The sequence below is a fragment of the Myxococcus sp. XM-1-1-1 genome, assembly GCF_020037095.1.
In the GTDB taxonomy this organism is placed as follows: Bacteria; Myxococcota; Myxococcia; order Myxococcales; family Myxococcaceae; genus Myxococcus; species Myxococcus fulvus.
The window spans coordinates 115,344-173,014 of the sequence record NZ_JAIQDH010000014.1; the positions used below are offsets into that span (position 1 = coordinate 115,344).

General features: G+C 69.5%; 46 protein-coding genes (2 of these 46 cut by a window edge). 26 read left to right on the forward strand and 20 right to left on the reverse strand.

The window, feature by feature from the left end:
- Positions 1–986, forward strand: the 3' portion of a protein-coding gene (locus tag K8640_RS25355) for an MFS transporter (RefSeq protein ID WP_370640389.1). Its footprint begins 139 nt before the window's first position; the window shows 986 of its 1,125 coding nt (coding positions 140–1,125); the start codon falls outside the window, past its left edge; the stop codon is at positions 984–986.
- Positions 987–1,093: 107 nt separating this feature from the next.
- Positions 1,094–3,469 (forward strand): YfhO family protein, encoded by a 2,376-nt coding sequence (locus tag K8640_RS25360; RefSeq protein WP_223749421.1) that lies wholly within the window; start codon positions 1,094–1,096, stop codon positions 3,467–3,469.
- Between the two features lie 99 nt (positions 3,470–3,568).
- Here the strand turns inward: K8640_RS25360 and K8640_RS25365 are convergent, their stop codons facing one another.
- Genes K8640_RS25365 through K8640_RS25375 form a run of 3 tightly spaced genes read right to left on the reverse strand, consistent with a single transcriptional unit; the run spans position 3,569 to position 8,918 of the window.
- Positions 3,569–5,572: an acetyl-CoA carboxylase biotin carboxylase subunit gene (locus tag K8640_RS25365; RefSeq protein ID WP_223749422.1), complete on the reverse strand. Its 2,004-nt coding sequence runs from the start codon at positions 5,570–5,572 to the stop codon at positions 3,569–3,571.
- Between the two features lie 14 nt (positions 5,573–5,586).
- Positions 5,587–7,203, reverse strand: a complete 1,617-nt coding sequence (locus tag K8640_RS25370; RefSeq protein ID WP_223749423.1) for an acyl-CoA carboxylase subunit beta — start codon at positions 7,201–7,203, stop codon at positions 5,587–5,589.
- A 5-nt stretch (positions 7,204–7,208) separates the two neighbouring features.
- Positions 7,209–8,918, reverse strand: coding sequence for an acyclic terpene utilization AtuA family protein (locus tag K8640_RS25375; protein WP_223749424.1), 1,710 nt, complete (start codon positions 8,916–8,918; stop codon positions 7,209–7,211).
- 101 nt (positions 8,919–9,019) lie between these two features.
- Between K8640_RS25375 and K8640_RS25380 the strand changes: the two genes are divergently transcribed.
- The 9 genes from K8640_RS25380 (at position 9,020) to K8640_RS25420 (ending at position 19,489) form a co-directional block, all read left to right on the forward strand.
- The gene (locus K8640_RS25380) at positions 9,020–9,655 is read left to right on the forward strand and encodes a TetR/AcrR family transcriptional regulator (RefSeq protein WP_223749425.1); all 636 of its coding nucleotides are present in this window, start codon (positions 9,020–9,022) and stop codon (positions 9,653–9,655) included.
- Positions 9,656–9,720: 65 nt separating this feature from the next.
- Positions 9,721–10,599 carry an SDR family oxidoreductase gene (locus tag K8640_RS25385; RefSeq protein ID WP_223749426.1) on the forward strand — a complete coding sequence of 293 codons (879 nt, stop codon included), beginning with the start codon at positions 9,721–9,723 and terminating at the stop codon, positions 10,597–10,599.
- A 130-nt stretch (positions 10,600–10,729) separates the two neighbouring features.
- Positions 10,730–12,760 carry a tetratricopeptide repeat protein gene (locus tag K8640_RS43235; protein WP_223749427.1) on the forward strand — a complete coding sequence of 677 codons (2,031 nt, stop codon included), beginning with the start codon at positions 10,730–10,732 and terminating at the stop codon, positions 12,758–12,760.
- Positions 12,741–13,787, forward strand: coding sequence for a hypothetical protein (locus K8640_RS25395; protein ID WP_223749428.1), 1,047 nt, complete (start codon positions 12,741–12,743; stop codon positions 13,785–13,787). Before K8640_RS43235 ends, K8640_RS25395 begins: the two co-directional genes overlap by 20 nt.
- A 96-nt stretch (positions 13,788–13,883) precedes the next feature.
- Entirely contained in the window at positions 13,884–15,338 is a 1,455-nt protein-coding gene (locus tag K8640_RS25400; RefSeq protein ID WP_223749429.1) for a hypothetical protein, read from the forward strand.
- Positions 15,339–15,457: 119 nt separating this feature from the next.
- Complete coding sequence (locus tag K8640_RS25405; RefSeq protein WP_223749430.1) at positions 15,458–16,945, forward strand: DUF1570 domain-containing protein; 1,488 nt, start codon at positions 15,458–15,460, stop codon at positions 16,943–16,945.
- Between the two features lie 188 nt (positions 16,946–17,133).
- Positions 17,134–17,715, forward strand: coding sequence for a hypothetical protein (locus K8640_RS25410; RefSeq protein WP_223749431.1), 582 nt, complete (start codon positions 17,134–17,136; stop codon positions 17,713–17,715).
- Positions 17,712–18,698 (forward strand): nucleotidyl transferase AbiEii/AbiGii toxin family protein, encoded by a 987-nt coding sequence (locus K8640_RS25415; RefSeq protein WP_223749432.1) that lies wholly within the window; start codon positions 17,712–17,714, stop codon positions 18,696–18,698. The genes K8640_RS25410 and K8640_RS25415 overlap by 4 nt, the downstream gene beginning before the upstream one ends.
- Before the next feature lie 227 nt (positions 18,699–18,925).
- Positions 18,926–19,489 (forward strand): hypothetical protein, encoded by a 564-nt coding sequence (locus K8640_RS25420; RefSeq protein ID WP_223749433.1) that lies wholly within the window; start codon positions 18,926–18,928, stop codon positions 19,487–19,489.
- 68 nt (positions 19,490–19,557) lie between these two features.
- Here K8640_RS25420 and K8640_RS25425 read toward each other — a convergent pair whose 3' ends face one another.
- Together K8640_RS25425 and K8640_RS25430 are read right to left on the reverse strand one after the other, a co-directional pair.
- Positions 19,558–19,863 carry a hypothetical protein gene (locus tag K8640_RS25425; protein ID WP_223749434.1) on the reverse strand — a complete coding sequence of 102 codons (306 nt, stop codon included), beginning with the start codon at positions 19,861–19,863 and terminating at the stop codon, positions 19,558–19,560.
- A gap of 172 nt (positions 19,864–20,035) precedes the next feature.
- Positions 20,036–23,434: an amidohydrolase family protein gene (locus K8640_RS25430; RefSeq protein WP_223749435.1), complete on the reverse strand. Its 3,399-nt coding sequence runs from the start codon at positions 23,432–23,434 to the stop codon at positions 20,036–20,038.
- Between the two features lie 232 nt (positions 23,435–23,666).
- Between K8640_RS25430 and K8640_RS25435 the strand changes: the two genes are divergently transcribed.
- From K8640_RS25435 to K8640_RS25445, 3 genes are all read left to right on the forward strand, one after another.
- Complete coding sequence (locus K8640_RS25435; RefSeq protein WP_223749436.1) at positions 23,667–24,077, forward strand: PaaI family thioesterase; 411 nt, start codon at positions 23,667–23,669, stop codon at positions 24,075–24,077.
- A 5-nt stretch (positions 24,078–24,082) separates the two neighbouring features.
- Positions 24,083–24,541 (forward strand): PaaI family thioesterase, encoded by a 459-nt coding sequence (locus K8640_RS25440; RefSeq protein WP_194869471.1) that lies wholly within the window; start codon positions 24,083–24,085, stop codon positions 24,539–24,541.
- Between the two features lie 98 nt (positions 24,542–24,639).
- On the forward strand, positions 24,640–25,389 hold the full coding sequence (locus tag K8640_RS25445; protein ID WP_141331893.1) for a DUF4142 domain-containing protein: 750 nt from the start codon (positions 24,640–24,642) through the stop codon (positions 25,387–25,389).
- 13 nt (positions 25,390–25,402) lie between these two features.
- Here K8640_RS25445 and K8640_RS25450 read toward each other — a convergent pair whose 3' ends face one another.
- The 3 genes from K8640_RS25450 to K8640_RS25460 form a co-directional block, all read right to left on the reverse strand.
- Complete coding sequence (locus K8640_RS25450) at positions 25,403–26,863, reverse strand: protein kinase domain-containing protein (RefSeq protein ID WP_223749437.1); 1,461 nt, start codon at positions 26,861–26,863, stop codon at positions 25,403–25,405.
- 60 nt (positions 26,864–26,923) lie between these two features.
- Complete coding sequence (locus tag K8640_RS42585; protein ID WP_141333045.1) at positions 26,924–27,223, reverse strand: pilus assembly protein N-terminal domain-containing protein; 300 nt, start codon at positions 27,221–27,223, stop codon at positions 26,924–26,926.
- A 109-nt stretch (positions 27,224–27,332) separates the two neighbouring features.
- A complete protein-coding gene (locus tag K8640_RS25460) occupies positions 27,333–28,247 on the reverse strand; it encodes a sigma-70 family RNA polymerase sigma factor (RefSeq protein ID WP_223749438.1) in 915 nt (304 codons plus the stop codon).
- Positions 28,248–28,512: 265 nt separating this feature from the next.
- Between K8640_RS25460 and K8640_RS25465 the strand changes: the two genes are divergently transcribed.
- Positions 28,513–30,081, forward strand: a complete 1,569-nt coding sequence (locus K8640_RS25465; RefSeq protein WP_223749439.1) for a hypothetical protein — start codon at positions 28,513–28,515, stop codon at positions 30,079–30,081.
- A 454-nt stretch (positions 30,082–30,535) separates the two neighbouring features.
- Here K8640_RS25465 and K8640_RS25470 read toward each other — a convergent pair whose 3' ends face one another.
- Entirely contained in the window at positions 30,536–30,877 is a 342-nt protein-coding gene (locus K8640_RS25470) for a hypothetical protein (protein ID WP_194869587.1), read from the reverse strand.
- Positions 30,878–31,274: 397 nt separating this feature from the next.
- Here K8640_RS25470 and K8640_RS25475 point away from each other — a divergent pair, with 397 nt between their 5' ends.
- The 4 genes from K8640_RS25475 to K8640_RS25490 all read left to right on the forward strand — a co-directional run bounded on the left by K8640_RS25475 (position 31,275) and on the right by K8640_RS25490 (position 35,272).
- Positions 31,275–32,627 (forward strand): RtcB family protein, encoded by a 1,353-nt coding sequence (locus K8640_RS25475; protein WP_223749440.1) that lies wholly within the window; start codon positions 31,275–31,277, stop codon positions 32,625–32,627.
- Positions 32,628–32,696: 69 nt separating this feature from the next.
- Positions 32,697–33,614, forward strand: a complete 918-nt coding sequence (locus tag K8640_RS25480; protein ID WP_223749441.1) for a TIGR02266 family protein — start codon at positions 32,697–32,699, stop codon at positions 33,612–33,614.
- Positions 33,615–33,731: 117 nt separating this feature from the next.
- Positions 33,732–34,211 (forward strand): cupin domain-containing protein, encoded by a 480-nt coding sequence (locus K8640_RS25485; RefSeq protein ID WP_223749442.1) that lies wholly within the window; start codon positions 33,732–33,734, stop codon positions 34,209–34,211.
- A gap of 155 nt (positions 34,212–34,366) precedes the next feature.
- Positions 34,367–35,272: an MBL fold metallo-hydrolase gene (locus K8640_RS25490; RefSeq protein ID WP_223749443.1), complete on the forward strand. Its 906-nt coding sequence runs from the start codon at positions 34,367–34,369 to the stop codon at positions 35,270–35,272.
- Between the two features lie 6 nt (positions 35,273–35,278).
- On the opposite strand, the gene K8640_RS25495 is transcribed toward K8640_RS25490, so the two are convergent.
- From K8640_RS25495 to K8640_RS25505, 3 genes are all read right to left on the reverse strand, one after another.
- A complete protein-coding gene (locus K8640_RS25495; protein WP_223749444.1) occupies positions 35,279–36,820 on the reverse strand; it encodes a HAMP domain-containing sensor histidine kinase in 1,542 nt (513 codons plus the stop codon).
- A 225-nt stretch (positions 36,821–37,045) separates the two neighbouring features.
- On the reverse strand, positions 37,046–37,534 hold the full coding sequence (locus tag K8640_RS25500; protein ID WP_223749445.1) for a Fur family transcriptional regulator: 489 nt from the start codon (positions 37,532–37,534) through the stop codon (positions 37,046–37,048).
- 63 nt (positions 37,535–37,597) lie between these two features.
- Entirely contained in the window at positions 37,598–38,131 is a 534-nt protein-coding gene (locus K8640_RS25505) for a hypothetical protein (protein ID WP_223749446.1), read from the reverse strand.
- A 183-nt stretch (positions 38,132–38,314) separates the two neighbouring features.
- On the opposite strand from K8640_RS25505, the gene ppk1 reads away from it, so the two are divergent.
- On the forward strand, positions 38,315–40,471 hold the full coding sequence (gene ppk1, locus K8640_RS25510) for a polyphosphate kinase 1 (protein ID WP_223749447.1): 2,157 nt from the start codon (positions 38,315–38,317) through the stop codon (positions 40,469–40,471).
- 327 nt (positions 40,472–40,798) lie between these two features.
- On the opposite strand, the gene K8640_RS25515 is transcribed toward ppk1, so the two are convergent.
- Positions 40,799–41,929 carry an App1 family protein gene (locus K8640_RS25515; protein ID WP_223749448.1) on the reverse strand — a complete coding sequence of 377 codons (1,131 nt, stop codon included), beginning with the start codon at positions 41,927–41,929 and terminating at the stop codon, positions 40,799–40,801.
- Between the two features lie 133 nt (positions 41,930–42,062).
- Between K8640_RS25515 and K8640_RS25520 the strand changes: the two genes are divergently transcribed.
- Complete coding sequence (locus tag K8640_RS25520) at positions 42,063–42,497, forward strand: DUF6209 family protein (RefSeq protein ID WP_141327666.1); 435 nt, start codon at positions 42,063–42,065, stop codon at positions 42,495–42,497.
- A gap of 54 nt (positions 42,498–42,551) precedes the next feature.
- Here the strand turns inward: K8640_RS25520 and K8640_RS25525 are convergent, their stop codons facing one another.
- Positions 42,552–43,739, reverse strand: a complete 1,188-nt coding sequence (locus K8640_RS25525) for a major royal jelly family protein (protein WP_223749449.1) — start codon at positions 43,737–43,739, stop codon at positions 42,552–42,554.
- A 183-nt stretch (positions 43,740–43,922) separates the two neighbouring features.
- Here K8640_RS25525 and K8640_RS25530 point away from each other — a divergent pair, with 183 nt between their 5' ends.
- Complete coding sequence (locus K8640_RS25530) at positions 43,923–45,965, forward strand: hypothetical protein (RefSeq protein WP_223749450.1); 2,043 nt, start codon at positions 43,923–43,925, stop codon at positions 45,963–45,965.
- 2 nt (positions 45,966–45,967) lie between these two features.
- On the opposite strand, the gene K8640_RS25535 is transcribed toward K8640_RS25530, so the two are convergent.
- From K8640_RS25535 to K8640_RS25550, 4 genes are read right to left on the reverse strand one after another with little or no spacing between them, the layout of a single operon-like run.
- Positions 45,968–47,098 (reverse strand): ComEC/Rec2 family competence protein, encoded by a 1,131-nt coding sequence (locus tag K8640_RS25535; RefSeq protein WP_223749451.1) that lies wholly within the window; start codon positions 47,096–47,098, stop codon positions 45,968–45,970.
- A gap of 32 nt (positions 47,099–47,130) precedes the next feature.
- A complete protein-coding gene (locus K8640_RS25540; protein ID WP_223749452.1) occupies positions 47,131–49,179 on the reverse strand; it encodes a tetratricopeptide repeat protein in 2,049 nt (682 codons plus the stop codon).
- Positions 49,180–49,236: 57 nt separating this feature from the next.
- Positions 49,237–51,093 (reverse strand): glycoside hydrolase family 15 protein, encoded by a 1,857-nt coding sequence (locus tag K8640_RS25545; RefSeq protein ID WP_223749453.1) that lies wholly within the window; start codon positions 51,091–51,093, stop codon positions 49,237–49,239.
- A gap of 12 nt (positions 51,094–51,105) precedes the next feature.
- Positions 51,106–52,197, reverse strand: coding sequence for a glucose 1-dehydrogenase (locus K8640_RS25550; RefSeq protein WP_223749454.1), 1,092 nt, complete (start codon positions 52,195–52,197; stop codon positions 51,106–51,108).
- Between the two features lie 188 nt (positions 52,198–52,385).
- Between K8640_RS25550 and K8640_RS25555 the strand changes: the two genes are divergently transcribed.
- Together K8640_RS25555 and K8640_RS25560 are read left to right on the forward strand one after the other, a co-directional pair.
- Positions 52,386–52,958 carry a hypothetical protein gene (locus K8640_RS25555; RefSeq protein WP_223749455.1) on the forward strand — a complete coding sequence of 191 codons (573 nt, stop codon included), beginning with the start codon at positions 52,386–52,388 and terminating at the stop codon, positions 52,956–52,958.
- Positions 52,959–53,032: 74 nt separating this feature from the next.
- Complete coding sequence (locus K8640_RS25560; RefSeq protein WP_223749456.1) at positions 53,033–53,725, forward strand: tetratricopeptide repeat protein; 693 nt, start codon at positions 53,033–53,035, stop codon at positions 53,723–53,725.
- A 118-nt stretch (positions 53,726–53,843) separates the two neighbouring features.
- Here the strand turns inward: K8640_RS25560 and K8640_RS25565 are convergent, their stop codons facing one another.
- The gene (locus tag K8640_RS25565) at positions 53,844–55,511 is read right to left on the reverse strand and encodes a serine/threonine-protein kinase (RefSeq protein WP_223749457.1); all 1,668 of its coding nucleotides are present in this window, start codon (positions 55,509–55,511) and stop codon (positions 53,844–53,846) included.
- Between the two features lie 55 nt (positions 55,512–55,566).
- A complete protein-coding gene (locus K8640_RS25570) occupies positions 55,567–55,917 on the reverse strand; it encodes a hypothetical protein (RefSeq protein ID WP_223749458.1) in 351 nt (116 codons plus the stop codon).
- A 214-nt stretch (positions 55,918–56,131) separates the two neighbouring features.
- On the opposite strand from K8640_RS25570, the gene K8640_RS25575 reads away from it, so the two are divergent.
- Entirely contained in the window at positions 56,132–57,031 is a 900-nt protein-coding gene (locus tag K8640_RS25575) for an ABC transporter ATP-binding protein (protein WP_223749459.1), read from the forward strand.
- Between the two features lie 3 nt (positions 57,032–57,034).
- A protein-coding gene (locus K8640_RS25580; RefSeq protein WP_223749460.1) for an ABC transporter permease crosses the window boundary here: on the forward strand, positions 57,035–57,671 show its 5' portion. 143 nt of this gene lie beyond the right edge of the window; 637 of the gene's 780 nt are visible here — the first part of the coding sequence; it begins with the start codon at positions 57,035–57,037; the stop codon falls past the right edge of the window.

Sequence of the window (57,671 nt, forward strand, 5' to 3'; positions counted from 1 at the left end):
GCATGCTGCTCATCGTCCCGCTCGGCGACAGCCTGGAGCGACGACGCGTCATCGTCACCATGTCCGCGCTCGTGAGCCTGGCCCTCGTCGGCGCCGCGCTCGCTCCCACCCTGCCCTGGCTCGTCATCGCCAGCTTCCTCGTGGGCGCCACCACCGTCGTCCCCCAGCTCCTCGTCCCCTTCGCCGCGCACCTCGCCCCCGCGGCGCAGCGCGGCCGCGTGGTGGGCACCGTGATGAGCGGCCTGCTCATCGGCATCCTCCTGTCCCGCACCGCCGCTGGCTTCGTGGGCACCCACCTGGGCTGGCGCGCCATGTTCTGGCTCGCCGCGGGCTTCATGCTCCTGCTCGCCGTCGTGCTGCGCTTCACCCTGCCCTCGCAGCCGCCCGTGGCCGCCATGCCGTACCCGGAGCTGATGCGCTCGCTCGTGCACCTGGCGCGCACCGAGCCCGTGCTGCGCATCCACGCGGTGCTCGGCGCCCTCACCTTCGGCGCCTTCAGCGTCTTCTGGTCCACGCTCGCCCTGTATCTGGAGAGCCTCCCCGAGCACTACGGCCCCCAGGTCGCCGGACTCTTCGGCGTCGTCGGCGTGGTGGGCGCGCTCATCGCCCCCGTCGTCGGTCGCTACGCGGACTCGCACGGAGGCCGGCGCATCAACATGTTCGCCATCGGCGTGCTGCTGCTGTCCTTCGTCGTGATGTGGCCCCTGGGGCGCTGGCTGTGGGGCATCGCCCTGGGCGTGGTGCTGCTCGACCTGGGCGTTCAGGGCAACCACATCTCCAACCAGACCCGCGTCTACGCCCTGCGCCCCGAGGCTCGCAGCCGCCTCAACACGCTCTACATGGTGACCTACTTCGCCGGCGGCGCGGCCGGCTCCTGGCTCGGCACCACCGCGTGGACCCACGCCGGCTGGACGGGCGTCTGCGCCGCGGGCGCCGCGCTCTGTGTCACCGGACTGCTGATACTGCTCCCGGGGAGAAATCGCTGAGACGCATTCCCAGCTCCCCCCCGGAGGCGCGGCGCGCAGAGGGCGCTTGGCGTCGAGACGGGAACAGCGGACGATGGCGACACAGAAACCTCCTCTCGGGAGCCTCGATGGAAACGCCCCACCGGGCGGACGATGACCGCCGCGCTTGGGGTTGGCTGCTCGGAGTGCTGGCGCTCGCGCTGCCCGGGGTCTTCTTCTTCCGGGCAACCTTCTCGCGCGATGTCTTCCTCGCAGGCGACACGCTGCGGGTCTTCTATCCGATACGCGCTTACTGGGCCTCGCGCGTATCCCAGGGACAGTTCCCGGACTGGTTCCCCTTCGACGGCTTCGGCCAGTCGTTCACCGCCATCTTCATCTCGGGCGCCTTCCACCCCACCACGCTCCTCCACCTGCTGCTGCCGCTTGGCACCGCGGTGAAGGTCACGATGATGCTGAGCTTCACGCTCGCATTCCTCGGGACGACAGCGCTCCTGCGCGAGCTGCGCGTTTCCCGGGCCGGGGCCTTGTTCGGCGCGCTGACGTTCACCTTCAGCGGATACCTGGTCTGCATCACCAACAATCCGACCTACCTCCTGTCCGCCACGGCCTTGCCCGTGGCCCTGTGGGGGGTGCTGCGATTCATTCGAGAGCAGACTCCGGGGCGGCTCGCGACGGGCGGTCTGCTGCTCGCCCTGGTCGCGTTTGCCGGAGACGCACAGGCGTTCGCCGTGGTGCAGGCGCTGGGCGTGCTGCTCGCGTGCGTGGAGCCCTTGCGCGCCTCGGAGACGTGGCCGCGACGCGTGGGAGCGTGTCTGCTGCTGGTGGTCACGGGAGGACTGCTGGCGGCGCCGCAGTTGCTTCCTGCAGCGGGGCTGGTGTCGAGCGGCGAGCCTGGCGCCCGCTCCGTGGTGGAGGCACAACGCTTCTCGTTGCACCCACTGCGCCTCGCGGAGCTGTGGGTCGGGCCCTTCCTCACCGACGCACAGGGCATGCGCGGCATCCCGGAAGCCGTGGTGCGCAAGCTCGTCTACGTCGGGGGCTTCACGCGGGCGTGGGTGGACTCGCTCTACGTCGGCACGCCTGCCTTCGTCCTGGCGCTGGCGGGTGCGGGGAGCTCGTGGCGGCGGGGGCGCTCGTGGGTGCTGGTGGCGGCGTGGGTGCTGCTATTGCTGCTCGCGCTGGGGCAGGCGCTGCCCGTCTATGGCTGGGTGTATCAGGTGCTGCCTTTGTGGCGGCCCTTCCGCTACCCGGAGAAGCTGGGCCCCTTTCTCGTGCTGGGCCTCGCGGTGGCCGCGGGGTGGGGCTGGCGACAGTGCCTGTCTCCGGGAGGCAACGCGCGCGCGGTCATCATCGCGGGGGGCTCGGTGGCGGCCGTCTGCGGCGCCATCGCGTTGGGAGAGTCGCTCGGCGGACTCTGGACACACGGCTGGGTGCTGCCGCACTGGCCGGACATTCCCGCTCCCGCCCTGGAAGGCCTGTCCCACAACGTGGTTCGGATGGCATCGACAGCGGCGGTGCTGGCGCTCTTGTGCGCCCTGGTGGCGTGGCGCCCGCGCCTCGCCGCGGGACTTGTCGTGGTGCAGGGCGTGGCGCTCTTCCTGGAGAACGGACCGCTCTATCAGGTGTCACCCGCGGAAATCCTGGAGACGCCGCCTCCCTTCGCCCAGCAGGTCCTTGCCTCCGCCCCCCCGGGGGAACCCGTGCGGGTGATGACGCGAGTGAAGTCCTATGGTGTTCCACGGCTCCAGGGCTACGACTACAAGGACCGGCTGAGCCTGGCGCAGACGGCGGCGCTCGCGCCGGACACCCCGGTGTTCTGGGGCATCGAGAGCGCGGGGGGCTACCTGCCCGGAGAGAGCCTCCGCGTACGCAAGCTCAAGGGAGATCTGGAGCGCTGGTTCGGAGTGCTCGCTCCTCGTCTGTCCACGCCGTTCTCGCTGGCGCGCACCGAGGAGTTGTCGGGCGGACTGCCGCCGCGCGCGCAGGTTGCGGCGGAGGACCCGCTCTTCGGGCTGACGTTGCTGACCCACCCGGACGCGCCGCCGCGCATCCATCTGGCTCGACCGGAGTGCGTTCCTTCGGTCGAGGAAGCGCTGCTGCGCATGAGCGCGCCCGAGCTGCCCCGTCGCGAGGTGGCGGTCATCGAGTGCGCGGAGCCGCTGCCCGTGGCGGAGGGCTCGGGAACGGGCCATGTCACCGTGAACCGGGTGACACCGGAGCATCTCGAGGTGAAGGTGGAGGCCGCCGCTCCCGCGGTGCTGGTGGTCAACGACGCCCTCCAGCCCGGCTGGTCCGCGACCCTCGACGGCGCGTCCGTGCCCATCCTTCCTGCCAATGTCGCGGTGCGCGCGGTGGAGGTGCCCGCGGGGGAACACCTCGTGGTGATGCGCTATCGGACGCCCGGACTGGTGCCAGGACTGTGGGTGGGCGCCCTGACGCTGTGCGCGCTGGCCACCGCCATGGTGCTGGCACGGCGGCGCGCGCACAGAATCACTTCCTCCTGAATCGCACCTCGTATCACCCATTCGTTCGACGCGCTGTGCGTGCTGACCACCGAGGGCGCCAGACACAGAGGCACGAGCGAGCCTCCGCTGCTCGCGACCTCACGCTTCCTTCGGCTTCGCCTCCGGGGTCAGCACCACCAACAACGCCTTGGCGCTCACCTGACCACCCACCGAGGCGTTCACCGCCTCGACCGTGCCCGGGATGTCCGCGACGAGCTGGAACTCCATCTTCATCGCCTCCAGGACGACGAGCACGTCCCCCGGCTTCACCGTGGCCCCGGGCTTCGTCTCCACGCGCAGGATGCGGCCGTCCATCGGCGCGAGCAGCCGTCCCGTCCCCGCGCCCTCCGCCGACTTCGGCGGACGGAACGTCACGTCCGCGAGGCACCGCGCCCCCGAGCCCAGGTCCAGCCACAGCGAGTCCCCAGCGCGCAGATACCGCCCTCGCCCCCGAGCCCCCGCGACGGCGTAGTCGAATACGCCCTCCGCGAGGCCCAGCACGGAGACCTCCAGCTTCTCCTCGCCCGTGATGACCTCGTACTGCTCCGACGTCAACGGGCGCACGGAGACCTTCGCCTCGCCGCTCCGGTCCTCGAGCGTCATCGTCACCGCGTGCGAATACGCCGTGTTCCAGTTCACCAGCGAGGCATCCACTCCGCTCGTCCTGGAGAGCCGCAGCGCCTCGTCATGGAACAGCGCCACCGCCGCCAGCGCCCGCTCGCGAGTGCTCGTGCGGTACAGCCGCTCCAGCGTCGCGCCGTCCGCGTGCTTGCCGATGAAGCCCGTATCGTATGCCCCCGAGCGGAACGCGCCATCCTCCAGCACATGCAGCAGCAGGTCCTTGTTCGTCGTGACACCGAACACGGTGAGTTCGTGCAGCGCCTCCACGAGCCGCCGCCGCGCCATCTCTCGGTCCGCGCCGTACGCAATCACCTTCGCCTGCATGGAGTCGTAGAAGGGCGGGATGTCCTGCCCCTCGCGCACGCCGTGGTCGATGCGCACGCCTTCACGCGAAGGCAGCCGCCACGTGAGCAGCCTCCCCGCCTGCGGCGCGTACTGGTTCGCCGGGTCCTCGGCGCACAGCCGCACCTCGATGGCGTGGCCCGTCCAGGTGATGTCCTCCTGCGCGCGCGGCAGCTTCTCACCGGAAGCCACCCGCAGCTGCCACTCTACCAAATCCAGCCCGGTAATCTGCTCGGTGACGGGGTGCTCCACCTGGAGACGCGTGTTCATCTCCATGAAGTAGAACTCGCCGTTCGGCGCCAGCAGGAACTCGATGGTGCCCGCGCCCTTGTAGGCAATCGCCCTGGCCGCCGTCACGGCCACCTGCCCCATCTTCTCGCGCAGCAGCGGGTGCACCGCGGGTGACGGGCTCTCCTCGACGATCTTCTGGTGACGCCGCTGCACCGAGCAGTCGCGCTCGCCCAGGTGCACCGCGTTGCCGTGCTCGTCCGCGAAGACTTGAATCTCCACGTGCCTCGCGTTGATGACCGCGCGCTCCAGGATGAGCTCACCGCTGCCGAACGCGTTCGTCGCCTCGGAGCGGGCGCCCTTCAGCGCGGCCTTCAGCTGCGACGCCTCGTGCACCAGCCGCATGCCGCGACCACCGCCGCCCGCGGCCGCCTTCACCATCAGCGGGAAGCCGATGCGCTCGCCCTCCTTCGCCAGTGCCTCGTCGTCCGCGTCCGAGGCCTCGTAACCCGGGATGCACGGCACGCCCGCCGCAATCATCCGCAGCTTGGCCTGACGCTTGTTGCCCATCAGCGTGATGGCCTCCGCGTCCGGACCGATGAACACCAGCCCCGCGTCCTTGCACGCGCGCGCGAAGGCCGCGTTCTCGGAAAGGAAGCCGTAGCCCGGGTGGATGGCCTGTGCCCCCGACGCCTTCGCCGCGCCGATGAGCTTCTCGATGACCAGGTACGACTCCTTCGCGGGCGACGGGCCGATGGGCACCGCCTCGTCCGCGGCGAGCACGTGCGGCGCGCCCCGGTCCGCCTCCGAGAACACCGCCACCGTCCGGAAGCCGAGCCGCTTGCAGGTGCGAATCACCCGCACCGCGATTTCACCCCGGTTCGCGATGAGGACCTTGTTGAAACGCTCCATCCCGTCCGCTCCTCTCACAGGCGTGCGACGCCGAAGCTGTTGGGGTTCACCTGCCGCGCCTCCGCCTCACGGCAGATGGACAGCACGAACCCGAGCACCCGCCGCGTGTCGCGCGGGTCGATGATGCCGTCGTCGAACAGCCGCGCCGAGGCGTTGAAGGGATGCGACTCCTTGTCGAACTGGTCGACGATGGGCTGCGTGAAGGCGCGGATGGCCTCCTCGTCCACCACCTGGCCCTCGCGCGCCAGCTTCTCTCCGAAGACGATGGACATCACCTTCGCCGCCTGCTCGCCGCCCATCACCGCCGTGCGCGCGTTGGGCCACGCGAAGATGAAGCGCGGATGGAACGGACGTCCGCACATTCCATAGTTGCCCGCGCCGAACGAGCCGCCCACCAGCAGCGTCACCTGCGGCACCGTGGCGTTCGCCACCGCCTGAATCATCTTCGAGCCGTGCTTGACGATGCCGCCCTGCTCCGGCTGCGTCCCCACCAGGTACCCCGTGGTGTTCTGCAGGTACACGATGGGCGTGTTCGACTGGCAGCACAGCTGGATGAACTGCGCCGCCTTCGTCGCGCCCTTCGGGCTGATGGGCCCGTTGTTGCCGATGATGCCGATGGGCCCGCCGAACAGGCTCGCCCAGCCGCAGACGGTGTGCGCGTCGTACGCGTCCTTGAAGCCCGTGAACTCCGAGCCGTCCACGATGCGCGCGATGATTTCGCGGCAGTCATACGGCTTGCGGTAGTCCGCCGGAATCGCGCCGGCCAGCTCGTCCGGCGAGTACAGCGGCTCCGCGTAGGGCGCCCTCGCCTGGGCCGCCAGTCGCTCGTTCCAGCCGAGCTTGGACACGATTTCGCGCGCCATGCGGATGGCGTCGGCGTCGTCCTCGGCCAGGTAGTCCGCGGTGCCCGCGACGGTGGCGTGCATCTCCGCGCCGCCCAGGTCCTCGTCCGTGGCCACCTCGCCCGTGGCCGCCTTGAGCAAGGGCGGGCCCGCGAGGAACACCTTCGCCTTCTTCTTCACCATCACCACGTAGTCGGACAGGCCCGGCAGGTACGCGCCGCCCGCCGTGCTGGAGCCGTGGACCACCGTCACTTGCGGGATGCCCGCCGCGGACATCCTCGCCTGGTTGTAGAAGGTCTCTCCGCCCGGGATGAAGATCTCCTGCTGGTACATCAGATTCGCGCCGCCGCTCTCCACCAGCGACACCATGGGCAGCTTGTTCTGCAGCGCGATGGCCTGCCCGCGCAGCGCCTTCTGCACACCCCACGGCGACGCGGTGCCGCCCTTGATGGCGGAGTTGTTCACGAAGACGAAGCACCGCACCCCGGACACGTAGCCGATGCCCGCGATGCTGTTGCCGCCCGCCAGCGAGCCGTCACTGTCGTCGTGGTAGCCGTAGCCGCACAGCGTGGACAGCTCCAGGAACGGCGAGCCCCGGTCCAGCAGCATCATCAGCCGCTCTCGGGGCAGCAGCTGGCCGCGCTTGTGGAACTTCTCGCGCGCCTTCTCCTCGGTGGCGCGCACCTTGGCCTCGACGCCGCGCAGCTCGCCCAGCCTCGCGAGCATGTCCGCGCGCTGCGCCTGGAACGTCTCCGAGCCCGGGTTGACCTTGGAAGTGATTCTCGGCATCGGCCTCACCCCTCTCCTTCGCGCAGCAGCGACTCGGGAATGTCCACGTGACGCGAGCGCAGCCACTCGCCCAGCGCCTTGCCCTGCGGGTCGAAGCGCGTCGACGACGACACGCCCTCGCCCAGGATTCCATCGACCACGAAGTTCAACCCGCGCAGCTTCGGGAACACGTGCCGCTCCACCGGGAAGGCCGCGGCCTCCGGGAGCAGCTCCTTCAGCTTCTCCGCCGTGAGGAAGCGCGACAGCCAGCGCCACGCCTCATCCGAGCGCGCCCACACGCCGATGTTCGCCATGCCGCCCTTGTCACCGCTGCGAGTCGCCACCAGCCGACCCAGCGGCACCCGGCGCGTGGGCCCCGAGGACAGCGGCTCCGTCAACGGGAGCGGCTCCACCGGCGCCAGCGCCTGAGATTGCGCGGGCGGCGTGATGACGGTGCGCGTGCCGTCGGGCAGCACCGCCACGTGCTCCACCTTGCTCGCGTCGACATAGGCCGGCGTGTAGACACCATACGGCGCGCCATCCGAAGGCGGCGCCGTCATGGTGAAGCCCGGGTAGGTGCCCAGCGCCAGCTCCACCGCCGCGCCGCTGAACGCTCGGCCCACCAGTTTCGGGTCCTGGTCCTTCACCACCACGCGCAGGAACGCGGCGGCCTGCTCCTCCGTGGCCGCGTCCTCCCGGTCCGTTCGCACCAGCGTCCAGTGCGCCTCGCTCGGCTTGCGCGTGAGCGCCGCCTCCATCTGCTCGCGGATGAGCCGCGCCTTGTCCTCGATGTCCAGGCCCACGAGGACGAATGTCGCCTCGTTCTTGTAGCCGCCCAGGTGGTTGAGGCACACCTTCACGGTGGGCGGAGGCGGCTCGCCGCGCACGCCGCTGATGCGCACCCGGTCCTTGCCGTCCGCCGTCAGGGCAATCGAGTCGAAGCGGGCCGTGGCGTCCGGCCCCGCGTAGCGCGCGCCCGTGACTTCATAGAGCAGCTGCGCGAGCACCGTGTCCACCGTCACCGCGCCGCCCGTGCCCGCGTGCTTGGAGATGACGGACGAGCCGTCCGCGAACACCTCCGCCAGCGGGAAGCCCGGACGGCGCACGTCGATCTCCTTGAAGAAGGAGTAGTTGCCGCCCGTGGCCTGCGTGCCGCACTCCAGCACGTGGCCCGCGACCATCGCGCCCGCGAGCTTGTCCCAGTCATCCTTCTTCCAGCCGAAGTGCGCGGCCGCCGGCCCCACCACCAGGGACGCGTCCGTCACGCGGCCGGTGACGACGATGTCCGCGCCCGCGCGCAGGCACTCGGCGATGCCCCAGCCGCCCAGGTACGCGTTCGCGGTGATGGGCGAGCCCAGACCCAGCGCGTCCGCGCTGCCGGAGAGGTCGTCCCCCTCCACGTGCGCGATGCGGGCCTCGAGTCCCAGCTTGTCATTGAGCGCTCGCAGCGCCTCGGCGAGCCCGGCCGGATTCAGGCCTCCCGCGTTGGCGACGATGCGCACCTTCTTCTCCAGCGCCAATCCCAGACACTGCTCCATCTGCCGCAGGAAGGTCTTGGCGTAGCCGGTGGCCGGGTCCTTCATCCGGTCCCGACCGAGAATCAACATCGTCAGCTCCGCCAGGTAGTCGCCCGTGAGGACGTCCAGCTGGCCGCCCTCGAGCATCTCCCGGACGGCCGAGAACCGGTCACCGTAGAAACCCGACGCGTTGCCGATACGGAGGGGGGACTCGCTCATGCGCTCTCCACGTCCTGCCTGAATGCGGAGCAGTGTGGGAGGCCATGCCTAAAAAAGCAAGCGCGCTTGCTTTTTTCCAGGGCGGCTTCCAAGCTGACCTCGTGAGCGAGGCACCGGCCGCGACAGGACGACAGGAGCAGGAGCGCAGCCGCGTCACCCGGCAGCGACTGATGGAGGCGGCCATCAGCGCCCTGTCGGAGCTGGGGTGGGCGGGCGCGACGATGACGGTCATCGCCGAGCGGGCCGGCGTGTCCCGCGGCGCCTGTCAGCACCACTTCCCCACGCGCGGTGATTTGGTGGCGGCCGCGGTCGAGTACGTGGGCCATCAGCAGATGGAGGAGCTCGGTCGGCGGGCGGCCCGGCTGCCAGCGGACCAGCGGCGCACGGAGAGCATCCTCCACATGCTGGCGGGCTTCTACACGCACCCGCTGTTCGTCGCGGCCGTGCAGCTGTGGGTGGCGGCGAGCACGGACGAGGAGCTGCGCTCGCAGCTGGTGCCGGTGGAGACGAAGGTGGGGCGGGAGGTGCACCGGCTGACGGTGTCGCTGCTCGGCGTGGACGAGCGCGAGCCGGGCGTGCGCGAGCTGGTGCAGGCGACGCTGGACCTGGTGCGCGGCCTGGGGCTGGCGAACCTGCTGCGCGACGACAGCGCGCGGCGAAAGAAGATTCTCCACCGCTGGGCGCTCACGCTGGAGGACGCGCTGCGTCCCCGGTCCGGGCGCAAGGCGGAGGACTGACGGGCCGCGACGTTCGCGACAACACGCCCCGACGACACTCGGGCGGGGCCACATCGGGAGAGCACATGGGCTACCGCTCCGTATTCGCGCCGGGGTTGTTCAAGGGACAGAACATCATCGTCACCGGAGGCGGCAGCGGCATCGGCCGCTGTACGGCGCACGAGCTGGCGGCGCTCGGCGCGCACGTCATCCTGGTGGGCCGCAAGCCGGACAAGCTGGAGAAGGTGGCGGCGGAGCTGCGCGAGGACGGCGGCGAGTGCTCGCTGGAGACGGTGGACATCCGCGACGAGGAGGGCGTGAAGGCCACGGTGGCGCGCATCGTCGCGGCGCGCGGGCGCATCCACGGGCTGGTGAACAACGCGGGCGGGCAGTTCCCCTCGCCGCTGTCGGCCATCTCGAAGAAGGGCTTCGAGGCGGTGGTGGCCACCAACCTCACGGGGGGCTTCCTGGTGGCGCGCGAGGTGTTCAACCAGTCGATGAGCCAGACGGGAGGCTCCATCGTCAACATGCTCGCGGATGCGTGGGGCGGAATGCCGGGCATGGGGCACTCGGGCGCGGCGCGCATGGGCATGCTCAACCTGACGCAGACGGCGGCGGTGGAGTGGGCCTTCGCCGGGGTGCGCGTCAACGCGGTGGCGCCCGGGTGGGTGGCCTCCAGCGGCATGGACAGCTACCAGGACGAGGGCGTCAAGGCGCTCATCCCCATGCTCAAGCAGGAGGTGCCCCTGCACCGGCTCGCCACCGAGGCCGAGGTGAGCGGCGCGATTGTGTTCCTGCTGTCGGACGTGGCCGCGTTCATCACCGGCGAGGTCATCAAGATTGACGGTGGCGCGTCCTGCAACACCAAGATTTTTCCGCTGGAGGAGACCAGCGCCTCCAAGCCCTACGAGGGCTTCCACCGCGCCGCCGCGCCGCGCATCCTGGGTGGCGACAAGCAAGGATAGCCCTACGAAACAGGCGTTGTTCCGTCCCTGGAGTGGAGGGAGAGAGAGCGTCGGGTCCTGAGCGGATTCGCTCCACCTGGCCGAGGTGAGGGTGGATGGCCCATGATAGAAGCGCGTCACAGGAGGTTTCGTGGGCACGCAGGTCACTCCATTCTCGGTCCGACAGGCTGTCACCCAGGTTCGACAGGCCTTGGATGACGGCGCGAACACGGTGGTGCTGTCGGGGCAGACCGGCGCGGGGAAATCATCGGCGCTGAGAGAACTCGCGTCGAGCCCACTCGGCGCGTTCAAGGATGTCGTCTTGATTGCGCCGCCGAAGGGTGAGCAGAGCCTTGACTCCGGGCTCGTGGCACTCGTGGAGCTCGCGGCCCAGCTCGACGACAACAAGCTCCTCCAGAAGGTGAAGCGCAACGACGTCCGCTGGAAGGGGAAGCTCGAGGACGTCACACATCAGCTCATCAGCCGCGCTCCCCGGACGCTGGTCCTCTTCGACGAGCCCCTCCTCGACACGAGCCCAGGCCCACTCTCCTCGGTCTTCGCGGACCGCGCCGCGGACCTCTCCCGGACCCTGCTCAACATCAAGGGACTCAGGAAGGTCGTCGCGACCTCCAGCACGCTTCCAGAAGCACATGTCGTCGAGGTCGCCCGGCGCTCAGCTCCCTCGGAGATTCTCTCTCCCGACAACTGGGACCCTGTCCTCGCGTCCGCCGCGGCGCAGTTGCTGGCAGCCGGAGGAGACCTCCTCACGGACCAGTCTCCGCTGGAACTGCGGTTGCGCGTGGGGCTCGTCGCCACCGGTACCAGCCCCATCAAGGCCGCCGGTCCGCGCCATGCCCTGCACAAGCTCATCGGCCAGCTGCTCGAACAGGTGGGAGCGGAAAGCACGGACCTCAAGCAGGTCCTCGGGCGTCTGGCGCTCCTCAGGGTGCCCTTCGACCTGGAAGCACTCGATGACATGGGCGCTGGTGAGCTCTCCTCACGTTGTCAGAGTCTCTTGCGTCAGACCTTCCTCTTCGGTCCTCCGGAAGGCCTGCTCCTGCATGAGTCCATCGCCCAGGAGGCTACCCGCTGGCAGTGGCTGACCTCCCACGGGCGCATCCAGGCGCATCGAAAAGCGGCCCGATACCACGACGCGCGCTACCGCCACTCCAACGAGAAGTTCAAGGTCCGGGCCGCGGTACGCCATGAGCTCGAGGTCATCCATCACCTGACCCACGCAGGTGACGCCACGAAGCTCCTGGAGCGCTCCCTCTTCTTCGTCGAGCAGTATGACGCCTTGGGGAAGGTCCTCAGCCAGCAGGGTCGTCATGACGAGGCGGTTCATGCCTACAAGCGTGCCCTCGCCCATGACTCGGACGATGCCTACGCCCACCATTATCTCGGCTACAACCTCGACATCCTCGCGCAGAGCCCTCAACAGGTCGAGGCGCACTTCAAGAGCGCCATCCGGGCAAACCCCTCGCATGTCTGGTACCACGGCCGGCACATCAATTTCCTCGTCACGCGAGGCAGGGTGCGAGAGGCGAGGAGCGCATGGGAGGCGGCCCTCGATGCGCTGCTCCCCTCCGGCTCCTCGCTGAACGAACCTCTCTATCGGGAGCTTCACGGAGCGCTCTCACGACTCCTTCTTCATCGGGGCCAGCTCGAATTCGCCCGCGATGTACTGAATGACGTCCCCCTGCAGCTACGCCCAGGGCTCCCCTGGTATCGAGCGTTGAGACGATTGCATGACGCTCTCTGGGTCGCGGCCTCGGGTGACGAGGTGTTCCCCCCGCACATCTCGCCTGAGGAGCAGTGGAAGGGTCCGCATCTGCTGCACAGGGCCGCGGACAGCGCGCGGGTCGAGCACTGGGCTCCGGGGCGTATCGCGGAAGCCAGCTCGACCGAGGTCCATCTCCGGATGGCGCTCCCGCCGTCCCCTCGCGAGGAGCCTTCGTTCGTCTGGAGGGACCTGAGCATCGAGGAGTACCAGGCGCTCGCGCTGGATACGAAGGACCGTGAGGAACTCCCCTCCGCGGGAACCTTCGTGGAGGTCATCAAGTTCCATGGGGAGACCGAGTTCCTCCGGTGCCATCCCGTCATCCCCTTCGAGGATGTAGACCTGCCGTACCTCTTCCCTCCTCCTGACAGGTATCTGCGGCGTGGACCTCCCGGCGCTTGATACCGACGCCCTGCAGCTCTTCGTCTTCGGACCAGGGATGGGGGAACTGGTGGCCATCCGGGCGCCCCCCAACCATTGGCTGGTGATGGACGGGTGCTCCGTGGGCGGGAGGCATTATGGGCAGCAGTTGATGGACCACTACGGCGCGGTCCCATCGCTCATCATCTTGACGCATCCGCATCTCGACCACGCCAAGGGCGTGTCCGAGGTCATTGACGCGGCGACAAGTGACACGGAGCCAAAGGATTGGCCACGGATTGGGCTCGTGTGGTCCACGCACGAGACACGCGACGACCTCACCTGCCTGACCCGGTACTACGACGGTGCGGTCTCGGAACAGGCCATCAGCGCTATCTTCGACCGCTGGGAACGCTTCCCCGCCTGTCGACTGGAGCTCCGGCAAGGGGAGGTCATTGCCCTGGGAGAAGCCCGGGTCAAGGTGCTGGCGCCTGCGCCCGGGGCACGGACTCAAGCCTTCCAACGATGGTCGGCGGGGAAGGCTTTCGATGCCAACTGCATCTCCACCGTGCTCCAGGTTGAATGGGAGGGGGTACGACTCGTGTTGGGTTCCGACATGGTGGAGAACCCGGGACAGGGATGGAGCAACGTTCTTGCGTTCGACAGCAATGTGCCAAGGCATGCAGCCCTCAAGGTCGCCCACCATGGCTCCACAGATGCGCAGCACCCTGAGCTGCTGAAGCGCTCCTCACCCACGGATGAGCCCTTCTGGCTCATCACCCCCTTCGCGAATCAAAAGCTCCCTCGCTTCCAACCAGGAGAAGGCGTGGCACTCCTGCTGGACCATGTTTCCAAGGTCCACCTCACGGGAATCCCCAGGTCGTTCGGGAAGCAGGGGCTCATGCCTCGCGGCTACCGCCTCGCGGAGCTGCAATCACCTGCTCACAGCATGGACCGCTCCCCCTCCCTCACCGGATTCCCGGACTGCATGGTTGCACTGAGCTGGAGTCGAAGCGGTGGCCCACCCACCGTTCACTCGGGTCGAGGGAGTATCACCGTCGAGCGCTGAGAAAGATGACGGGGCCTCACTCCGCGCCGCGCATCCTGGGTGGCCCCGCGAAGGAATGATTCGCGTCCCACCTCGCGGCCGTGACAAGAATCCGGGATGGCATTCCGGGTTCTCTGGGTGGGGTGGATGCTGGCGATGGTGTCGGGCTGCGCGAGCACGCGCGCGCCGTCTCCTCGCGAGGATGACGCGGTCTGGACCGAGGTCCGCAGCCGACACTTCCGCGTCCTGACGAACGTGGAGCCCCAGGAGGCCACGCGAGCCGCGCTCGAGCTGGAGACGCTCCGCGGCGCCGTGTCGCGGCTGTGGGGCGGGGACGAGGACATCCCCGGCGCGATGGACGTCGTGCTCCTGCGCGACGCCGCCGAGCTGGAGTCGCTCGTCCCTGGGACTTCCGGTGGCTTCTCCGCGAGGTCCGCCGAAGGGGCGCTGCTCGTCATCACCCAGGAGGACTCGGAGCGAGGAGCAAGGACGCGGGCCCGCGCGCTGGGCTACGAGCTGAGCCGTCGCGTGTTGCAGAGCCGCCCCCGGTGGCTCGCGGAGGGGCTCGCCCGCTCCCTGGAGACCGTGCGCGTCGAGCACGGCACCCGCGAGGCCGTGCTGGGGCGGGAGGATGCGTCCAGCCTGGAGCGGGTCCGCGAGAAGGGGTGGCTCGACATCGACGCGCTCTGGGAACAGGAGCATGTGCTGAAGCCGAGCCCCGAGGAGCAGCAGTGGCGCGATGCCTCCGCGTGGCTCTGGGTGCACTTCCTCGCGCAGGAGCAGCCGGCGCGCTTCGGCAAGTGGCTCGCGTTGCTGGCCCAGGGCGAGGACTCACGCGCCACGTGGGAGACGACCTTCGGAGACCTGGACGCGCTGCGGAGCGGTGTGCGCCGGCACGCCTCTCGCGAGCGGTATGTCCCTCGCGCGTCACCGCTCCCCGCCATCCCGGAGGAGGTCACCGTGCGCGCACTCGGCTCCGCCGATGTCCACGTCCTGCGCGCGCGGGTCCTGATGCATGCGCCAGGGAAGGACGCGCGGGCGGAGGCGCTCGCAGAGGTCCAGCGGGCCCTGGGCGAAGCGCCGACCCATGTCGACGCGGCGACGCTCGCCGCGCGCTTGTCGGAGGACACTCCAGAGCATCTCCAGCGAGCCCATGCGTTGGTGCGGGACCATCCCGACGATGCGCGCGCCTGGATGCTGCTGGCGGAGCTGCTGGACCCGTCCCTCGAGCCGGGCGCGCAGGCGGATGCGCGACGGCGCGCGACCAGCCTGGCCCGCGATGACGTCTCCACCCTCGTCCGCGTCGCCGACAGCTACAACGAGACGGGCAACCTGGAGGAAGGCCTGCCCACGGCCCGCCGCGCCCTGGAGCTGGACCCTCGCAGCCCCGCCGCGCTGACGTCCCTGGCCTTCCTGTCCTTCCGCTCCGATGGCTGCTCCAAGGCGAAGCGCCTGCAGTACCGGGTCCGGGACCTGCTCGACGGGTCCACCACCGCCGACTTCCGCGAGGCGATGGAAGAGCGGCTGCGCACCTTCGAGCGCAAGTGCAACGCCAACCGGCCTCCTCGCTGAGCCCGAAGCCTCCCATCCCCTGACGTCTCTGTATGGGCTCCAAGGACTCATCATGAGAGAGGGATGAACCCTCCCCGGGGTCCGTGGGAATCGTGGAGAGGATGTGCCAGAAGCCCCGCATGCCAATGTCAAAGGTGTGGGTGGGATTGCTGGGGCTCCTGGTGTTCTCGGGCTGCGCGGGCTCGCGGGCGCTGTGTCCGCGCGAGGGGGGCCGGGCCTGGTCGGAGGTGAGGAGCGAGCACTTCCGCATGCACACGGACCTGTCGCCGGAGGTCGCGGCGAAGTCGGCCATCGAGTTGGAGAAGCTGCGCCGGGCGCTGCTGCTGGCGTGGGGCACGGACTTCAATCCCCCGGGCTCGCTCGACGTCATCCTGCTGCGCAACACGAGTGAGCTGGCGGAGTTCACCCAGGGCCGCTACGTCGGCTTCGTGTCCACCACGGAGCGTGGCCCGCTGCTCGTCATGTCGGGCGAGGGCTACCTGCTGGACAACGGCCCCGAGCTGCAACTACAGACACATGAGCTGGCGCACTACCTGAGCCAGCATGTCCTGCTGCGGCAGCCGCGCTGGCTGGCCGAGGGACTGGCGCAGTACCTGGAGACCACGCACATCAAGCCCAGCACGGGCGAGGCGGTGCTCGGCCGGGTGAACGCGAACAGCCGCAACTATGTGACGCGCAACGGCTGGCTCGGCATCGACGAGCTGTGGGAGTGGGACCAGAAGGAGCTGCTCAGCGACGCGGAGAGCCAGCAGCACTACGCCTCCGCGTGGCTCTGGGTGCACTACCTCATCAACATGCACCCGGAGCGCTTCGACGCGTTCCAGACGCGGCTGGCCCGCGCGGAGGACCCGCAGCGCGCCTTCGCGCAGTCCTTCCAGGGCGTGAGTGATTTGGGCGGTGACTTGCGCACGTACCTGATGAGCGGGCGCTCGGCGTACCTCACGCTGCCGCTGCCGGCGGTGTCCACCCAGGTGGCGGTGCGGGAGCTGGGCAGCGCCGAGGTGCACGCCAACCGCGGGCTCATGTTCCTGCGCGCCCCGGGCGAGCTGACCCAGGCGCAGCGCAAGGAGAAGGCCGGCGCCGAGCTGGCACAGGCCCTGACGGAGGACCCGACCAACGTGAGCGCCGCAGTGCTCGCCACGCAGCTGTCCTCGAACCGCCAGGAGCACCTGGCGCGGGCTCGGGAGCTGGTGAAGGCGCACCCGGAGGACGGACGCGGGTGGGACCTGTTGGCGGAGATGCTGAGCGACCAGGACGAGCCCCAGGCGCTGGAGCAGGCGCGCGAGTCGGCCGCGCGGCTGCTGCCGCATGACGTGCGCATGCTCACGAGCCTCGCCCAGCACTACATGATGACGCTCCAGCCGCAGAAGGGGCTGCCCTCGGCGAAGCGCGCGGTGGAGCTCTCCCCGGGCAATCCGTTCGGGCTCGCGGTCCAGGCCGCGCTGTTCTTCCAGCTGGACCGGTGCGCGGAGGCCGTCGGCTTCCAGCGCCGCGCCGTGGACATGCTGCACGAGGCGTACACGGCCGAGTTCCGCAAGGACTTGCGCGAGCGGCTCCAGCGCTACGAGGCGAAGTGCGGGGCGGCGGTGTCCAAGCCAGTGCCGTGAAGTTCGGGCCTCGCTGAGGATCCGTGACTTGCCCCACCCCAGCAGAGGAGCAGGCAGGCGGCGAGTGAACCTCCGCTTCAGCCATTCCACCCTGCGGTGGAACCCCGTTTCAAGGATTCCAGTGACTTAGAACGAGGCCTTGCGGGCCTGAGCTGCCATTTGTACTTTTTCTCCGGAGAAAAAGTACAATGGCGACCATGGTTCTCCCACAGCTCGAAGAAGGTCGGGTCTACCGTACACAGGACTTCGAGCCTTGGACCTCCAACCCTCCTAGGTATGCGAAGGCGCTGGTCGACAAGGGGGTCTTGGTCCCGGTCGCGCATGGTCTGTTCGCCGTCCCCAAGCGCGGCAAGTTCGGTGTGGTGCCACCTACCGACGATGCGCTCATGCGGGCGTTCCTCAAGGACAGCCCCTTCGTGTTCACCGGTCCCGAGCGTTGGAACGCACTGGGGCTGGGAGCGACAGCCGTGTTCGCGGTGCCGCTCGTCTACAACACGAAGCGCTCCGGGCGCGTCGAGTTCGGTCTTCGCCGCTTCGAATTGCGGCGCATTGCCTTCCCCCAGCCGGCGCCCAAGGAGTGGTTCGTGGTGGACCTCTTCGAGAACGCGGAGCAGGCTGGCGCCTCGCGTGCGAAGATGGCCGAGGCGCTGACGCATGCGCTTTCGCGCGGCGACTTCGACCGCGAGCTGCTGAGCACCATGGCCCGGCGCTACGGAACAAGACCGACGCGAGACCTGATCAACACGGCGCTCCGAGCTGACTTCGTTTGAACTTCATTCACGACGACTCCGATTTCGACGACCTGCTCCGAATCGTCGCGAAAGACCGAGGCCTCTCGGTCGCGCTGGTCGAGAAGGATTATTGGGTCACCCACACGCTGTGGGCTCTCCATGCGACGGGATTCCAGGTCTGGTTCAAAGGGGGAACATCGCTCTCCAAGGGCTTCGACCTCATCCGTCGATTCTCCGAGGACCTGGACCTCAAGCTCGAGCCCGGAACTGTCTCTCTGCCCGAGGTCTCGAGTTGGACCAAGGATGGGACGAAGGTGACAGGACAGAGGAAGGCCTACTTCGAGGCCCTCCCGACCCTCGTCAAGATTCCAGGGACGAGCGCCACGCTCGACCTGCGGTCGACGGACACAAAGCGCTGGCGCTCCGGGAACATCCAGGTGAGCTATCCTGCTCGGCACCTCGGTGACCTCGCGGATGTGCTCCGCCCATTCGTCCTGCTCGAGATTGGCAGCGCTCGGGTCACACCCTTCGTGCATCGGGACATGACGTCCTTCGTGCATGAAGCGCTCGAAGCAAGAGGCCAACTCGGGGACTACGACGACAATCGGCCGAAGGCTGTGCGCTGCGTACACCCGCTCGTCACACTGCTCGAAAAACTCGACGCACTTCAGCGGAAGGCTCTTCACGACGAGAAAGAGCCAGCATCCTTCGTCAGGCACTACGAAGACGCCGCACGAATCATTGAAGCGGAGTCACGGCTGCCGACGCTTCCTGACTATCCCAGCGTGCACGCGCTCGCGTCGGAGATGGTGGCACAGAAGCAAATCATCGAGCCGCCACGACCCGATGCGCCTGCTCTTCAGCTACCTCCCTGTAAGAGGACGGACGACATCCGAGCAGCACACGAGGCCATCGGTCGGATGTTCTGGGGCTCGAGGAAGACGCTCGATGAAGCGCTGGAAACGATTCGGGCGTGGCTCGAACGTACAGGTCTGGGAGCAGCGTCTCCAGACGGCCTTTAGAAGGCAGCTCAGCGCAGGACTCGGCGATGTGGCTCGAGTTGGGCCCGCACGACGGGCCCGCACCGGAGCGGGGCGCGCATCGCCCGTTGGACCTGGGTACACGTCCATTGCTCGACAGCCATCACGGTCGACGCACGGGGCGGCGGCGCGGCACCGGCCGTCACTACCGTGGTTCCACCTTCAACCCCGAGGTGGACATGCACACGCACATTCGTTGGCTGTGGTTCATGGCATTCATCGTGGTCTCCGGCGCGCTCTCCGCTTGCGGCACGGAGGGCAGCCCGGTGCTCGAAGAGGAGTCCGCGCTGGAGTCGAGTGAGGCGCCGCTGCTCGGCACCGTCACCTGTCTGCTCGGGACGACGACCATCTCCTTCTCGCCGCCCATCACCAACGAGCCCCGGGACACGACGGTGTCCGGCAGCGGGACGCTCACCAACTGCGTCGCGGTGCTGGCGGACCCGGTGATTTCGGGCACCACCGGCTTCGCTCCGGCGCTGCGCAGGAACTACACCTGCGACTCGCTGCTCGGCATCAGTGGAGGCTCGGTGACGGTGACGTGGAACACGGGCGAGACGTCGCAGCTCTCGCTCACCCAGGTCGTCGTTCAAGGTGGCACCACGACGCGGACCACGCAGCAGATTGGCACCGTGGTGTCCGGCAAGTACGCGGGAGCCACGGCGGTGCGGACGCTGGTGTTCGTGGTCGCGGACCTGGAGAACGCCTGCGCCTCTCCGGAGGGGCTCGCCCAGTACACCAGCACGCAGACGCTGGTGCTGACGCTCATCCCCTGACGTGAGGGACGGGCTCCGGAGGTTCGTTCCGGAGCCCGTCGTGGGTCATGCGCGCGAGAAGCCGTGCGCTAGAGGGCCAGCGCGGGCAGACACGTCGTGATGGCGGTGAGCTGCAGCCCACAGCTCCCCAGACAGGGGACGAGGCTCAACACGGGCGAGAACTCCACGCAGGTCACGATGCACGCGCGAGCCTGCTCCGTCGCCGGATTGAGACACGCGAGGAACTCAGGGAGACCGGCGGCCTCGACAGTCGGGGCCTCGGCGGGAGGTGAAGGCTCGGGAGCCGCCGTCTCCTCGGCAGGGTCCATGGGTCCGCAGCCCACGGCCATCATCAGCACGAACGTTCCCGCCAACCGCTTCATCAGATTCAGCATGGTGACGCCTCCTGTGTTGCAACCCGGAGCGTCCCAGTTCACGGCAGTGCATCCCAGTGAGCCCCGGTCCCGAGTCATGTCCACCGGGCTCCAGTCGTTCACCCTCGAGGAGGAATCCGGTGCGGGTCCACGCAGCTCCCGCACCGAGGCTCACCGTGACGCCACGCCTCACTCAGTCACACGAGTGCGTGTGCGTATGCGCGCTGGCCTTGGGGCTCCAGCCCTCGTTGCCGTCCTTCTCGAAGAAGAACTTCGCGCGCTGGCGCTGCCGCGTGCCCACTTCGTTCAGCGTGGCCGCGTCGTACAGCCGCCCGTTCACCATCGTGTAGCGCACGGAGCGGCTGTTCATCAGATCCTCCAGCGGGTTCCTGTCCAACACGATGAGGTCCGCCAGCTTCCCCTCCTCCAGCGAGCCAATCTCCCCATCCATGCCCAGATAACGCGCCCCACCGAGCGTCCCCGCGCGCAGCGCCTGCAACGGCTTCATCCCGCCCTGGCCGAACATCGACAGCTCCCAGTGCGCCGCCAGCCCCTCGCGCTGTCCATGCGCGCCGAGCTGCACGTTCACCCCCGCCTCATTCAGCTCCCTCGCCGTCCGCGCCGCGTCGAAATGATTCATCTCGTCGTCCGGCACCATCGTCCGCCGACGGCTGCGTGAATCCACCACCCGCCGCGGCACGAAGGACAACAGCCGCTCGTCCTCCCAGACGTTCGTCTTCTGATACCAGTAGTTCTCACCCCAGTTGCCGCCATACGCCACCCCCAACGTCGGCGTGTAGCCCGTCCCACTCTTCCCCCACAGCTGCTTCACGTCCGCGTAGATGCGCGCCACCGGAATCGCGTGCTCCACGCCCGTGTGCCCATCCACCACCATCGTCAGGTTGTGCTGCAGCAACGAGCCACCCTCGGGCACCACCAGCATCTCCAGCTCCCGCGCCGCCTGGAGCACCTTCTGCCGCTGGTCCCTCCTCGGCTGGTTGTAGCTCTTCACGCTGAAGGCCCCCATCGCCTTCATCCGCCGCAGGTGCGAGCGCGCATCGTCCAGCGTCTCAATCGGCGCGCGATACCCCACCCCCGCCGCGCCATACAGGATGGTCCCCGTCGAGAAGATGCGCGGCGACACCAACGCCCCCGCCCTCCCCAGCTCACTCGCCGCGAACACCTCCTCCGACGAGTTCGACGGGTCATGCAACGTCGTCACCCCGTACGCCAACGACGCCGCCTGCACCCAGCTCTGCTCCGGCATCAGCCCATCCACCCCCATGGCCCCATGCCAGTGCACGTCCACCAGGCCCGGCATCAACGTCTTGCCCTTCACGTCCACGACCTTCGCCCCCGCCGGCACCTGCACCTTGCCCACCGGCCCCACCGCGACGATGCGGTTGCCCTTCACCACCACCACGCCCTGCTCGAGCACCTCGTCACCCTTCATCGTGATGACGCGCCCACCCACCAGCGCCAGCGTCCCCTCCGGCACGTCCGCCTTCACCAGGAACGACAGGTCCACGCCCTTCTCCGGCACCGGCGGCAGCTTCTCCGGCGCCCCGTCCACGAACGTGAACGCCTGCTTCAGCTCCCGCGTGAACAGCTCCGGCCCCAGCGCCCAGTGCAGCCCCTGGCTGTTGCCCGCCCAGTGCAGGTACTCACCCGCGTCGCGGCTCACCTTCGCCACCGGCAACGCCTTCGCGTCCGGCCCCACCACCGCCGCCTTCGCCCCCTTCGGGAACGGCGTGATGAACGCGTTGAAGTTCTCCCGGAACGCCACCCACCGCTCGTCCGGAGACACCTTCAGCTCCGTCGCCTCCGCGCTCGTCACGTGCGTGCGCTCCTGGCTCCCGTCCAGACCCACGCTCTTCAACGAGCGCACGTCCTCCTTCTCCTTCGACTCCACATGCAGGAAGTACACGCGGTCCGAGCGCACACCGAAGTGCGGCTGCTCTCCATCCCGAGCCAGCCTGCGCGGCGTGCCTCCCGCCACCGGCTGCACGAACAGGCCCGTCTCCCGGCTCCACTGCCCCGGCATCAGGTAGCCATCCCCCGACGCGCGATACACCAGCGACTTGCCATCCGGGCTCAGCGCCGGCTCCACGTAGTAGCCCGGCCGCGTCGACACCACCTTGCCCTCACCGCCCGTGGCCGACACCATGCGGATGGCGCCCAGCTTCTCGTCGTCCCACGTCGTGTAGACAATGGAGCGCCCGTCCCGTGAGAACGACGGGTAGAACTCCAGGTGGTCCTCCTGCTTCGTCAGCCGCTTCGGCGTGCCACCCGGCAGCTCCTTCACGTAGAGCTTGCCCAGCGTCTGGAACACCACCCGGTCCCCCTTCGGAGACACCTGCACCCAGCGCAGCATCTTCGTGTTGAAGCGCTCCGGCGCCACCGCCCGCGGCGAGCGCACCGCCTCGAAAATCGTGCGCGTGCCCTTCACCCGGAACGGGATGGGCGTCACCTGCTTCGTCGCCACGTCGATGCGCTGCAGCTTGCCGCCCGCCCAGAAGACAATCGCCTTGTCGTCACGCGTCCACGCCAGCGTCGGGTACACGCCGTGGATGGCCCACGTCTCCTGCATGTCCCGGTCGAGCCCGTCGTACAGCGGGCGCTCCGCCCCCGACGCCACGTCCGTGACGTAGAGCACCGTCTTCGTCCGCACCCGACGGATGAACGCCAGTTGCTTGCCGTCGCGAGACGGCGTCGGACGGATGGAGCCTCCCGGCCCGGTGACGAAGGGGTCGATCTCCTTCGTCTCCACATCCAGCCGCTGGATGGCGTAAATCTCGCCGTTGGGGTCCTTGTTGTATTCGAACGTCCGGCCCGGCGTGACGTCCTGGCTGAAGTAGACGTAGCGGCCATCCGGGGAGAACGCCGGCTCGCCCAAATCCTTCTGCTCGTTGGCGCGCTCGGTGAGCTGCACGCCCTCGCCGCCGGAGCGGTGATACATCCACACCTCGCCCGCGCCCAGCGAGCGGCGCGCCGTGAAGTGCTTGCGCGCGACGATGAACTGGCCATCCGGGCTCCACGCGGGGCTGTTGAGCAGGCGGAACTTCTCCTGCGTCACCGCCTTCACGTCCGAGCCATCCCGCTTCATCACCCAGATGTTGTCGCCCCCGCCCCTGTCACTCGTGAAGGCGATGGACTTCCCATCCGGGCTGAAGCGCGGCTGCATGTCCCAGGACACGCCGGAGGTCAGCGCCCGCGCCTCGCCGCCCGCCAGCGGCAGCACGTAGATGTCCCCCAGCAAATCGAAGACGAGCTCGTCCCCGCTGGGGCTCACGTCCACGTTCATCCACGTCCCCTCGGAGACGTCGATGGACACCTGCTTCGCCGGGAACCCGGGAGCGTCCACCTTCCACGCGTCCTTGTCCTTGTCGGCCTTGGCGGACTCGGTGTCGGACGGGGCGTTGGGGTCCACCTCCACGGCGCGGCCGGCCTCACGGGCGGCGTCATCCTTCTTCACCGGGATGGGGGGCGTGGGGTCCTGCCGGGCGGCGGGAGGCGTCTGCGCGGGCTGCGCGGCGACGAGCGCGCCCGGGACGAGCAGCAGGGCGCAGAGAGCGGAGGTCAGTCGTTTCACCAGAGGTCCTCGTGTGGGGGGACTGTGCGAGACACGGCCTTGCGGGGCGCCACACTATCCGGCTCCCCGGGGACACGCCCGGCGCGACGTGAACAGGGGGACAGCCAGGCCTCTTCCTGAGCGGCCGCGGAGGGCTCGACGCGATTCGTCACGCGCCATCCCGGGACGTTTCTGTTATCCGCATCCCCATATGTCGGACGACTTCAAGCTTCCCGAAGACAAGGCCGGGCGGATGGAGCGCTGCTCCCTGTTCTACTCGGACATCGTTCCCCACAACCACGCGCTGGGTCTGAAGCTCGTGGACGTGGCCCCCACCGAGGCCACCGTCGAGCTGCCCTACGCGGACTTCCTCGTCGGCAACCCGGAGACGGGCGTCATCGCCGGCGGCCCGGTGACGACGCTCATCGACGCGACGTGCGGCACCTCCGTCATGCTCCGGCTGGGACGCATGACTCCCATGGTGACGCTGGATTTGCGCATCGACTACCTGCGCCCCGCGCGCCCCGGTGTCACCCTCACCGCCGTGGCCGAGTGCTACCGCACCACGCGCCAGGTCGCCTTCGTCCGAGCGCTGGTGCATCAGGGCGACAAGAACCACCCGGTGGCCTCCGCGCAGGGCACCTTCATGCTGACGGAGGAATGACTTCCATGAATGACACCAAGCCCTCCTCCGCCATCGCCGAGCTGGTCCTCGAGGTGCGCAAGACGCGCGAGTACAGCCGCCTCACCGACGCCATCCCCTACACGCGCTTCATGGGCATCGGCGTGGAGAACCTGGCCGGCGAGATGATGTGCCGCATGCGCTACCAGCCCATGCTCATCGGCAACAGCTTCCTGCCCGCGCTGCACGGCGGCACCCTGGGCGCGCTGCTGGAGTCCGCCTCCATCTTCGAGCTGCTCTTGAAGACGGAGACGCCGCGCGTGCCCAAGGTCATCTCGCTCACGGTGGACTTCCTGCGCTCGGGCAAGCCGCAGGACACCTTCGCGCGCGCCATCATCACCCGACAGGGCCGCCGCGTGGCCAACGTGCGCGTCGACGCCTGGCAGGATGACCGCACCCGCCCCATCGCCAGCGCGCACGCCCTGTTCCTGCTCGCCGAGCCCTGACCCCAGCCTTCGTCCGTCCGGCCGTCGTTCCCTGGCCGCGCCTGCTTCGCCGTCGCCACCTTCGAGAGGTTCGGATTCACACTTCTCGGAGGCAGGCGATGAAGCGATGGAGCGGTTGGATGCTGGTCGGCTCGCTGGTGCTGGGCGGCGCCGCGGGCGCACAGGATGACGATGTCGCCACCCAGAATGGCACCGGTGACAGTCAGGGAATGATTCGCATGGGCGAATCGGAGGCCATCGACCACGGTGAGGACCTCCAGAAGCTGGGGGATGAACAGCCCGGCACGGGCGGCTCGGGGCAGGGCGACGCCCAGGCGGCGAAGTGGATGCAGCGGGGCCTGTTGCCCGTGCCCACCGAGGAGAAGGCGTTCCTGGCGGAGCTGCACCACGCGAACCAGATGGAGGTCCAGATGGGACGGCTCGCCCAGAAGAACGGCGAGTCCCAGGCGGTGAAGGACTTCGGCGCGCGCATGGAGCGCGAGCACGGCCAGGCGGACGAGAACCTGCTGGCGTATGCGAAGTCGAAGAACCTCACGCTCGAGGAGCCCAAGGCGGACTCCACGCTCGCCCAGGCGATGCAGGAGGCCGAGCACGCGACGATGAAGAAGCTGGAGGCGCTCCAGGGCACCCCGTTCGACCGCGCGTACCTGGCCGACATGGTCGGGGACCACGACATGGACATCGCCAAGGTGATGGCCGCGCAGCAGCAGTTCGCGAGCAACACGTCGCTGAAGGCGCTGCTCGACAACCTGCTGCCCCAGCTCCAGCAACATCGTCAGGCCGCGTACCGGCTGCTCGGACAGGAGACGCCGCGTCAGGCGAGGCAGGCCCCTCGCGGCGCGCGCTGAGTGACACCGTGCTTCAGTCGCGGGTGACGGACACGGTGTAGAGCTTTCGCTCTCCGTCGCGGGTCCACACCAGCAGTTGGCCCGCGCCGACATCGAGCGGTGTGAGCAGCAACACGCCGGGCTCCGACTTGATGTCGACCAGGTCCGTGCGACCGATGGCGATGCGTGAGAGTCCCTCGATTCTCAGCTCGCGCGGCGTGCCCATCACCATGGGGAAGAACGTGTTGCCGCCCGTCCTCCTCGCCTCCTCGACCTGCGCCATGAAGGTCGCGTCCTGCACCGATGGTGGCGGCTTTGTACCCGGCTTCCACCAGAGGGCCCCGGCCCCGCCCAGCACCCCCACGCCCAGCACCGCGACCCAGCCCAACCACACCCTCTCGCGAGGTGTCTGTTTCGAGAGCGCCTGGAGCAGCGCCTCCATCGAGGGATGACGGGCCTCGGGCTCACTCGCGAGCCCCTTCGCCACGGCCGCGCGCACGTGGCCTGGCAGTCGGGGCGGCTTCTTCACCGATGCGCCGTGCTTCGTCGGAGGTCCGGGCCGCTCGCCGTACAGCGCTTCGTGCAGCGCGACGCAGAAGCTGTACTGGTCGCTCCTCGCGTCCACGGGCTGCCCGCGCCGCTGCTCGGGTGACATGTACGCGGGGGTTCCCAGCGCGGTGCCCTCGCGGGTGAGCGCGGTCTCCTCCGCGTCCACGCCGAGCGGCGCGGTGCTGAGGTCGCCCGTCGTGGGGTTCGACGCCGCTGGCTCCCCCCACCTCCTCGCGAGCCCGAAGTCCGTGACGCGTGGACGTCCGTCCCGGCCCACCAGCACGTTGGCGGGCTTGAAGTCCCGGTGCACCAGCCCTCGCTGATGCGCGGCCGCGAGCCCCAGGCCCGCCGCGTGGAACATCTCCAGCACCTCGCGCCAGGGACGCTCCTGCTCGCGCAGCCAGCCCGCGAGTGTCGGGCCCTCCACCCACTCCATCGCAAGGAAGTCCCGCCCCTCCGCGGAGCCGAGCTCGAAGATGGGCAACACATTGGGATGGGACAGGCGCGCCATCGCCTGCGCCTCGCGCAGCAGTCGGGCGCGGCTCTCCGTCTCGACACCCTCGCGCATGGGACGCAGCAGCTTCACCGCCACCTTGCGCCCCAGCCTCGGGTCCTCCGCCGCGTACACCACGCCCATGCCGCCCTCGCCCAGCAGTTCGCGCAGCACGTAGCTCCCCAGCTTCGTGCCCTCCGGCAATCGCTCTGCTGGGGACGGGCGTGCTCCCCGGGTCGACATCCCCTCCGAGTCTGGACGCGTGAGCGAGCCCGCGCCCGGTGAGGAGGCCTCGGCCGCGACCACCGCGACCAGGGCCCGACAGTCCTCACACGAGTCCAGGTGCGCCGCCACCTCCGGCACCCGCGCGCCCGACAGCACACCGCTCACGAAGCCGGCGAGCACGTTCTCGTCCGGGCACGCCTCGGGCATGGGAGAGGCCGGTGGGTTCATGGGCGCGTGTCACATCATCCCCGCTGCCCTCATTGGAGGGAAGGCAGCGGGTCCCTCGGGCTACTTCGCGGCCGCCTGCTCGGGGTCCGTCACCACCACGGCGTAGTCCCCCTGCTGCCCACCGCGCGTCCAGGTCAGCAGCCGCGTGGTGCCCGCCTCCAGCCCCGTGATTTCGAGCTTCCCGCCCCCCAGCGTCTTCACCTCCGCCGTCTCCCTGTTCCCCAGCGCCACGCGGGTCAGGTCCTTCACGGTGATGACGTGCTTGTCCCCCACCTTCAGCTCGATGCGCTCCTCCGCCAGCGCCGTCGTGCCCACCACCGTCAGCGCCACCAGGGCCAGCTTCTTCAGTGCGTTCCGCATGATTCGGGTCCTTTCAGGATGAGAGCGAGGCGTCCTCGCCTGCCTTCATCGGGGTGACACCGGCCACCAGGACGTGTTGCACGCGGGCCGCGAAAAAGTTCGCGGGGGGCTAACCGGGTTCCTTCAACAGCCCCAGGAGGCTCACGTCGAGCTGACTGTGCACCACCCGCATCAGGCTTCGCAGCTCGTCCGCGGACAGCTGGAGGCGCTCGGCCAGCCGCTCGCGCGCGCCCTCCAGCACCGTCCTCCGCGTCTGTGAAATCCAGCGCGACACCGTGGACTTGTGCGTCTGGTACATCGCGCCGATGCGCTCCAGGCTCACGCCCTCCACCACGTGCAGCCGCAGCACGGTGCGCTCGCGCGGGGACAGGCTCCCCAGCGCTCCCGCCAGGGCCTCGCGGAAGTCCTGCTGGTGGCGGCGGCGCAGGTAGTCGAGCTCGACGTCACCGCCCGCTCCGCCTCGCTCCACCCACGCGGAGCCCTCCGCCTCCGCGTCCTCCTCGGCCCTGGCGCGTCGGCCCTCCGCGCGCTGGAGGTTGAAGGCCGTGCGCACCACCGCCGCGCGCAGCCACGCGGCCAGCGGGCCCGTGCCCTGGTACTCGGCGATTCTCGGCTCGGCGTCACCCTGGGGGACGAGGAGCCGCTGACGCAATTGCTGGAGGACCTCCGCGGTGTCCAGGCCGCCACCTCGCACCCGCGTCAGCGCGCTGGCCGCACGAGGGAGCAGATGTCGCTCCAGCGCGGCGTGCGCGGTGGGCAGTCCTCGTGCACACGCGCAGGCCAGATAGAGGTCCGCCACGGGCAGCGCGGCGAGTGTCGCGGCGGGCTCGTCGCTGGGGCTCAGCCGGGTCGCGACGTGGCGCAGGAAGTCCTCTTCCGGAAGCATGACGTCCGGCCACGCCTGTCTCGCGATGGACAGCCAGGAGTCCAACAGCGCGTCGAGCCCGGGCACCTCCGCGTAGCACCGCGCCTGGGGCGGCAGGTGCTGGAGGAAGAGGTGGGAGCGACTCGGCTGCTTCGACATGCACGCCTCGGGATGAACACCCACCGGTGCGGTGGCTTTCCTTGTTACAGCGCGGGGCGCCTTTTCTACAGGCTCGCTCGGAGTCCTCGCGCGTCTCCAGGCCTGACGGGCCTGCCTGGAGTCCGGGGGTGATGCTCGCCCGAAGACGGGCTTTCGCGCCATGGGCCAGTGTCTCCGATGAGCACTGGATTCAACGCGGCCGTGCGCGCGCCTCGGCATGGGCCCTGCTTTCCCCCGCAGGGCATCCGTTCCGGAGGACAGGACGATGAGCGAGCACGCGCGGGCCCAGTTGAGAGCGTTGAAGGAATCCGCGCGGTCGTTGTTCCTCCAGGAACGGTATGGCGAGTGTGCACAGGAGCTGGAGCGCATCCTCCGCCTGGTGCCCAAGGACCCGAATGCGCGCGTGCAACACGCGGAGACGTGTCGTCGCGCGGGGAACCTGCGCGCGGCCATCGCCTCCTATCGGACAGCGGCGTCGCTGCTGCTCGCACAGGGGTGTGAGGCCCGGGCCCGCGCGGCCCTGCGCGCCGCGCTGGAGCTGGACCCTCGGGATGCGGAGCTGACCTCGGACTTCGCGCGGTTGGGACAGGCGCCGGTGCCTCCCTCGACGGCGCTGGAGGATGAGCGGCTCTATCGGGATGTGGCCGGGCTCGCCGTGGAGAAGGAGGCGCCTCGGGTGGAGTCGAGGACGCGCACGCCGCCGCCGCCTCCTCCCGCGTTCGTGTTGCGCGCGGCGGAGGAGGCTCGGGTCCGGGGACCGCTGCCTTCGGTTCCTTCCATCGCTCCGGTGAGCGTGCGCGCCCTGGTGGCGCCCAGCGCTCCGCCGGTGCCCGATGACGATGAGTCGTCTGTTCTCGACCTGGTCGACGAGGTGTCCATCGACATCGACGTGGAGCCCGTGGCGACGCCCGCGCCCACCACCGTGATGGGGATTCTGCTCGATGAGGTGCCTACCGCGGACTTCCTCGCGGAGCTGCTGGCGTCGACGCCCATCCAGCTACCCGCGTCACGGTCGCCGAAGTCGTCTCCTCCTGTTCCGGAGACACGGGCTCCCGAGGTCTCCTCGCCGCGTGGATATGAGCTCGCCCTCGTGGGGGAGCGGTTGCCCGTGCCCGCGGCTCCCGCGCGGACGCTGACGTCGTTTCCTCCTCGGGGTGCCGTGGCGCCTCGGCAGGTGGAGGCTCCGCGGACTGTTCCCGCGCCTGTGACGCCTTCGCGCGGCGCGGCGCAGAACACGGGCGGCGCTGTTCGTGCTCCGTCCACGGAACGCAATCAGGCGCGGCCGATGGGCGCGGGTACCGCTTCACGGCAGGCCGGTGCGCCTTCGGCTCCCCAGGCTGCGTCTGCTCCGCGTCAGCCCGACGGTCACGAAAGCACGACGAAGGCCCCGCTCACGCTCGAGCCTCGGTGGACGCAGACGGGCACCGCGCCTCACACGGCCGGGGCTCCCGACCCTTCATGCGCTCGGGCGAAGTCGCCCCCGACCGCGTCACCCGCGCAGGCGCTTCAGGCCACGGCACGGGTCTCGCCTCCGGCGCAGGCGCTGAGCGCGCGGGATTCTCGCGAGCCACAGCGGGTCGAGGTGAGCGCGAGCCTGTGGACCACGGGGGGACCGGTGACGGTGAATCCCGTGACGGCGTATCGACCCGAGCTGCGCTGGCTCAGTCCCAACGCGGTGGCGCTGAGGGTCTCGCCTCAGTCCCGCTGGGTCATCATCCGCGCCGAGGGTCCGTTGTCCTTGAGCCGCGCGGAGACCCTCGCGACCGAGTCACTCGAGGACTCCCGTCTGACCGCGTCGGACCTGGCCGTGGCCTCCGTAGCGCCCACGCGCTGACGCGGCCCCACGCCTGGTCGGACCTGGCCGCGACCTCCGTGAACTCCGTGGCGCCCATGCGCCGACGCGGCCTCACGCATGCTCGGACCTGGCCTTGACCTCCGTGGCGCCCATGCGCTGACGCGGCCTCACGCCTGTCGTGGACGCGTGCATGCACAGCCTCGCGCGGGCTCTCGCATCACGCATGCGGATGCGCACGCTCGCGACATCGCGGCTTCAGGTCCGCTCGCGCTCCACAAGTTCTCCACATCGGGCGGACCTGGACCTCGGCGCACTCCGGAGCCCCTTCACGAGTCGGACTCACTGGAGCACTCCACCGCCCGAGCTCCCGTCCCACCCCGAGTCCGCGCACAGCCGCGCCGGACCGCTCGAGCCCCACGGGCCCGAGCCTCCTGGCTCACCGTCACTGGACGCGGGGGAGGGCCTCACGTCCGGAGGCCCTGCCCGTCCCGCCTCACATCGGCACGGACTTCTTCGGGTCGAAGCGCTTCTTCTCGGGAGCCGGCTGCACCTGGACAGGCTGGACCTGCTCCGTCGGCGTGGCTTCCGGCTCGCGGCCCTCCACCGCCGCCTGCGCCTCCGCCTTCTCCTCCGACACCTGCGCCTTCACCGGCGCCTCGCAGTGCTCACCCTTCCGGTTCGGGTGGCAGTGCCGAATCCCATACACGTGGTGACAACCACACGCGTCCACCCGCTTCTTGGCGCAAATCGACGGATTGAACACCGGACCCGCCACCGTATCCGCCGGCACCGCCTGCAACGCCATCGCCAGGAAAACCCCGCCGAGGAAACCCATCACCCACCCCCTACCTGGATGGGAAATGGATGGGACTGGCGAGGGAATGCGGCAAGCCCCGAGCCGATCCAATCGCCGCGCTTCGCACGCGAGCCGACTTTCGCTCGGACGTCCGCGTGTGCGCGCACCCGCCGCACCACCCCACCAGGATGCGTCCAGGGCGTCCGCACGGCAACAACACCACCCCCCTCACCTCGTCCCCAGGTCCGGGGCAGGCCCCTCCCACGCGCCGCGTCGCGCCCCGCTCCTCCCGAGGGAAACCCCCGGATTTCGCTCGCCTTCCCGCCCGCTCCACCCGCATCCTCGGTGGTCCCTGGCGTACCCGGTCCGGACGGTCAGCTTGTTCCGGACGTTTGCGTCGCTCGCGCGTGTTCACCCCTGTCCGGGGAGGAAAGCCATGAGTTGGAAGCAACGTCTGGAGAAGGCCGCCGAGGGCCATTACGTCCTGCCCAAGACCAAGAGCATGCGGGTCGACGCGGACCTGTTCCTCTCGGACAAGCTGCTGTGGGGCGAGGGCCCCGAGGTCCCCGGGCTGGAGGACACCGTCTTCGACCAGGTGGTCAACGCCGCGTCGTTCCCCGGCGTCACCCGCGTCGCCGTCACCCCCGACTGTCACGTGGGCTACGGCGTGCCCATCGGCACCGTCGTGGAGACCGACGGCGTCCTGCTCCCCACCGCCGCCGGCTATGACATCGGCTGCGGCATGGTGCAGCTGCAGACCTCCCTCATGGCCGAGGACGTCGCCGACCCCGTCAAGCGCCGCCAGTGGATCGACCAGGTCACCCGCCGCATCGCCGTGGGCGTGGGCGCAAGCCGCGTGCAGCACCAGCGCCGGGTGTCGGACCGCTCGTTCGCGGAGGTGGTGCGCCACGGCGCCAAGGCCCTGGGCCGGGGCTCCGCCGTCACCGAGCGCGACTTCATCCCGGTGGAGGACGACCGGGTGGACATCCCGGACCGGGCCTACGAGAAGCGCGGCCAGCTGGGCAGCCTGGGCGGCGGCAACCACTTCACCGAGATGCAGGTGGATGAGAGCGGCCGCGTCTGGGTGATGCTCCACACCGGCAGCCGCGGCTTCGGCTGGAACATCGCCAAGCACTTCTTCGTGCAGGGCGCCGCGCACCTGGGCCTCAAGAGCCGCAGCGAGGACTTCGTGTGGCTGGACGCCGACAGCGCGCTGGGCCGGGAGTACTGGAACCTGCACAACATGGCGGCCAACTTCGCCGTGGCCAACCGGCTCATCATCGGCGAGGCCGTGTGCGCCGCGCTCGAGGACGTGTTCGGCGGGACGGCGAGCGTCTACTACGAGATTTCGCACAACCTCATCCAGAAGGAGGCCGGCAGGTTCGTGGCCCGCAAGGGCGCCACGCGCGCGTTCCCCGCCGGCCACCCCGCGCTCAAGCGCACGGCCTGGGAGGGCACCGGCCACCCCATCCTGATTCCCGGCTCCATGGAGACCGGCAGCGCCATCCTCTTCGCCGAGGAGGGCGCGTCCAAGTCCATCTACTCGGTGAACCACGGCTCGGGGCGGCGGCTGTCCCGAGGCGAGGCGCGGCGGGTGCTGAAGCAGGACGCCACCGACGCGCGCATGGCCGAGGCCGGCATCATCCTCAACACCCGGCAGACGCCGCTGGACGAGTCCGGCCCCTGCTACAAGAACCTGGATGACGTGCTGGAGACGGTGGAGATGGCGGGGCTCGCCCGGGTGGCGCACCGGCTCAAGCCGGTCGCCTGCATCAAGGGCGCGGATTGACCCACACGCCGTGGCACGTGGACTTTCCGGGGGGCCTGCTACAGTGGCCCCCCTCCGGAGTCCCACGACATGACCTCGTCGTCCCCTGCCTCCCGCGCGCCCGCCTCGGGCCTCCGTGAGGCCGAACTGGCTCGCGCCGAGAGCGAGCTGTCCACCCAGGAGTCCCGACTCGCCGAGCAGGTGACGCGCGCCCTGGCCGACGCCGCCCTGCTCTCCAGCCGTCTGGACGCCGTGCGCGCCTCGCTGGCCCGCGCCCACCAGGAGCCCGACGCCGACCCCCAGCTGGGCGAGCAGGCGTCCAGGCTCCAGGCCTCCTCCGTGCCCTCGCTCGACGTGGAGGCCGCGCGGGAGAGGGCGCTGGAGGCGCGGCAGAAGGCGCTGGAGGCGCGCAGGCGGATGGGCGTGGAGGTGCAGGCGGCGCTGCGCATCCAGCAGGAGCAGACGGAGAAGGTGGCGCGCGCGGTGGCGGACGCGGAGGCCGCGCTGAAGCAGCAGCAGGAGGCCACCCAGGCGCGGGCGAAGGCGCGTCAGCAGGAGGCCGCGAAGGCCCGGCAGGCGGAGCTGGCGAAGGCGGCCCAGGCCGCGCGCGAGAAGGGACAGCCGCTGCCCTCGGCGCCCTCGCGGACCTCCGGCTCGGAGGGCGCGGACGCGCGGCGCAACGGTCGGGTGCGCATGCACACGTCCATCGACATGCGCAGCGACTCCAACTTCTTCACCGGCTTCTCGATGGACATCAGCGAGGGCGGCGTCTTCATCGCCACGGTGGACGCGGTGCCGCGCGGCACGCAGGTGGAGCTGGACTTCACGCTGCCCGGTGGACGCCCCATGAAGGTGACGGGCGTGGTGCGCTGGGTGCGCGAGGCCAACCCGAAGATGCCGGAGCTGATGCCGGGCGTGGGCGTGCAGTTCACCGGCCTGCCCGAGGAGGTCGCGTCCGTCATCTCCTCGTTCGTCACCACGCGCGACCCGATGTTCTATCCCGACTGAAGCGGCGGCCTCGCTTCGTCGGATACCCAACCCCAGCGGGCGCGGGGTGTCCGTGAGAGGCAATGCCCGGGGATGAAGACAGACATCCCATGGGGAGGATGCAAAGGTTTCGTCCTCATGAGCGCGCCCACCCGAAGCCCCACCGTCCCCGTTGCCCGCCCGCCCCGGTGGGACTCGCGCCGCCGCGTGGAGCCCGCCAACGTGGCGGACGGTGAGCAGGTGGGCGACGCGCCCTCGCTGCCGTCCGTCGACAAGGTGAACCTGGCGCAGCAGCTGGCGCTGTTCTCCGAGCACGGGCCCATCGGTGAGCTCAACGGGCGGCACGTTCGGCTGGCGAAGCTGTCGGGCCCGTGTGCGTGGCGCCACCATGAGCACGAGGACGTGTTGTTCCTCGTGCTGCAGGGCCAGCTGCGCATGGAGCTGCGCGAGCGCACGGTGGAGGTGGCGCCCGGCGAGCTCATCATCATCCCGCGCGGCGTGGAGCATCGGCCCGTGGCGGAGGAGGAGGTCCACGTGCTGCTCTTCGAGCCCGCCTCCACGCTCCACACGGGCAACGTGCGCGAGGAGCGCACGGCGGACCCACTGGAGCACCTGTAGGGGCCGGTCGCCCGTGAGGTGCGCCGGGCTCATGGCCGCAGGTCTCCCGGACGAGCGAGCGCTCCAGGCGGCGAGCAGCCCGGGCTCCTCGTCCGTGAAGCACGTCCCACCTTAGACACGGACTCGAGCGGCCTCGCGGCCTGGGACGTGTCGGCATGCGCATCCATCACCTGAACTGCACCACCCTGTGTCCACCCGGGGGCCGCCTCATGGACGGGCGCCGGGGCTTCCGAGGTCCCGCGGCGCTGACCTGCCATTGCCTGCTGGTGGAGGGAGCGAACGGGCTCATCCTCGTGGACACCGGCTTCGGCCTGCAGGACGTGCTCCATCCCCAGGTCCGTCAGAGCCCGCTCTTCCTGGACATGCTGTGTCGGCCCCAGCTGCACGAGGGCGCCACGGCCATCCGGCAAATCGAGCGGATGGGCTTCAAGGCGCAGGACGTGCGCGACATCGTCCTCACCCACCTCGACTTCGACCATGCGGGTGGGCTCGATGACTTCCCGCATGCGCGCGTGCACCTGCTCGCGGACGAGTACCTGGCGGCCACCGCGCGGACGTCACCGCTGGACCGGCAGCGCTACCGCCCCGAGCAGTGGATGCACGAGTCGCACTGGGTGACGTACCCCACGGGACAGGTGGGTGAGCGGTGGTTCGGGTTCGACTGCGTGCGCGACCTGAAGGGGCTGCCGCCCGAAATCCTGCTGGTGCCGCTGGTGGGGCACACGCTGGGGCACGCGGGTGTGGCGGTGCGCTCGGGGAGCGGGTGGCTGTTGCACGCGGGCGACGCGTACTTCTTCCACGGGGAGATGGACTCGGGGCGCTATCGCTGCACGCCGGGGCTGCGCGCGTATCAACGGCTCATGGAGAAGGACCGGCCCATGCGGCTGCACAACCAGCGACGGCTGCGTCAGCTCAAGCGCCTGCACGGGGACGAGGTGACGGTGTTCTGCGCGCACGACTCGCTGGAGTTCGAGCGGCTGGAGTCGCGCGAGAAGCACACGGAGACCTCCGCCTTCCGCTCGTTCGTCACGCCGCCCGAGCAGCAGGTCCACCCGTTCTGAGGGGACTCAGGCGGGGGTCGATTCCAGGGGCTGTTCGAGCAGCGGCAGCTCCACCGTGCAGGTGGCGGTGCCCTCCATGCGCAGGGTGCCTCCGTGGGCGTCCACCCACTGTTGGACCAGGTGGCGGCCCAGCCCGGCGCCACCGTCGGGAAGGGGCATGCCCTCGACCACGATTCGCGCGCGGGTGCGCCCCACGCGCTCGACACGGAGCCGCACCGGGTGCCCCGCTCCGAGCTCCAGCGCGTGGGAGATGAGGTGGGTCAGCACCTGCTCCAAGCCCAGTCGGTCCCATCGCCCCACGAGCCCCGGCTCCGCGTCGAAGAGGAGCGGGCTGCCTGCCCGTGTCGCGGACTCGGTGAAGCGCTCCATCACCTCGCGCGCCAGGTGTGACAGGTCCACCGGCTCCGCGACCTGGCGACCCGTGAGCTGGCTCGACACGTCCCACAGGTTCAAGAGCAACTGACCCAGGCGGCGGGATTGTTCGAGCGCACGGCCGACTCCGTCCCTCACGCGGTCCGGCTCCGAGGAGGGGTCCACCCGCTCCAGGCCGCGCAGGAGCCACTGCAAGGTGTCGAACGGGATGCCCAGGTCGTGCGCCCTCACGCCGATGCGCGCCATCATCTCGTGCGCGTCGCTGCGGAGCGTGGCCTCTTCCACCGTCAGCGCGGCCCGGGGGTCCACCTCCGGGCTTCCGCGCGGTGGGGTCTTGGAGCCATCGCCGGGTCTCGCGGCCTCACCGCGCGAGGGACTGTCTTCGTCGAGCAATGAGTCGATGAGCGCCTCCGCGAAGAAGAAGGTGCCGGCCCTGGTGCGTGGACGCGCGGCCTCGTCGACTCTCTCCGAGACGCCATTCGCGGCCTGCACGCTCTCGGCGCGCGGCTTGATTCGCGGGGGGCTGGCCTCGACACGTGGCGGTGGCAGCCGGGACAGCAACAGTCCCCCCGAGGTCGCGGCCAGCACGAGGACCAGGCTCATCGTCACCAGGGAGAGCAGCAGGACCTGCTCGTCCGTCTCCACCACGGACTGGAGGCTCGTGCCCACCTGCGACTCCATCCGGGTCGAGAGTTGCTGGAGCGTCGCGTAGGTGGCTAGCCGTGTGTCCCGGGCCCGCTCCTCGAACAGGGCCTCGCGTCGTGAGTGCGCGGCGCGCGTGGCGTGGATGGCGACCCACTCCCGCACGGCCTGCTCGTGCTCCTGCTCCGCTCGCAGCACCGACGCGAGCAGCGCCGCGGCGGGCGGGGTCACCCCTCGAGACACCAGCCGCTCGTGCGTGACGATGAAGCGCTCGCGAGAGCGCACCCGGTCCTCGGCGAAGAACGCGTCATCGGACAGGACGACGCTCCGCTCGCTGGAGACCTTGTCGGTGAAGGCCCTGCGCAGGCGCTCCACCTCCAGCCGGTCCATCGACATCGCCAGGAGGTTCGCCCTGCGATTGGAGCGCGCGGACACGAGCTCCACGGCCAACGTGCACGTCAGCACCAGCGCGACGAGCAGGGCCGCGATGAAACCAGCGCCCACGCGCTGGAAGAACGTCCACGGCCGCCCCACACCCGCCCCCCCTCCGGACAGGCCCTAAGGTGAGGACACGCAGGTCGCGCCTACACCCCCACCCGAGGAGCGCCGACGCGCTCACGCGTGAACAGTCTCAGCGGCTCCGGATATCACTCACGTGGGAGAGCCCATCCATGAACGGAGCGTCAGCATCGATGCTGGGGGCAATCTTGCGATTCAGTCGCATAGAAGCCCGGGGCCGTCCATCCGGGAGGCGCCGGCTCACGTCCTGGCGAGGGGCTCGCAAGCCGAGCACACCCCGAACAGCTCGTGGATGTGCCCGGTGAGCCGGAAGCCGAGGCTCTTCGCCACGTCGTTCTGGAGCAGCTCGATGGCCTCGAAGTGGAACTCCACCACCTTGCCGCACGAGGAGCAGATGATGTGGTCGTGGTGCTCGCGCTCGAAGGCGCGCTCGTAGCGCTGGCCCTCGCCGCCGGAGACCAGCGTCTGGTGGATGAGCTCCGCCTCCACCAGCAGCGGCAGCACCCGGTAGACGGTGGCCGGGTGCACGTCCTCCGCGCCCCGCTCCCGCACGGAGCGCACCAGCTCCTCCGCCGTGAAGTGCCCCACGTGCTCCAACGCCGCGCGAGCCACCGACTCGCGCACCAGCGAGCTCTTGAGCCCCTTGCGCCGCACGAAGGCGCGAAGATGCTCCAGCGCACGGTTCAGCCCCTCGGGGCCCAGCATGGATGGATGAGACGCCCGACGCATGGCCGCATCATGCGACTGGGTCGCACTTCACGTCCAGTCAGGCGACACCCCGGGCGTGGGCGCTCAGCCCTGGGTCGTCCCCGGGGCGGCGGGCGCCTGCGCGGGGGAGGACGGGGCCTCGCCACCGGAGGGCGCCTCGAAGCTGCCCGTCTCCGGGTCCACGGACCAGGCGGAGAACTTCTGCTGCTTCACGTCCTTCAGCTTCCCGTCCTGGTAGCAGACGGAATAGACGAGGAAGAACTCCTTCTCCATCGACGGCGTGCCGTGGCGGTAGCAGTCCGCGCCCGTGGCGTCCTGCTCGCGCGTCATGGGCCGGCCCAGGAGCGCCACCACCTGGTCCGACGTCATGCCCCCGTGCATGGACTTGAAGCCATGGGGCGTGACGACGCGGAAGGTGTTCGCCTGCTCGCGGGCCATCACCCAGAAGCCCACCGCCAGCGTGACGGGGATGAGGGCCGCGACGAGCGCCACGGCCCAGCGGCCCTTGGAGGCCTTGCCTTCCTTCTGGAAGGCCGTGAAGAGGTTGCTCGAATCCGTTGGCTCGGCAACCAGGGCGGCGTTCGGCGGGTTCTCTGTCGGGCTCACGTCGACTGACATGCCGTTCCAACAGCCCGGATGCAAGAAACTCCACGCGTCCTGTCCGGTAACGCCTGCCCGGCGCCTTCCCAGGCCTTACATCGGGGGCGGAGGGGCTGCCCTTCGTGACACGGAAGTTCACAATCCGGGGGTTGCCGTCCTGCTACATCCCCCGCCGAGGTAGGAACCCAGGAGCCGTGAGAGATGGCGAAGCGAGGGGCCGCCGGACGCAGCACCCAGAAGCCGTTGGAGCGAGACGTCCTGCCCGCGGGGACCGACCCGGAGGAGGGGCTCTTCTTCAACCGCGAGCTGTCCTGGTTGGCCTTCAACGACCGGGTGCTCCAACTGGCCGAGTCGGCGGACGAGCCGCTGCTCGAGCGGCTGAAGTTCGTGGCCATCTACGCGCGCAACCTGGATGAGTTCTTCATGATTCGCGTCGCCCGCCTGCACGAGCAGGTGCGCGGCAACGTGGCCCGGCTGGTCCCCGACGGCGCGTCCCCGGGCCAGACGCTGGACAAGCTGCACGAGGGCATCTTCGAGCAGAGCAAGCGCCACAGCGCCATCTTCGAGAAGCTCCTGCGGCCCGCGCTCGCGGAGAAGGGCCTGCGCATCCTCTCCGCCAAGGACCTGGACGCCGAGCAGCGCGCGCAGGTGGACCAGCGCTTCAAGGAACAGATTTTTCCCGTGCTCACGCCGCTGGCCATCGGCCTGGGCCGACACTTCCCGTACATCTCCAACCTGTCGCTCAGCCTCGCGGTGCTCCTGAGGGACCCGGACGCGGGCGAGGAGAGCGTGGCGCGGGTGAAGGTGCCCAAGGAGCTGCTGCCGCGCTTCCTGCCCCTGAAGAACAACGTCTTCGTGCCGCTGGAGGAGGTCATCGCCCAGCACCTGGGAGATTTGTTCCCGGGCATGGAGGTGCTCAGCTGGAGCCTGTTCCGCGTCACCCGCGACGCGGACTTCACCGTGTCCGAGGACGCGGAGGACCTGCTCAAGGCGGTGGAGACGGAGCTGCGGCAGCGGCGCTTCGGGGACGTCATCCGGCTGGAGGTGCAGGCGGGGATGAGCCCCAAGCTGCTGGAGCCGCTGGTGGAGGCGCTGGGGCTGGAGTCGCGGCAGGTGTACGAGGAGCAGGGGCTGTTGGGCCTGGGGGACCTGCAGGCCATCGCCTTCGCGCCCGGCTTCCCGGAGCTGAAGGACCCGCCGTGGACGCCCGTCACCCAGCCCCGGCTGCGCCCGGACTCGGACGCGCCCGAGGGGACGACGGTGATGGCGGCGATGCGGCGGGGGGATTTGCTGGTGCACCACCCCTACGACTCGTTCGGCTCGTCGGTGGAGCGCTTCGTCACGGAGGCGGTGGCGGACCCGGACGTGCTCGCCATCAAGCAGACGGTGTACCGCACGTCGGACAGCTCCCCGCTGGTGCCCGCGCTGATTACCGCGACGGAGAACGGCAAGCAGGCCGTGTGCATGGTGGAGCTCAAGGCGCGCTTCGACGAGCGCACCAACATCAAGTGGGCCAACGCGCTGGAAGAGGCGGGCGTGCACGTGGTGTATGGGATTCCGTCGCTCAAGACGCACGCGAAGGCCATCCTCATCGTGCGGCGCGAGGGCGAGCGGGTGCGGCACTACGTGCACGTGGGCACGGGCAACTACAACCCGAAGACGGCCCGGCTCTACACGGACATGGGCCTGTTCACCACGGACCCGGACATCGGCGCGGACGTGGCGGACCTGTTCAACTACCTCACCGGCTTCGGCCGGCCCAAGAGCTTCCGCAAGCTCCTGGTGGCGCCGCTCACCATGCGCGAGGGGCTGCTCGAGCACATCAAGGCCACCGTCGTCGCGCACACGCTGGAGCGCCCCGCGCGCATCCAGATGAAGATGAACGCGCTGGTGGACCCCATCATCATCCGCGCGCTCTACGACGCGTCCCGCGCGGGCGTGAAGGTGGACCTCAACGTGCGCGGCATCTGCTGCCTGCGCCCGGGCGTGCCCGGCGTCTCCGAGAACATCCGCGTGGTGTCCACGCTGGGCCGCTTCCTGGAGCACGCGCGCCTGTACCTCTTCGAGCGGGGACAGGAATTGCGCTGCTACATCGGCTCCGCGGACCTGATGCCTCGAAACCTGGACCACCGGGTGGAGATTCTCGCGCCGGTGGAGGACCCCACGCTGGCCGCGCAGGTGCGCGACTCGCTGGAGCGCAGCCTCGCGGACAACACCCACGCGTGGGAGCTGCAAGCCGATGGCACCTGGAAGCGCCTGGTGCCACCGGCCGGCGGCGAGAAGCGCTGGGCCCAGGGCGAAATCATGGAGCGCGCCACGCGGGCCGCCCAGTTCCCCGGGGCCCGTCCCCTACCCTGAGGCCCCGACTCAGCGCGCCGAGGTGGACCTCGCCGTCCACCAGGAGCACCGGGCCTTGCCGCGCGGAGGGCGCGCCGGAGGGCGTGGGCGCGCGCGCGGGGCGCAGGAGAGGAGCCTGGGGGGCTTCGGACTCCGGGCGATGGCGCGCACCCGGTACCAACGCGGGGAGCGTCCGGCGAAACGAATGGACCTGCTGGCCACGGGGGCCTCGCTTCCTTCAGGGGTGTGGAAACAGAGGAAAGACCGGAGAATCAGGCGCGCCTCTGCCACAGTTGCAGGTCCGAATTCAAGCCTTAACGATAATTTACCGCCAGAGCTGAAATTGACTCACCCCGGGCCCCGCTCGGAGTCCTCGCGGCGGTGGGCCTCCACCTCGAGGACCTCCTTCCACTGAATCCACCCGGAGCGGGCGGCGTGACGCGCCGCGCTGGTGGTGTCGTCCACGGCGAGCAGCTGGCTGCCCGCGTCGCGGATGTCGGCGGCGATGGCCTCCAGCTCCCGGGCGCGGCGGGGGTGGCCGGGCACGTTGCGGATGTAGACGCCGAGGATGCGGCCGGGGAACTCGCGGACGATGGTGCGGTAGTGCTCGGCGTCCTCCTGGCCGCTGTCGCCGATGAGGATGAAGGGCAGGTGGTCCAGGTCCGTGAGCAGCCCGCGAATCTTCTCCAGCTTGTGGCCGTGGCCGCCGCCGGGGGCGAAGCCCGTGCTGGACAGGCCCCAGTCGCGCAGGAGCAGCGGCCCGGTGGGGATGTGGTGCAGGGCGAGGAACTCGTCCAGGTGCTCGTACAGGTTCCAGGGGCTGCTGGAGACGTAGAAGATGGGGTTGTCGCCCTGGCCGTCCGCGCCCGCCTGGAGCGCCGCGTAGAAGGCGTCCACGCCCGGGAAGGGCAGGCGCACGCGGTGCTCGGTGAGGAACAGGGCCCAGGCGCGCTTGAGCAGGTCCGTCACGCCGGTGACGATGACGGTGTCGTCGATGTCGCTGATGACGCCGTAGCGCGCGCTCGTCCCGGCCACGCGCACGGGGGCGGCCACGCGCGGCACGCCCTCCGGCTCGGGCGACAGCAGCTCCAGCTCCACCATGTGCCAGCCCGAGCGCACGCCCTCGGGCGGGGGCACCCACAGCTCCAGGAAGCCCTCCTCGTCGGTGGTGCCCTCCCAGCGCTTGTCGCCCCAGCGCACCGCCACCTTCGCGCCGGCGATTTCGCGCGTCATGTAGCGCTTGTAGGAGGCCACCGCGCTGCTCCACACCGTGTGGCGTCGCTGCTGCGGCTGGATGTGGCGGTCCTCCAGCACGCGCGCCTTGATGACCGCGCGCTCGGGGGTGCCGTGGCCCCGGTACGGGAGGATGCGCAGCGGCGGGGCGATGCCCAGCGAGCGGCGGAGGCTCCGGCTCATTGCGTCATAGCGGGCGTCGACGCGGACGGCGAGTCGGTAGAAGGCGGGTCTGAAGTCGGCCATGGCGCGGAGCGTAAGGAGTGGGAGGGGGGACTGTAGAAGACTCCGGGGCCCGAGGCGGAGCAAAGCCGCGCGCCAGGTCGCGGGCGCGCTCCGTATCCCAGGTGCCGTCCCCCACTCGACAAGGAGTCACGCCTTGCTGCGTCGTCATGTCCGCTGGTTGCTGGCCGCCGCTTCCCTGCTCGTCGCCTCGGTGGCCTGGTCGCAGTCCACGCCGAGCATCACCTTCCAGTCACCCTCGCAGGGCTGGAACGTGTTCGCGTCATCCAACCCCCTGCCCTTCGGCGCCACGGCGAGCATCGTCTTCGACGTGTCGCGCCTGACGCAGTGCCGGGGCAACATCAACGCCACCACGCCGGGGTGGACCATTACGGGCCACTACCAGTTCAACAACGGGCCGGTGCAGAGCTTCTGGGTGGCGGGGTTCTCCTCCACGCCCAACCCGCCCGCGCCGTCCATCCCGCTCAACACGCGCGGAGACCTGGCCATCTGGTTCGAGAACACCAGCCGCTGGGGCTGCCAGGCGTGGGACTCCAACTTCGGCAACAACTACCACTTCAACGTGCAGTGATTCGGCAGGAGGCCCGGAGGCCGCGCGAGCTCCGGGCCCGCCTTGCCTGGCGGCTCACATGCCCGCGATGCCGCCGATGCCGGGCTTGAAGCGGTAGATGAAGTACGGCGCGTTCGCGGCGATGTGTGCCTTGGACTGGAGCATGTGGTGGGGGATGGCGCTGTCGGCCACGTAGAGCCAGCCGTCCGGCCCGTGGTTGAGCGCGTCCGCCCAGCGCAGGCGCGGGGACTTCACCAGCGTCTCCAGGCGTCCCTCCGGGCTCATGCGCAGCACCGCGCCGTGCTCCACGTCCGTCACCAGCGCGTTGCCCTCGGTGTCCGCGCTGAGCCCGTCGTTGAGCGGCTTTCTGCCCACGGCTTGGAGGCGCGTGCCGAGGGCCTCGTCATCGAGCGCGCGGTCCTTCAGGTCCGCGGTGCGCACGCGGTACATCGTGTCGTGGTTCATCGCGGCGAACCACAGCCACTCGTCGCTGGGGTCCAGCGCGATGCCGTCCACGCCGCACTTGAGCGCGGCGAGCCCCCCGAAGAACACCATGTCCTTGATGGGGTTTCGGATGATGAAGTCCTTGGGGAACACGGCGTCGTGCTTCTCCAGCACGCGGCGCGACTCCTTCGTCGCCACGTCGTGGACGATGAGCGCCGGGGAGCGCCGCCAGAAGCCCACGTCCGCGATGAACACCGTCTGGCCGCGCGCGTCCACGCGCAGGTCCTGGAGGAACGAGCCCGGCGGGGCGATTTGCGGCGGGACGTCGTACTCGTGCGCCAGGTGGCCGGTGGCCAGCTCGAAGGCGAGCAGCCGGGGGACACCGAGCCCGTGGTTGCCGTGGTCGATGGTCCACAGCCAGCCGCGCCGGTCGATGGTGATGCCGAGCACCGTGTCGAACAGCCGCGCCTGCACCGCCTCCGAGGGGAAAGGCACCGCCTTGCCGTCCACCCACTCGAACAGCTTCGCGCCCTGGGGCCGGCTCTCCGGATGCAGTGTGTAGAAGACGCGGCCCGTGGAGGAGACCGCGACGTTGCCGATGGGCTCGGGGCTGCGCACCACCTCTTCCAGCGCGCTGTCCGGGAGCAGGGGCATGCCCGTCACGTCCGGGTACGGTTCGCCTCCCCCGTAGCGCAGCCGCACCCCGACCAGCGCGAGCGCCACCAGGCCCACCACGGCGATGACGGCCTTGAGCCCCCGGGCGACGAGCGCGCGCGGTGCGGGGGACGACGAGGGAGCGGAGACGGTCGGTTCGGCCATGAGCGGGATTGGGGAGAGGGACACCCACCAGACGTGGTGAGTCATCACTCTCCCTCAATACGGAGGCCGACGACGAGTGGTTCTCTTCGCCGTCCTCGAAGGCGAGCAAGCCCTCTCGTGGCGAACAGGGGTTCCGGGTCGATGCACATGGCCCGAGCGCGACCTCGTGCGTAGCATCGCTCCATGACGACCTGGACCGCCCAGACCTTCAACCGTGTCCTGGCCGACCTGAAGGCCGCGGCGCGAGCCGAGCCCAAGGAAGAGCAACGGGCGCGCGCGGACTTCCCCGCGGACTGGGACCCTGTGCGCTTCGCGTGGCTGGACGCGGCGCTGCTCGCCTGGTGGCTCCATGGGCTGGAGGATGACCAAGGGCAGACGCTCGCCGACCGACAGCTCGCCCGCGCGGGCTTGGGACTGTCTCGCGCCGAGCGCGTCATCCTGAAGGGACTGGCATCCTCCTGGTGCTCGGTCTTCGAGGTCGTCGAGGTCTGGCGGGACCAGGGGCTGCGCCTGCGTGACCTGCTCCTCGATGAGACGCTCGACGTCCGGGAGAAGCTCCTCACCCACGCCGTGGCGCCCGGGGACCTCCTGGCGACCTGGGCCATGCCGGCGGACGACCACCTGGAGCTCACCGGTGGCGTGATGTCCGTCACCGAGGAGCAGCGCGCCCCGCTCTTGAAGAAGCTCCGCCCGGCGCTGAAGTCCTTGCCGCCCGAGGCGGACGCCGCCGTGCGTCGTCGGCAGCTGCGACGACTCGCGCCACGGCTCTATGGTCAGTTGTTCGAGCTGTCACGCCCGGCCTTCGACCCCGAGGAGGCCCTGGACTTCTCGGAGCAGCTCTTCGGAACGCCCCGCCCCCGTGCGTTCCTCGACTTCGTGGGTCGCAACAAGCGACGGGACTCAGCGCGACAGAAAGAGCTGGAGCCGGGGTCCGCCTATGTCTTCAAGCTCGGCCCCATCGAGACATCCCAGGATGGCGCGGCGTCGTTCTATGTCGCGGTGCGCGCTGACGGGGAGGTGCTGTCCCCCGTGATGGCGGTGCGTGACGCGGAGGGCATGGCCGGGCTCGCGTCTGTCTTGAAGGGCACGCGGTGCTACTGCGAGAGCCGACTGACCCGAAGCGCCAAGGGACTGGGGTTCACCTCGCGACCGACCCCTCCCTCCATCAGCAGGCTTCGCGCGCTGCTCGCGCTCCAACTCCTCCAGGGGCCTGCCCGTCGCGAGGAGGTGATTCCTCCCGACAGCATGGCGGCCCTGGTGGAGTCCTCCGCGGACTTCATCCGGGCCGCGCCTTGGGAGTCCTGGAGCAACGAGGAGCTCTTCCTCGTCTCGCTCGGAGGCAGCCTCCAGGGGACCCACGAGGTGTCCGTCATGGGCAACGGCGGCTCCGAGTACGGCCTCTCCCTCTTCGACAAGCCGGGCTCCGCGGAGCGCATGGCGCGGACCGAGTTCAACCGGCCCGGTGTCCAGGCGCTCCTCCCGGAGGCGTTGGGACTGACGCTCGAGGACACTCCGGACTGGGCCTCGAAGGCCGTGCAGCACCACACGGGCATCCCCTTCATTCCGGAGCTGCTGCGCGTCGCGCGCAACAAGCCGCGGCTGGCCGACGCCAGGGAGGTGCTCCTCGCGGCGGCGGTGGCGCGCGCGGTGGCGCGGGCGAGGCCTGGGGACACGCGTGTGGAGGAGGAGCTGCGCGTGGGGGACCTCCACGTGAAGGTCCGGTTGGAGGTGCCGCTCCCCTTGTTCACGGGACACTACGTGGGCGAGCGCGACCTCGGTGAGCTCCTGGAGCTGCCGGGTGCGCGGGTGAAGAAGGTCCGTGAGCCCACGCGCGAGGTGCCTCGGCGCAAGGTGTCCGAGTCGCTGCTCGACTTCGCCCAGCCGCTGTTGGAGCGCACGGGCGGTGGGTTCCTGGACGAGTCCGCGGTGTTCACGCGCCTGGCGCTGGCGCTCACCACGTGGAACGCCGTGGTGCAGGACCGATGGGAGCCCCGCAAGGGCTGGGTGGAGCATGCCCGGGCCACGCTGCGGCGGCTGGCGCACCCGGACCGGCAGGAGTTCCTCGAGGGCTTCGAGGCGCTGGTGGAGCGCAAGCAGCGTCACTTCGCTGACGACCCGAGGTTGCTCACCGGGCTGGACCTGACGGTGGGCCGCACGGGGCAGCCCAGCATCAAGGTCATCGGCGTGCTGGCGCCCGGGGCCTGGCCGGAGTTCCTGGGGATGTAACCTCAGGCACTCACGGCCAGGGCCGCGCGACCATGCCAGCGACCCTGCACAGTCCCCTTCGAATCGAAAGCGATACACCAGAGAGGGTCCAACGGCTCCAGCGCGCTCCCAGGATGGATGACCGTGCCTCCGTCCAGGAAGGAGCGGCCCTGCTTGAGATTGGCCACGCGAGCCACCAAATCCACCAGTCGAACCTGGTTCCCTGGACCGGGGTCTGCTTGAAGTCGCTTGCTGACGGGAGGAGCCGTCAACAGCACCTCGGGCTGGTGTTGGAGCAAGGTCGGCAGCCCATCCATCCTCGCGAGGTGAGGCAGCCCCGAACTGTTGTAGGGCGTCACCAGCCAGGCACGGGGAGACACTGTGCCCGGTTTCATCCAGTCGGGATGCATCGCCTCGGGAGAGCCGTGGTGCGGCACCTTGAATCCATGATGATCCCCGAGCTGGGGATGTCGCTGCATCACGGAGTCCCAGCCCGTGGGCACGGCTCTGCCCCCTTTCGACTCCAGATAAGGGAGGTCCCCCGTCAACACCAGCCGGAGCGAACCGAAGCACACCTCCAACACGATGCTGAGATGGTTGGCGGCGGACCGCAGCCTTCTCGCGAGGTTGGGGCTCTGGAAGAACTGGCCAACCCCGCCCGCGTCTGGAGAACGTGCATGAACCTGGACCTGCGTGCTCACTTGAAGACCCTGGCCATCCGACAGCCCCAGCAAGCCTCCAGGTCGGGTGCTCTCCCATCGCTCGATGGCCTCGAACGCGGCTATCACCTTAGCGGCCAGGAGTTGGTTGCGTGTGGTTCCTCCCGCGGCACCTCGGCGCAGGGCCTGCGTGGACGCCACCAACGTCGCTCCCGGCGTGCTCCCTGTCGCGACGGCGACCTGCTTGATGGACAGCGTCTCGAGAAGCTCCGCGATTCCCTCGACGTGGTCCTCATGGGGATGCGTGAGCACCAGGGCCTCGACCTCATCCCCGGCCCCCAGTGTCCATCGCTTCAGGACCTCTTCCAGGGGAAAGCGCCCCTCGGCCGTGGAACACCCATCCACCAGCAGCCACCCCTGCCCGGGAAGCGCCACCGCGATGGCTTCACCTTGGCCAGGCCCCGCGACGAACACGTGGAGCCAATCCCGGTTCAACCGGGTCAGTGCCTCCACAGGAGCCGTCGAGCTCATCCCCACCGCCGGAGGTATCGGAGCGAGTCCTTGTCCATCCACGGGCGCTGCCGCAGGAGCGCTTCCTCCGCGGGGACCAACACGATACGCAGCGCCTCATCCTCGTAGGTGCCCACCTCGATGAAGGTGTCCTCCTTGGGGAGAGCCTGGGTCCGGGCCGCATGGGCCCACTGCTCCCGGGAGAGCGTCTTGCTCACCACCTGTCTTTCCAGAGGGTCGACCTCGGGAGTCGCCACCACCAGGTGGACCTCGTGTCGACTGGCATGGACGACCCTCCCAGGGAACCACTCTCGCAAGGTCGAGCCATTCTCGTTGCGGACATCCAGGAACAAGGGCTTCTTCCAACGCAGGGTCACCGGGACGCTCGCCGGATAGACGGACTCCCCCAGTTGAACCGCCTCCTCCGCGTCCGCGAGGCGCTGTCGCAGCCGCTTGAGTACCTCCTGACGCTCCACGACCTCCAGCGGGATGGTGTCGAAGGCCTTGCGAGCACGCGCGACCTCTCCACGCTGAAGCCAGCTGGTCACCACCCAGCGATGCATGTTCAAGGCGAGCGCGGCGCCTTCACGCACCACCGTGCCCGCCGGGTCCACGCGCTCCAGCGCTTGTTCCCACTCACCGTCAGCGGCCCGGAAGCGTGACTGTTCGATGAGGAAGGTCACGAGCCGTCCATTCCACCAGGGGTTGGTCGGGTCCAGTTCCACCGCTTTGCGAAAGGCCTCCTCCGCTCTCTCTCGCTTCTGCGCGGCCCGGTCCAGGTTGAAGCCCAGGTAGTGCCAGGAATAGGCATCCTCGGAATCGACCTGTTCGAGGCACCGCTCGTAGACGTCCGCGGCCCCCATGAAGTCACGCTGCTCGATGCTCAGCGCCCGCGCGCGGTCCCAGAAGAACTCACGGCTCGTGAGCTTCAACTTCGCCCATCGCTCGGCCCCGAGTCTCCCCGAGTGCCCCAGGTGGTGGACCTTCTCCAGCCAGTGGAGCACCTGCTGCCCCTGGGCCAGTTCGACGCTCAGGGCACCATCCCTTCGTTCGTGGAACTCGGCCAGGGCCAGATGCGCATCGGGCGGAGACCCGTGTTGCTCGGGTTCCGCCGTCACCGCCAACAACCACTCGCGGACACCATCATCCACCTGGAGTTCATCAGCGCTCGTCCCGAGACAAGAGCGCATCGATGACAGACGTTCTTCCGTGAACCCTGTCAGTCGTCGGGCTTCCTCCAGGGGAATCGGAAACCGGGCCTGGAGCACTCGGTGCCAACCTCGACGCAGGGCCTGGTTCTCGGGGCGATGCAAGACCTCTTCGAACCGGGGCCTCAGCACCTCCACCGCGGAATGAGGGCCTGCCTTCAACGAAGGCTCCACCTGTCGGAGGAGCGTTCTGGGGTCCTCGCCCATCTGGACCAGGCAGACCATCATGCGCAGTTGCGGCTCGGTGAGCTCGACCTGCGCGCCCATCACGCGCCCCAATCTGGAAGCCGCCGGCGCCGCGTCTCCCCACCGCGAATCATCGTCGAGCACGGAGCGCGAGACGTTTCGCGGAGACAGTCGAATCCGGCTGGAAGGGGACAGGGCCGAAAGGAAGAGTGGAATCCGGGGTGAGGGCAGCGAGGGTGTCATCACCACCCATCTCAAGTCCTTCGCGGAGGCGAGCCCTTCCAGCAACTCCAGCGCCCGCTGCACGAGCAGCAGCCCTGTCGCGTCCTTCACCCGAGCATGGAACGTCCAGGAGTCCGGCAGGTAGACCACCAAGGTCTTCTGCCGTTGGGCGAGCTGCTCGGCGACTCGCCTGGCACGCGCCTGGAGGGGCTCGTTGTCATGAGCAGCTTCGCTCAGGGCTTCCTGTCCCAACACCGCCGCCGCCTGGAGCAGCCCATGGACCGCGCCATCCGTCTCCATCATCGGAGGGAGCCGCAGGAGATGGGTGCGCTCCGGAAGCTGCTGCAGCGTCTGGGCGAGTTCCCAGCGCCCAGACCCGGGAGCGCCCATCACCCAGGCACGACCGCCGCGGTCGAGCGCTCCAAGAACGCGGTCGATGTGGTTCATCATGCGCTCGTCATGCTCGCACAGGACAAGCCGCCTCCCAACCCTCCTGGAGCCCCACCGTCAGTCCTTGCGCCCCAGCGTCCGGTCCAGGTTGTAGGCGGCGCTGATGAGCGACAGGTGGGTGAGCGCCTGGGGGAAGTTGCCGAGCGACTCGCCCCCCATGCCCGTCTGCTCCGCGTACAGCCCCACGTGGTTGGCGTAGCCGAGCATCCGCTCGAACATCAGCCGCGCCTCCTCCAGCAGGTCCGGCCGCGCCGAGTTCGCCCGCGTCATCGCCTCCACCAACCAGAAGCTGCACAGGTTGAACGTCCCCTCGCTGCCGGGGATGCCGTCCAGCGTCGCCTCCACGTCGTAGCGGTACACCAGCCCGTCCGACGCGAGGCCCCCCTGCGACGGCGGCTGACGCAGGTGGTCCAGCATGGACAACATCCGGGGGTCCACCGGCGACAGGAAGAAGACCAGCGGCATCAAGAGGTTCGCCGCGTCCAGCGTGTCCTTCCCATAGGCCTGGATGAAGGAGCCGCGCTTCTCGCTCCAGCCCTGGACCATGATCTCCTCGAAGATGGCGTCACGCGTCGCGAGCCACCGCGCCCGGTCCGCCGGGAAGCTGCGCTTGTCCGCCAGCCGGATGGCCCGGTCCAGCGCCACCCAGCACATCAGCTTCGAGTACACGAAGTGCCGCCGGCCTCCGCGTATCTCCCAGATGCCCTCGTCCGGCTGGTTCCAGTGCTCGCACACCCAATCCACCAACCGGCGCAGGTGCATCCAGAAGTCGTAGGAGATGGGCGCCGCGTACTTGTTGGACAGGTACACCGAGTCCATCAGCTCGCCGTAGATGTCCAGCTGGAGCTGGTCCGCCGCCGCGTTGCCGATGCGCACCGGCCTGGCGCCGCCGTAGCCCTCCAGGTGCGACAGCTCCTCTTCCTGGGGCACCGGGCTGCCGTCCAGCGAGAACATCAGCGGCAGGGGCCCGTCCCCGTGCTCCGCGCACCGCGCCTCCACCCACCGCATGAAGGCCGCCGCCTCCTTCTTGAAGCCGATGCGCAGGAACGCGTAGACGGTGAAGGCCGCGTCGCGCAGCCAGCAGAAACGGTAGTCCCAGTTGCGACTGCCACCGGGTGACTCGGGCAGGCTGCACGTGGGCGCCGCGACGATGGCCCCCGTCGGCTCGAAGGTCATCAGCTTGAGCGCCAGCGCCGAGCGCTGCACCGTCTCCCGCCAGCGGCCCGTGTACTGACAGCTCGACAGCCAGTGGCGCCAGTAGTCCACCGTGTCGCGAAACAGCGACTCCGAGGACGCGTGGTCGTGCACCAGGTCCTCGCACGACTTGCGCAGGCCCTCGCGCAACGAGAAGACCGCGGACTGGTTCTCCTTGAGCTTGAAGCGCGCGGTGACGCCCCGCTCCGCCCGCTCGAGCTTCACCGAGGACGACAGCGTCATCTGCAGCGAGCTCGACTCGAAGGCCGCCCCTCCGCCGATGAGGTGCGTCTGGTGCGAGTCCCGGGCGTAGTTGAAGGCCGGAAAGCACTCCATCTCGAACGACAGCTCACCGCGCACCACGCGCACGCGGCGGATGACCTCGCGCACCTGCTTGATGCCCTTGTGCTCCATGGGCATGAAGTCGACCAGCTCCCCCACGCCCTCCGCCGTGTAGAAGCGCGTCACCAGCACGTTGGTGTCCGGCCAGTAGAACTGCTTGCGCAGCACGCCGTCCCGCTCGGGGCGGATGCTCCAGTGGCCGCCCTTCTTCGGGTCCAGCAGCGACGCGAAGATGCTGGGACTGTCGAAGTGCGGGTAGCACAGCCAGTCGATGGTGCCCTCGTTCCCAATCAACGCCACCGTGCGCAGGTCGCCGATGACGCCGTGGTCCTCGATGGGAACCGAATCCCCCGCCACCGCCTTTCTTCCCACCCCCATGCGCACCTCGCTTCAACGGAAGGAAATGACGTTCTTGATGCCACCCGACACCTTGCCGTTCACCACGTCGACGAAGGCCTCGGGAGGATGCCGTCCGGTGAGCAGCCGCTCCACCGCCCCGGGCCACGTCGCCCGGAAGTGGCTCAGGTCCTCGAGCGCCATGTCGAAGTCCAGCGCCGCCGCGTTCACCGTGCCGGACACCACCTGGTTGTGGAGCACCAGCTGCTTGAGCAGCGCGGCCCCATCCACCGTCAGCTCCTCGCCGTGCGACGGCACGCCGGTGAGGATGAGCACGCCGTTGGGCGCCAGCGCCCCGAGCACGTCCACGGTGGCCTTCGCCACGCCCGTGGCCTCGTAGATGACGTCCGCGGCGCCGACACGGCGGACCAGCTCCTGGGCGGACACGTCCTGCGTGGACAGGTAGGGCGCGCCCACCTCGCCCGCGATGGCCTCCTTCGGGTTGGGCGGCCGCTTGTGCGAGTACACCGTGGTGGCGAAGCCCCGCCGTATCAGGGCCAGCATGCCCAAGAGGCCCACCGGTCCGCCGCCGAGCACCACCGCGCGCCCCGGCGCGGGCCTCCAGGGCAGGCGCTCCTGGATGTGGCCCAGCTGGCGCAGGCCCTTCTGGGCGATGGTGAGGGGCTCGGTGAGGACCGCGATTTGACGCAGCTCCGAGGGGACCCGGTGCAGGTAGGCCACGTCCTCGACGAAGAACTCCGAGCAGAAGCCGTGCGCCTCCTTGATGCCGCGCTCGGTGAAGTCGCCGGTGATGCAGTAGTCGGGGTGGCCGCCACGGCAGGCGGTGCAGATGGCGTGGGGACAGGGCCTGCGCACGCGGGGCACCACCAGGTCGCCCTTCTGTACGCCCTTCACGGCGGAGCCGACCTCGATGACCTCGCCCAGGCACTCGTGGCCGAGGATGAGGTAGTCCAGGCCGGGCGGCGGCGAGCCGTAGGTGAAGGAGACGATGTCCTTGTCCGTGCCGCACACGCCCACCTCGTGGGTGCGCACCTTCACCTGTGTCGGCGATTGGAGCTGGGGCTCGGGCGCGTCGTTGATGACGCGCACCGCTCGCTTCCCGGGAAAGACGGCGACGGCCTTCATGCGCGGCTCCTGCGACAGGTGGGTGCGGAATCCTGTCTGAGGTGTTCACCCGGAGGCCGTGACACCAGGGGGCTCGGGGTGGAAGGCGCGGTGCGCCCGCTCGCTCGCTGCCTGGGGGCTTCTTTCGAACGCGAGGGGTGCACGAAACCGCTGCGGGCCGGGGGCCCGCGGGTCTATGAGTGGAGCTTGTGAGCGAGCCCACCCCCGCCATCCCCATCGACGACGACAAGCCCCTGGCCAGCCGCTCCACGGCGATTGGGACGGTGGCGTTCCTCATCCTCGCGCTGCCGTTCCTGGTGCTCGGCCTGTGGCTGCTGGATGGGAAGTCGCGGATGGATTTGCACTGCGCGCCGGGCGGCCCCTGCACGCTCACGAAGTCAGGCTGGCTCACGCGCGAGCCGGTGGCCACGCTGCCGCTGGACGCGATTCAGTCCGTGAAGGTGGAGCGCACGAAGAGCGCCCGTCGCAAGTCCGTGCCCATCTTCCGGCCGGAGCTGATGACGACGCAGGGCAAGCTGCCCCTGTTCGCCCAGTGGGCCACCGTCGAGAGCGAGGCCACCGCGGTGAAGGAGCAGGTGGAGCGCTACCTCGCCTCGCCCGCCACGCAGTCGCTGGAGGTGACGCGGGATGACCGACGCTCCTCGCTGCGCGTGGGCGGCGCCTTCACCGGCGTGGGCGTGGGGTTGCTCGTGTTCAGCCTGTGGCTCGCGTGGCGCACGCGGATGCACCGGCGCCTGGAAGCGGCCCGCGTCTCGGAATGACGTGAGCACGGGTGGACATCGCCCCGGGGGCGGGCCGGTTCCTGTCCGGGGACTCCGTGTTAGCGTTGCCAGACATGGAAGCGTCTAGAACCCTGAGAAGCTGGGGGGCATGGGTGATGGTGCTGTGGGCCTGGTTCGCGCCAGGGCTGGCCCTGGCGGAGGACGTGAGCCCGTTCCGCCGCCGCATGGAGCGCGCGGGCGCGCAGTACGAGGCGCTGGAGTACGAGAAGGCCCTCCACTGGCTGACCCAGGCGAGGCAGGTGGCCTCCACCCCCGACGAGCAGGTCGAGGTGGCGCTCTACCGGGGTCTGGTCCTGTCGGACCTGGGACGCAGGAAGCAGGCGCTGGAGGAGTTCCGCGCGGGCCTGTCCCTGAAGCCCGATGCCGTGCTGCCCGCCGCCACGGGTCCCAAGGTGGAGCGGGACTTCGAGTCGGTGCGCAAGCAGGTGCGGCAACAGCGGGGCATGGCCTCCGCGGCCGCGCCTCCCGCGAAGGTGGAGGAGCCCGAGGCCCCTGCGAAAAACGAGGTGCCCCCAGCCGTCGCGGTCCAGGAGGCGCCAGCCCCCACCCCCGTCGCGCCCGAGCCGGAGCCGGAGGCGCCGCAGAAGAAGGACCTGCGCTCGAAGCTGGGCGCCGCCGGGTCCACGCTGGGGAAGAACGTCGGCAACGCGCTGGGCTCGGCGCTCGACTCGGTGATGGGCTCGAAGAAGAAGCCCGAGGAGCCTCCTCCCGCGTCCCCGGATGCGGCGAAGAAGGACGAGCCGTAGCGCGGGGTGGCGTGCGCCGGCGGGAGGGCCATGCGCGACTCCGGCGCGCGTCGAGACCTTCCACGGCGGGTCCACGAGCGGGGACTTCGCCCGAGCACTCGACAGGCCTCGACGTCGCTCACTCCTGCGTCAGGTTCAGCTTGAAGACGTTCGCGGTCCCCGCCTTCACCTCGAAGCTGCGCGTCACGCGCTTGCCCAGCCGTGAGTTCACGGCGGTGATGGTGTGGTTGCCCTCGGCCACGTCGATGATGCCGAGTGGCGTCTCGCCCAGCTTCTTGCCATCGAGATACACGACGGCATAGGGGCGGATGCGGAACTCCACCGTCCCTGTCACCGCTCGCGCGGAGCCGCCCTTGCGCTGCGTGCCCTCGGTGTTGCCTGTCACGGGTGCGAGGAGGCCATCGTCCGCATCGGGCGCGGAGGGCTCTGTCGGCCGTGGCGCGGCCTCCTCGGCTTGGGAGAGCTCCACGCCGGAGGGCGCGGGCTGTTCTCCTTGCGTGGGCTTCACCTCGGAAGGCACGGGTCGCACTCCCTCCATGGGCGTCGTCTCGGCGAGCCTCGCGTCGGAGGGAACGGGCAGTGCCTCCGTCGTGACACCCCTGTTCACCGACACCTCGGGCACCACGGGCCCGGACGGCGCTCTCCCGAGCAGCGCATAGCCACCACCGGCGACGAGCAGCACCACGCCCGCGACAGCCGCCGGCACGCGCTTCTTCCCGCGCGTCGCACCCACGTCCTTGTGAGGCCGCCGCTGGGTCGTCTGCTCGAACACGGCCGCGTCTCTCGCCTCGGCCCGCTTCTCGCGCGCGGGGCCCGAGGGCGCGGTGCGCTCGGCCTCGCGGTTCGTGATGGGCGCGGGCGTCGCGGTGGCGCGCTCCTCCACCACCTGCTCCACGGACCGCGCAATCTGATACGCGCCCACGGGCTCGCCCGTCGACAACACGAAGCGCTCGAGGTCCGCCTGGAGCGCGCGACAGTCGGGATAGCGCTTCTCCCGGTCCTTCTCGAGCGCGGTGGAGATGATGGCCTGCAAGGCGCTCGGGACATCGGCGCGGTGGCGACTCACCGGCACCGGCGGACGCGAGACGATGGCCTGCATCATCGCCAGCTCCGTGGCCCCCTCGAAGGGCAGCCGCCCCGTGAGCAGCTCATACAGGACGACCCCCAGCGCATACACATCCACGCGCCGGTCCAGCGGGTCCGCCTGACATTGCTCGGGTGGCATGTACGCCACCTTGCCCTTCACGATGCCCGTCTGCGTGCGGTGCTTCTGCCCCGCCACCTTCGCGATGCCGAAGTCCACCACCTTCACCGCGCCCTGCCGCGACACCAGGATGTTGTCCGGGCTCACGTCCCGGTGAATCAACCCGAGCGGCTGCCCCGTGCCCGGGTCCGCGAAGTCATGCGCGTACGCGAGCCCCTCCGCCGCGAGCGCCACCACCTTCGCGCAGATGTTGGGCGCCAGCGGGCGTCCTCTCGACGCGGCCTGTCGCTGCCAGCGGCGCAGGTTCGGCCCGTCGATGAGCTCCATCGCCAGGAAGTAGCTGCCCTCGGCCTCACCGAAGTCGAAGATCTGGACGATGTGGGGATGGTTGAGCTGCGCGACCAGCCGCGCCTCCTCCAGGAACATCTCCACGAAGGATGGGTCCTCCACCAGGTGCGGGAGGATGCGCTTGAGCACCAGCGTCTTCTCGAAGCCCCCGGGCCCGGCCACCTTCGCCAGGAACACCTCCGCCATGCCGCCCGTCGCCAGCTTGCGGACGAGCTGATATCTCCCCACGTGCATTGCGCGCAGGTTCCCCCAGCTTCCCCCGGGAAAGGAACCCCCCTCGTTCCGGACGCTAGGACACCAGCAACCCGATGACGCGCCCCAGCCCCACGCCCAGCGTCACGCCGAAGCCCAGGCCGAACCGCGCCCGGTCGAACGCATAGCGCCAATCCCAGACGCTCACGCCCCCAAAGCCCGCCACCAGCGCGCCCGCCAGGATGGGTGACGCCAACCCCAGCAGCAGCGCGCCCTCGAAGTCGTCGACGAGCGGCTCCGGCCAGAACATCGCGCTGAGGCCCCCCAGCCCCAACCCCAGGAGCAGGTAGAGCACCAGGGCCCATGCGCCGCCGCGCTTGTCCTTCGCGAAGACCGACAGCACCCCGACCACCAGGTCCCCCAGCACATCGGTCACGACACTCAGCATGCCCCCCGGTCTAAGGCGGTCGAGCAGGCGCGGAAAGCAAGCGGCGGAGGCATCCCTAGTTTTCGGACGTCCGGCGAAGAGGTCCGGAGGCCGATGACGGAGTGTGGAGGAGACGACACTCCCCTCCCGGCGAGCGAGGAAGCAGGGTGACGGGTGCCCCCGAGGCAGCCCACACCCCCTTCCGTCTTGCGTACATGTGCCTAGCTTGTGGCCGATGCTGCGTGCCCTCCTCGGCCGATGGCGAAGCTCGCTGCGCTTCTTGCGTCCGGCCGACGTCAGCGCCGCGCGCGCGAAGATTTCCGTCACCCAGCTGGGGCATCGCTACGGCAACAAGGTCGTGGCCTTGAAGGACGTGGACCTGAACGTCCGCTCGGGTGAGTTCGTCTGCCTCCTGGGCCCGTCCGGCTGCGGCAAGTCCACGCTGCTCTACGCGCTCGCGGGCCACGTGCGCCCCACTGGCGGCACGGTGTCCATTGATGGACAGAGCATCGGCGGACCGGGTCCGGACCGGCTGCTGATGTTCCAGGAGGCGGCGCTGTTCCCGTGGCTCACGGTGCGGGGGAACATCACCTTCGCCCTGGCGGCCCGGGGGGTGCCTCGCGCCGAGCGCAAGGAGCGCGCGGACCAGTACATCCGCCGCGTGCAGCTCCAGGGGTTCGAGGACACGCTGCCCCACCAGCTCTCCGGCGGCATGAAGATGCGCGCGAGCCTGGCGCGGGCGCTCGCGGTGGACCCGACGGTGCTGCTGATGGACGAGCCGTTCGGCTCGCTGGACGCGCAGACGCGCATCCACATGCAGGAGCTGTTGCAGTCCATCTGGATGCGCACGCACAAGACGGTGGTGTTCGTGACGCACGACGTGCACGAGGCCCTGATGCTGGGCTCGCGCGTGGTGCTCATGGCTCCGCGGCCCGGGCGCATCGTGAGGGATTTGGAGGTCCACCTGCCCATGCCGCGTCATCCGGACGACGCGGCCCTCACGGAGATGGTGCGCCACATCCAGGGGCTCTTGCGCGAGGTGGAGCGCGAGAGCGAGCCCGAGCCCGAGCCCCCGCGCGCCCAGGAGCCTTCCGCCGCGCTGCCCGTGGCGGGACTGCCTCGTCCGGTGAGGTGAGCCATGAAGCGTGATTCGGCGCTCAAGAACTACTCCCAGAAGCTGGGGCTGGTGTTGTTGCTGCTCGGCGTGTGGGAGGGCGTGGCCCGGATGGGCATCTGGTCCTCGTACCTGTTCCCCGGGCCGATGACGGTGGCCGAGAGCCTCTGGCGGCTGGCGTCCGGCGGGCAGCTGTGGGGCGCGACGCTGCGCTCATTGGGACGGTTGGGGCGCGCGTACGTGATGTCGGTGGGCATCGGCGTGCCGCTGGGCCTGCTGATGGCCAGGCTGGCGTTCTTCCGCAACGCGGTGAAGCCGGTGGTGATGGGGCTGCAGGCGCTGCCGTCCATCTGCTGGTTGCCCTTGGCGCTCCTGTGGTTCGGGCTGACGGACGGGGCCATCCTGTTCGTGGTGGTGATGGGCAGCGTGCTGGGCATCGCCATCGCGACGGAGGACAGCATCCAGGGAGTGGACCCGCAGCTGTTGCGCGTGGCGAGCACGTTGGGGGTGCGCGGGCTGCGCTTCCAGTTCGGGGTGCTGCTGCCGGCGGCGCTGCCGGGCATCGTGACGGGGTTGAAGCTGGGGTGGAGCTTCGCGTGGCGCGCGCTGCTCGCGGGGGAGCTGCTGTTCGTGTCCGGGGGATTGGGGCAGCTGCTCACGG

Excerpts from the sequence above, each read along its gene's own strand:
- K8640_RS25360 (WP_223749421.1), top strand. The coding sequence starts at position 1,094 with ATGGAAACGCCCCACCGGGCGGACGATGACCGCCGCGCTTGGGGTTGG.
- K8640_RS25365 (WP_223749422.1), bottom strand. The coding sequence starts at position 5,572 with ATGGAGCGTTTCAACAAGGTCCTCATCGCGAACCGGGGTGAAATCGCG.
- K8640_RS25370 (WP_223749423.1), bottom strand. The coding sequence starts at position 7,203 with ATGCCGAGAATCACTTCCAAGGTCAACCCGGGCTCGGAGACGTTCCAG.
- K8640_RS25375 (WP_223749424.1), bottom strand. The coding sequence starts at position 8,918 with ATGAGCGAGTCCCCCCTCCGTATCGGCAACGCGTCGGGTTTCTACGGT.
- K8640_RS25385 (WP_223749426.1), top strand. The coding sequence starts at position 9,721 with ATGGGCTACCGCTCCGTATTCGCGCCGGGGTTGTTCAAGGGACAGAAC.
- K8640_RS25400 (WP_223749429.1), top strand. The coding sequence starts at position 13,884 with ATGGCATTCCGGGTTCTCTGGGTGGGGTGGATGCTGGCGATGGTGTCG.
- K8640_RS25405 (WP_223749430.1), top strand. The coding sequence starts at position 15,458 with ATGCCAATGTCAAAGGTGTGGGTGGGATTGCTGGGGCTCCTGGTGTTC.
- K8640_RS25410 (WP_223749431.1), top strand. The coding sequence starts at position 17,134 with ATGGCGACCATGGTTCTCCCACAGCTCGAAGAAGGTCGGGTCTACCGT.
- K8640_RS25420 (WP_223749433.1), top strand. The coding sequence starts at position 18,926 with ATGGCATTCATCGTGGTCTCCGGCGCGCTCTCCGCTTGCGGCACGGAG.
- K8640_RS25425 (WP_223749434.1), bottom strand. The coding sequence starts at position 19,863 with ATGCTGAATCTGATGAAGCGGTTGGCGGGAACGTTCGTGCTGATGATG.
- K8640_RS25435 (WP_223749436.1), top strand. The coding sequence starts at position 23,667 with ATGGAGCGCTGCTCCCTGTTCTACTCGGACATCGTTCCCCACAACCAC.
- K8640_RS25440 (WP_194869471.1), top strand. The coding sequence starts at position 24,083 with ATGAATGACACCAAGCCCTCCTCCGCCATCGCCGAGCTGGTCCTCGAG.
- K8640_RS25445 (WP_141331893.1), top strand. The coding sequence starts at position 24,640 with ATGAAGCGATGGAGCGGTTGGATGCTGGTCGGCTCGCTGGTGCTGGGC.
- K8640_RS25450 (WP_223749437.1), bottom strand. The coding sequence starts at position 26,863 with ATGAACCCACCGGCCTCTCCCATGCCCGAGGCGTGCCCGGACGAGAAC.
- K8640_RS42585 (WP_141333045.1), bottom strand. The coding sequence starts at position 27,223 with ATGCGGAACGCACTGAAGAAGCTGGCCCTGGTGGCGCTGACGGTGGTG.
- K8640_RS25460 (WP_223749438.1), bottom strand. The coding sequence starts at position 28,247 with ATGTCGAAGCAGCCGAGTCGCTCCCACCTCTTCCTCCAGCACCTGCCG.
- K8640_RS25465 (WP_223749439.1), top strand. The coding sequence starts at position 28,513 with ATGAGCGAGCACGCGCGGGCCCAGTTGAGAGCGTTGAAGGAATCCGCG.
- K8640_RS25470 (WP_194869587.1), bottom strand. The coding sequence starts at position 30,877 with ATGGGTTTCCTCGGCGGGGTTTTCCTGGCGATGGCGTTGCAGGCGGTG.
- K8640_RS25475 (WP_223749440.1), top strand. The coding sequence starts at position 31,275 with ATGAGTTGGAAGCAACGTCTGGAGAAGGCCGCCGAGGGCCATTACGTC.
- K8640_RS25480 (WP_223749441.1), top strand. The coding sequence starts at position 32,697 with ATGACCTCGTCGTCCCCTGCCTCCCGCGCGCCCGCCTCGGGCCTCCGT.
- K8640_RS25485 (WP_223749442.1), top strand. The coding sequence starts at position 33,732 with ATGAGCGCGCCCACCCGAAGCCCCACCGTCCCCGTTGCCCGCCCGCCC.
- K8640_RS25490 (WP_223749443.1), top strand. The coding sequence starts at position 34,367 with ATGCGCATCCATCACCTGAACTGCACCACCCTGTGTCCACCCGGGGGC.
- K8640_RS25500 (WP_223749445.1), bottom strand. The coding sequence starts at position 37,534 with ATGCGTCGGGCGTCTCATCCATCCATGCTGGGCCCCGAGGGGCTGAAC.
- K8640_RS25505 (WP_223749446.1), bottom strand. The coding sequence starts at position 38,131 with ATGTCAGTCGACGTGAGCCCGACAGAGAACCCGCCGAACGCCGCCCTG.
- ppk1 (WP_223749447.1), top strand. The coding sequence starts at position 38,315 with ATGGCGAAGCGAGGGGCCGCCGGACGCAGCACCCAGAAGCCGTTGGAG.
- K8640_RS25515 (WP_223749448.1), bottom strand. The coding sequence starts at position 41,929 with ATGGCCGACTTCAGACCCGCCTTCTACCGACTCGCCGTCCGCGTCGAC.
- K8640_RS25525 (WP_223749449.1), bottom strand. The coding sequence starts at position 43,739 with ATGGCCGAACCGACCGTCTCCGCTCCCTCGTCGTCCCCCGCACCGCGC.
- K8640_RS25530 (WP_223749450.1), top strand. The coding sequence starts at position 43,923 with ATGACGACCTGGACCGCCCAGACCTTCAACCGTGTCCTGGCCGACCTG.
- K8640_RS25540 (WP_223749452.1), bottom strand. The coding sequence starts at position 49,179 with ATGATGAACCACATCGACCGCGTTCTTGGAGCGCTCGACCGCGGCGGT.
- K8640_RS25545 (WP_223749453.1), bottom strand. The coding sequence starts at position 51,093 with ATGGGGGTGGGAAGAAAGGCGGTGGCGGGGGATTCGGTTCCCATCGAG.
- K8640_RS25550 (WP_223749454.1), bottom strand. The coding sequence starts at position 52,197 with ATGAAGGCCGTCGCCGTCTTTCCCGGGAAGCGAGCGGTGCGCGTCATC.
- K8640_RS25560 (WP_223749456.1), top strand. The coding sequence starts at position 53,033 with ATGGAAGCGTCTAGAACCCTGAGAAGCTGGGGGGCATGGGTGATGGTG.
- K8640_RS25565 (WP_223749457.1), bottom strand. The coding sequence starts at position 55,511 with ATGCACGTGGGGAGATATCAGCTCGTCCGCAAGCTGGCGACGGGCGGC.
- K8640_RS25570 (WP_223749458.1), bottom strand. The coding sequence starts at position 55,917 with ATGCTGAGTGTCGTGACCGATGTGCTGGGGGACCTGGTGGTCGGGGTG.
- K8640_RS25575 (WP_223749459.1), top strand. The coding sequence starts at position 56,132 with ATGCTGCGTGCCCTCCTCGGCCGATGGCGAAGCTCGCTGCGCTTCTTG.